Here is a 55802-nt window from a genome sequence, read left to right as displayed (position 1 = left end):
TGCCGAGTTCGGTGAAGGTTGGTTCGCGTCCGATGATTTCAAGGATGCGCTGATATTCGTCAGGGCTTAGCCCGTGGGAGGAAATCAGGTCTTCGGTGATGGCTGGCTCTTGCATGTGGTCTATCCCCTGTGGTGCAGCCGGATCCTGGCTGCAGCTTTGGCAGTTGCGCACCTCTTAGGGGAAAGGGGGGCGGAATGGAAGGGTGTTGTGCAGGCAGGAGATTATGTGCGGGGATTTTTCGTTTATCGATACATGTTCGCAGCATTTGTTCAGCGGGGGTGTCCTCAGAAATCACACGGTATGACCACATTTGGAACACAATTGAATTTCAGATAGATGCGACTCAAAATTGATCGAGATTTCTATGCTATTGTTACGTGCTGTTCCCCTGTCATTTTCCATTTTCTGGCGTTTTCTGATTGTTATACCTTTCTGGATGCTGGCCTATATTCCGATCATGATCTTGATGGTGTTGATTGCCGGGGTATCTGCATTGGTTCCGGTGTTTGGCATATTGATTGCTGCGGTGGTGCTTTTTGCCCTGAGTGGGATGATGGGGATGCATCCATTGCTGTTGGCGACGCGACTTGGATTGATTGTACGCGGCATCAAAGGGGAACCTTCTACGAAGAAACTGATCGTCGCTGCTATGGGGTATGGGGTGGTGGAAGGTTTTCTGGGGCTTGTGGTTATAAGTGTGGGGGTACTGGGTGTGATGCTTATGCCTGGAAGCAATGTGGGGGAACTCTTTCAGGGGGGTGCTCCCAGACCTGAGATGATACAACAGATTTTGACCCAAGGGATTGCGATACTGGTGTTTCCATTGATCTTTATCGTGCTGGGATTGTTCCGGGTGACTTTGTTGCCAGTGCTGGGGGGGGCTGCGGCCGGGCGGGATCCGGAAAGAAACCACCATACACCCATGAATGGCTTTGGGGCGCACTTTCTAAGTCTGCTGGGGCTGATGATCTTGGGTGTGGTTCTGGTTTCTGTGGTGACATTCTTGCTGGTGACTGCTGTGTTTGCCTTTGGTTTACCCGGAACCGGTATTCCTGTGGAGGGCGCATTGCCGGATACTGTTGGTACGTTCGGCGGTTTCCTGAACAGATCTTATTTGTATGTTGCTATCGGGAATATCTTGATCTGGTGCTGGGTGATATGTCTTCAGGCGGCTGGCGCGACGCTGAGCTATGAGGCGCGTCTAGACAAATCCGACAAGCTGGTGCGCATTTTTGGAGATGACACCTCTGATGCGGATACAGCAAAGGCTCCTGTTCAAAAACATCCGGTGGATATTGCTGAGTTGCGACGCTCTCGTATGCAAAAGCACTGAGATCGTACAGATCCGGCGCCCATCGGTAGGTAAGTTGGGGCTGACGAAAGCTGCAACTGCTCGACCAAGATTTTGGCTTTATGGGGCCTGCTGCTTGTCGCCGAAGTGATCCATTGATCGTCAGAGTGCATTGTGATGTTGAAAGCTAATGTATGTACGACGATGTTTTTTCTTTGGAAGATAAAAACATTAGCTTGCGTCTTCGTTTGCCGGAAAAGCCTGTAACTGCAGGGCGAATGACGGAAGCTGCACTTGAAGTCAGAAATGACGGTGATGCAGAAGTTTCTTTGAACCCTTACTTAGACGGGTTGATCTGGGTGGATGGAAAAAGAACTAGGCTGAGTGCGGAAGGCATCCCGCAGTCTGATTTTCAATCCTTACAGAATATCATGCCAGGAGATTGCGCATGTCTGACCGTACGGGTGTTGCCGTTGCTACACTATTTGCGTGACTATACCGGTGTTATTGAGGTGTCGGTGCAGATTCAGGGGCGGTTATTTCTTAAAAAACGCGGCACAGAAGAATATGAAACTGTTCGCTTCAAAACCGAAGCAGCGTCAATGTGGCTTGACTATGCCGGGATTGAGAATGTCGCGTCGCCTGACGGCCCATCGGAATTTTTCGTTATAAATAATGAAGTGTATTATGCAGGGCGGAGCCTGATAGGCGGGGGGAAATCGACCTTATCCCCCCTAAAGCTACAAGCGGACCAAATTCGAGCGCTGAACCCTCGGATTGTCTGCGATGCACGTTCGCTATATTGGACAAATCTGCGTCAAAAGCGGCCTGTGCGGGAGACATTGCGTGGCATGGGGCGTGTTTTCTATGGCGACGATCAGGAAATTTGGACGACCTATGGTGTCGCGAAAGTGTCTGACCCGCAAAGCTTTGAAGCTTTTCTGCCTGCGGGTCCATCCATGTATTCCAGTGGATTACACGGGTATCAATGTGGGTACGGTCGTGATGCCCAGCATGCCTATTATTTTGATGAATCCACATCGACGAAACACGCAAGTGTAATCCGGGCCTGTAAAAACCCAAAGGAGCTTGAATCTCTTGGGGGTGTTTATGCGCGGGACAAAAAACATGTTTATGCTGAAGGGAAGATCATGAAGGGGGCGGATGTTGCAAGTTTTGAACGTCTGAACGCGGTGTTCGCACGGGATAAAAGCGGGATCTGGTGCCATGGGGATTTGGTGATTAAGGCAGAAGACTTGGAAGAGCCCGTTGAACTGTTGCGACAGGACAGGTCCGACTGGGGGCAGCATTCGTTCGAAGCGTCAGAGGTTTTGCGAGTTGGGGCAAAGGTATTTGATGCTGATATTGTGCTAGAGGAGCCATGGCGCGATCTGCGTGATGAGGATCTGAGCAAGAGCTGATCACGAAAATTCTGATCAGGCAAAAAAAGAGCCGGGCACAAGGCCCGGCCTAAGTCCAACAGGGAGGTGAAGGTTATGGGAGATACTCACCATCGCCTTCGAGACTTGATTTAGGTGTGCAGTCGCATGCAATCAAGGAAAAAAATACAAAAACATGACATACCCGATATGCAGTTTTTGCATGGCTTATCTGGGGTGCCTTAATATGTTAGGGGCTGCTTGTTTTTTGCATGCCTCGCAATGAGGTTTTTCTGAAGCTTTCCGGGGGGGATGTAGCAGGCAGGATCGGGGATGAAGCCGGCATCACGGATCTGGGGCAGAATGGTTAGGATCTCTTCGCGTGCTTCTGGGGGCATCGATTTCAGAGCTTCGGGGCCTGCAAAGAAGCTTTCCGTTTGCGAACCTTCTGCAAAGATCACTTCGTGGCGATCAAATAAGAGATGGAAATATTCAACTTCCTGGTGGGCCGTATCGACAAAAACACCTGGTAGCTCAGTCAGTCTGATTGCAGCAACCAGTGCCTCTGGCTGACCAAACATCCGTTCGCAAATTTTTGATGACGTCAGCATGCGGTGCTGGCGCGAGACGAGGAGGTCACGTTGAGGTAGATTGTTACCCAATGCGCCCGCCATGATGCGTACAGGCGCCAGTTTTGGGTTGGCTGCAAGTTCGCGAGAGCTCAGCTTGCGGCTCATGGCGATGCGAAGAGGTTTGTAATCGCCATCTTTGGTCCGGACGCGATTGCCTGGTTTTAGGCATTCGACCGGAATAAGGCCTTGTTCGGTTTCAATTAGTGTCCCGCGAACGAAGCAGGTGATTGTGCTGTAAGGCGTTGGTGTTGTCGTGTGGCTTTGATAGTTGCCAAGGAACGCGCCAACTGTGAAGGCAGAGCCCGGTCCGGGAATAAAGTACCAGTTGCCGCCTGTATTGAAAAAGTAAAACGTTTCGACATGTGAATTGCCGCTGGTATCGGTAAACGAAACATTGATGTCGTAGGGTGAACCCGTGGACGCACCAAAGGGGCCACCGTTGATGCTGATGGTTTCGTTGTTGTCGCCTGAACCACCTAGGGTGTTGTCGTCGTCGTCGATAACAGCAGTGTAGGATGTATTGTACTGTGCATTGTAACCGGTGCCGCTCCAGCGGAAGGCGGTGACTGTATATTGCGCCATGCCTTAGGTCCCCACCGTATCAGCAGATTTTTGCCTGTCGGGGTTGTTTTTGAAGTTGGGCCGTTTGCAGAATACACGGGAATTCGCATTTACTTTCGTGCCAGTCGGACTGTCCGGAATGCTTTTCCAAAGGGTGGAAATAGAACCAATACTCACTTGAGTAAGTTCCTTCAACGCCCGCGCGCGCGGTCCAAACCCTTGATAGCACAAAGGGTCAGACCAATTAACATTGCTCTTACCGTGTAACATGTCGGCCTCAAAATGTGCCCGGACTTTGCGCCCGTGGCGTTTGTTACCGAATTATTAACACGTAATGGTGGAGGATGGCGATACCTTTTGTGTCCATTAAATTGCACTGAATTGTAGCAATTCGCTTATATGAGCATCATAACTCTTGGATATCGTATCGAAACTGGTCTTGCGGCAGGGTTATCTATTTTGCAGCTAGCGTAACAAGTGGACTTGCGACCATTATAATCGCTTTTCTGGCGGCACTTTATGGGGTGTTGTTGTTTCCGGCGAAACGCGGTGAATTGCGCAGGTCATGAAATGCCCCGCGCATTCGATCACATCGCCTGCTCAACCAGTTTTCCCTTGCGATGGATAATGATTTCTTCCTGCACAAAGTCGCGGAAGGCTGAGATCCGCTTGGAGGCGCGCAGTTCTTCTGGGTAGGCAAGGTAAACCGGGACCTCGACACTTTTCTCATCCGGCAGCACGGGCACAAGTTCTGGCACGTCCTGGGTGACGTAATCAGGCAGAACCCCGATGCCCAAATCATGTTTCACACCCTGTAGCACGCCAAAGTAATTGTTCACGGTCAGCATGGACGGAATGTTGTGGGTCATCAGGCGCTGTACAAAGCTTGAGGCGGCGTTGACCTGCTTCGATGTGGTGCGCTGACATAGAAGGCGATGATGCTGTAGATCAGCCAAGGTGTGGGGTGTGCCGTTTTCTTCCAGATAGCCCTGACTTGCGTAAAGCTGCATGGTCACGGTCATCAGGCGTTTGCGGATCAGGTCTGCTTGGGACGGCTCCTTCATGCGGATGGCGACGTCAGCCTCGCGCATGGGCAGGTCCAGAACTTTTTCCTCAAGCATCAGGTCGATTTTGATGTTTGGGTATTTCTCATAGAAGTGATGCAAACGCGGGGCCAGCCACATCAGGCCAAAGCCCAAAGTGGTGGTGACGCGCAGCTCGCCGTACATTTCTTCGTCACTATCACGAATGCGTGCAGAGGCGGCATCAAGGCGTTTGGACATCGCTTTGGTCGCGTCAAACAGCAACTCACCCTGTTCTGTAAGAATCAGTCCGCGTGCGTGACGGTGGAATAATGTGGCATCCAGGCTTTCTTCAAGCGCCCGAATTTGCCGCGAAACCGCAGATTGTGACAAATGCAACGTGTCGCCCGCATGGGTGAGACTGCCCGCATCGGCCACTGCGTGAAATATTCTTAGCTTATCCCAATCCATTTTTTTCTACTCTGCTCTGATCCGCAATTTTTATTGTCACTTGTTACCCTAATCGAAACAAACTGACTTGTGCATTCTTTTTGCTTGGTAGGTCACAAATTATGACCTATTATTCATGTTAACGTAAGACATATGCCCACGGGAGAGGGCAGCATAGGGAGCAGCGCGCCATGAGCCAGCCAAAAATCAGCTTGAACGATAGATTTGATCTCGAAAAAAGCCCCGTGTTGCTGAATGGCACGCAGGCCTTGGTGCGCCTGATGTTGGCCCAGAAAGAACGCGATCGTGTGGCGGGTTTGAATACCGCGGGTTACGTGACCGGCTATCGGGGCAGCCCGGTTGGGGCGGTTGATCTGCAGATGTCCAAGGCTGAGAAATTGCTGACACAAGCGGATGTGCGCTTTGAGCCAGGGATGAACGAAGACCTTGCCGCCACCGCCATATGGGGAAGCCAACAGGCGGAACTGCGTGGGGAAGGTAAATATCAGGGTGTCTTTGGTCTCTGGTACGGCAAGGGTCCGGGGGTGGATCGTTCCGGGGATGTGATGCGTCACGCCAATATGGCGGGCACCAGTGCCATGGGCGGTGTGCTTATGGCGATGGGGGATGACCACACGGGCGAAAGTTCCACCACGGTGCATCAATCGGATTGGGCGATGCTGGATGCCTATATGCCCGTGTTGTCGCCAGCCGGTGTGCAGGAAATCCTTGATTACGGCCATTACGGCTGGGCGCTGTCACGTTTTGCTGGGGTCTGGTGTGGTCTGAAGCTTATGAAGGACACGGTCGAGGTCACATCCGTCGTCGATGGTGATCCGCATCGCATGAAGATCGTGACACCTGACTTTGAGATGCCTGAGGGTGGGTTGAACATCCGTTTGCAAGACACGCCCCACGCCCAAGAAGCGCGAATGATTGATCACAAACGCTTTGCCGCTGAGGAATTCGCGCGCGTCAATAAGATCAACCACCGTGTCTGGGGGAAAGCCGGTGCAAAGATTGGCTTTGTGGCCGCCGGTAAGAACTGGCTTGATCTAACGCATGCGTTGCAATTGCTGGGTCTGGATGAGGCGGAATGCGAACGTCTGGGCATCACCACCTATAAAGTCGGACAGATCTGGCCGATGGATATGCAAGGCATGCTGGAATGGGCTGACGGGCTGGATGTGATTGTTGCGGTGGAAGAGAAACGCAAATTGATCGAAGTTCAGATCAAGGAAGCAATCTTTGATGATCGGCAAGGGCGCCGTGTATACGGATGGCATAAGAATGGTGAGGAACTGTTCCCAACCCGTATGGCGATTGAACCCATCATGATTGCCCGCGCGCTGGGCGAGATCCTATGTGAAGAAGGCAAAGGCACGGATGGGGTGAAAGCCGCCATGCGTAAGTTGGACGACGCCCAACGCGCCGACAACGCGCCTGATATCGCAGCCCGCCTGCCTTATTTCTGTTCCGGCTGCCCCCATAACAGTTCCACCAAGGTTCCTGATGGATCGCGCGCTTATGCGGGGATTGGCTGTCACTATATGGTGCAATGGATGGACCGCGAGACCCTGGGCTTTACCCAGATGGGGGGGGAAGGGGCCAATTGGATTGGCGAAGCACCGTTTTCCATGCGTGACCATGTGTTCCAGAACCTTGGCGATGGCACCTATAACCACTCAGGCGTGTTGGCGATCCGGGCTGCCGTCGCGGCCAAGACCAAGATGACCTATAAGATCCTATACAATGACGCGGTCGCCATGACCGGCGGTCAAGACCATGAAGGCGATATTGACGCGCCGAAAATCGCCCGCGAAGTCTTGGCCATTGGGGTGAGCAAGCTGGTGGTTGTCTATGACGATAAGGAAGACGTTGTGAAAAGCGCTTTCCCATCCGGGCTTGAATTTTATGAACGTGCGGACCTTATGGATGTGCAGAAACGTATGTCTGAGATAGAGGGCGTCAGCGCGATCCTATACATCCAGACCTGCGCCGCTGAGAAACGTCGCCGTCGCAAACGTGGTCTGTTCCCTGATCCTGATAAGCGTGTGTTTATTAACCCGGATGTCTGTGAAGGCTGTGGCGATTGTGGTGTGCAATCTAACTGTGTGTCGATTGTGCCGCTTGAGACCGAGTTGGGGCGCAAGCGCGCGATTGATCAAAGCAGCTGTAACAAGGATTTCTCCTGTGTGAATGGCTTTTGTCCAAGCTTTGTAACCCTAGAGGGCGCAACACCTAAGAAACGCGCCGCACAGGATTTCACCATTCCTGATCTGCCTATGCCTGTTCTGCCTGTCATCAACGGCACCCATAACGTTGTGATCACCGGTGTTGGGGGCACGGGCGTTGTGACCATCGGTGCGATCATGGCCCAAGCTGCCCATATAGACGGGAAAGGTGCCGGCATGATGGAGATGGCCGGCCTTGCCCAAAAAGGTGGTGCCGTTCACATCCATTGCCGTATTGCTGAGAAACCCCAAGACATCAGCGCCATTCGCGTGGCCACGGGCGAAGCGGATGCTGTGATTGGCGGTGACCTTGTGACCACGGCCGGGGCAAAGACCATTGGCCTGATGACCGAAGGGCGCACGGGGGCCGTTGTCAACAATCAAGAGATCATCACAGGCGATTTCACCCGTGACACGGGGTTCCAACTGCCAATGGATCAACTGCATGTGCAATTGCAGGCGCGCCTTAGGGACCGTTTGATGGTGATGAATGCCTCTGAGATCGCAGAAGCGGCGCTGGGCAACTCAATTTTCTCGAACATGATGATGCTTGGGGCGGCATGGCAGGCGGGGCTTGTGCCTTTGTCTGAGGCCTCCATCCACGAAGCAATCACATTGAACGGTCAAGCGGTCGCGGGCAATCTGCGGGCCTTTGATCTGGGACGTTGGGCGACACATGATCTGGATGCGGTGAAAGCCATGAGCGCGCCAAAAGTGGTTGAATTGCCAAAGACCCTGGACGACAAAATTGCCTTCCGCATGGAACAGGTTGAGGCGTTCCAGGATGTGCATTTGGCGAAGACATATTTTGATCTTGTGATGCGCGCCCCTGAGGGGGATTTGCGCGAGGCCATCGCGCTGGGATATCATAAGCTGTTGACTTATAAAGATGAATATGAGGTCGCGCGCCTGCACCTTGATACGGTTGCCAAAGCCCGTGAAGGGTTCGACGGTGATTTCAAACCTCGTTTCCACCTTGCGCCCCCCTTCATGGGGCAGGGCAGTGGCGATCGCCCCAAGAAGCGGGAATTTGGCGCGTGGATGCTGCCTGTGTTCCGGGTGCTTTCAAAGATGAAACGTTTACGTGGTACAGCGTTGGACCCATTTGGGCGTACGGCGGAACGGAAAATGGAACGGGCCCTGATCACGCAATATGAAGCAGATATGGAAATGGTGCTTGCAGAACTGACAGAGGGGAAGCTGGATGTTGCCACGCAACTTGCCCGTCTGCCGCTTGAAATCCGCGGGTTTGGTCCGGTGAAGGCTGAAAACGAAGCAACAGCCGCGAAAAAACGCGAGGGCTTGCTGGCGCAGTTTCTGGCCGGACCAGCGCAGGTTGCCGCTGAATAAGCTGTGTGACCATTGAGAGGCGTTGAGTTTACCGGGACGCTGATGTTTTTTAGTGCCCCGGCAAGCAGTTAACAAACTTATAATGTTGGAAAACCGGAATTCCGGAATACTAGTTTTCCGGTTTTCTAGTGTGACCCTTCGGAAAGTCGTGGAGATCTGTCGTATTTCTGATAAAAATCTGTGACATACCGTTCTGAGTTTCCCGTTTCATCTTCCCCGGAGGATTAAAAATGCGCCATCCAAAACCTTTAAAACGCGTTAAAATTACCCGCGAACAACGCGAAGTCGCGCGTGACATCACTTATGCACGTTCTGCCTCGACACGCGGTGGGCGGGCTGTGATCCGGGTCCTTGAAAATGCCACGGGACGCATCAATTTGATTAAACGCGCGCGCGGATATGATAAAGAGGTCGCAGAGGGGCGTAATTTCTGGGATGTGATCCCCGAACGCTATGGTCTATCGCTGGATGTAGTGGATGGCAGTTTGCAGAATATTCCGGCCAATGGTCCACTGATCTTGGTGGCCAACCACCCGTACGGTATTCTGGATGGCATGATGATGGGCAATATACTGTCTCGCGTCCGCGGTGATTTTCGCATTCTGGCCCATAAGATTTTTCGTAAGGCCGAAGATCTGGACCGTGTCATTTTGCCAATCAGTTTTGATGAGACTAAAGAGGCCATAAAAACCAACCTGAACACACGTAAAACGGCGCTGAACTACCTCGCGGATGGGGGGGCGATTGGCATTTTTCCGGGTGGCACGGTGTCGACAGCGCAAACGCCTATGGCAACCCCGCTTGATCCGGTCTGGCGCAGTTTTACAGCCAAGATGATCGCGAAATCAGGTGCAACTGTGGTGCCGATCTATTTTGATGGTCAGAATTCGCGCCTGTTCCAGATTGCGTCACATCTGCATTATACATTGCGGATGGCGCTTCTGATCAAGGAATTCAGGCGTCGGGTGGATGAGCCTGTGCGCGTTGTTATCGGGAATCCCATCCCCCAGGCGGAACTGGACAAATTTGCGCGGGATCCGAAAGGCATGATGGATTTCCTGCGCAAAGCGACTTATGACTTGTCGCCGAAGCCTGTGCCAGATGTGCTTGGGTTCGAATTTGAAGAAAATCACCGGGCCTGAGAATGTCTGGATATACGGGGCGACGATCATGGCAGTAGGTATTTTTGACAGCGGACTTGGCGGGCTGACAGTGCTGGAAGGCGCTGCGAAACATTTGCCGGATCAGGCGTTTGTCTACTACGGTGATCACGCCAATACGCCCTATGGTGTACGTGCTGCAGATGATATTTATAAGCTGACAAAGGCTGCCACAGAACGCCTTTGGGATGCGGGGTGTGATCTGGTGATCTTGGCCTGCAATACTGCATCGGCGGTGGCGTTGCGTCGTATGCAGGAAGAGGGTTTGCCCAAAGGTAAACGTGTTCTGGGCGTCTTTGTACCATTGATTGAGGCCCTGACCGAACGCCAGTGGGGGGATAATTCACCACCGCGTGAGGTTGACGTGAAACATGTCGCCCTGTTTGCCACCCCAGCAACCGTTGCCAGCCGGGCGTTCCAGCGTGAACTGGCATTTCGAGCGATTGGTGTCGATGTAGAAGCACAGCCCTGCGGTGGTTTGGTTGACGCGATTGAAGACGGCGATGAAATGCTGGCCCAGGCGCTCGTGCGTTCCCACGTGGAAGCCCTGCAACGCCGCATGCCAAAACCGCAGGCCGCGATCCTGGGGTGTACGCATTATCCACTGCTGAAAGACACGTTTCAGGCGGCATTGGGAGACGATGTGAAAGTGTTTTCCCAGGCTGATGTGGTTGCAGACAGTCTTGCGGATTATCTGGAACGTCATTCTGATATGCTGGGTACGGGCCAGGAAAACCTGTTCTTGACTTCAGGCGATGCGAAACGTGTGTCTGATAAGGCGACACAGTTCCTGAAACGCGAAATTATCTTTCAGGCCGGTTAACCCGCCGCACGCGGGGTGGTATTTGAATTCTGTTAACAGAGATGCTATATAGAAAGCAGAAAGAGGAGAGATACATGTCAGGGCCACTTCCGCCGATCGTTTGATCAATCATTGTTTTCAATGAAAGTTTCTGAACTTTCAGTCAGTTGATCGAATTCTGTTTTCTGACTTGCTGGTGCAATCTTTTTTAGATCATCTTCGATGCGGGCATAGATTTTTGCCGTGCGTTTGCCATTTTTCAGAACCTGTACCATTTCAGCGCCGCTTTTCAGAACGTCCTGTCCAATGTGTTGTAACCCGTCTAGGGCAGCCTCTTTGCGTGGGGTGGAGAGCGCAACAAATGCGTCGCTTTGAAGCTTTTCATAATAGCGATAGAACAGGCGCGAGTGATCAAAAAAGCGGTCACATGCTACGATCTGTGATGGTTCCAGACGGCGGCGGACGCTGCGGTAATCTTCCCAGGTCGGATCGTCGCTTTCAAATGCGATAAAGGGACGGAATTCATCGCCGTCTTCCCGGATCAGTGTCTTTAACGCGTCAAGGCGGGCAGGGGCTGTGGTATCTTCGACGCTTTTGCGATCAAATTCAGCGTGGATTAGAATATCAATCACGACTTCGCGGAAATGACGGCGGCGGTCACGCCAAGCCCGGTAATTTTTCCAGAAACCACTTAAAACCCGCCCAACCAGCGCAATCAGTGTGCCAATGGCCAGAACCGCAAGCGCGCCAATCAGGCTGCGGCTGTCCAGCGCCAGAAGGCTTTCGAACAGGCCAGTAAATTCCGGCTCCGTTTCACTTGAAAACCAAGACATGAATACTCCACTCAAATTATGCTTTTACAATAAGACCACCACGATAGGCGTGACAAGAGTGTTGCGTTGACGAGGCGTGGTAAAAGGACTAGCCAGAGATTAAAGATATGAAATGGTGGCGCAAATGACCCATAAAATCGCAATTCTTGGTGCATCTGGTTACACAGGTGCGGAACTTGTTCGCTTGATCGCAACCCATCCTGAGATGGAGATTGTGGCGCTTGCGGCAGAGCGAAAAGCGGGTATGGAAATGCGCGATGTCTTCCCACATCTGCGCCATCTCGATTTGCCGACCCTCGTAAAGATTGGCGAAATCGATTTCTCGACGGTTGATCTGTGTTTCTGCGCCTTGCCGCATAAGACCAGCCAGGAAGTGATCAGCGCATTGCCTGCCGACCTGAAAATCGTGGATCTGTCCGCTGATTTCCGTCTGCGTGATCCTGAAGCTTATGAACAATGGTACGGCAACCCGCATTCAGCGATTGAGATCCAGAAAGAGGCTGTTTACGGCCTGACGGAATTCTATCGGGATGACATCAAAAATGCGCGTCTTGTGGCGGGCACCGGCTGTAATGCTGCGACCGGGCAGTTCGCCCTGCGCCCATTGATCGAAGCGGGTGTGATCGATCTGGATGAAATCATCATGGATCTGAAATGTGGTGTGTCTGGGGCCGGGCGTGCCTTGAAAGAAAACCTGCTGCACGCAGAGCTGGCCGAAGGGTATCACGCCTATGCTTTGGGGGGCACGCATCGCCACCTAGGTGAATTTGACCAAGAATTTTCCGCCATCGCTGGACGTGAAGTGAAAATCCAATTCACCCCACATTTGGTTCCAACCAACCGGGGTATTCTGGCGACCTGCTACGTGAAAGGTGATGCGCAAGCCATTCATAAATCGTTTGAAAATGCGTATTCAAGTGAACCATTTGTTGAACTTTTGCCTTTGGGGCAAGCGCCGTCAACAAAGCATATCCGGGGGTCAAACTTCTGTCATATCGGCGTGGTTGCAGACCGGATTGAAGGGCGCACAATTGTGGTTGCGGCATTGGATAATCTGACCAAAGGGTCTTCTGGTCAGGCGCTGCAGAACGCAAATCTGATGTTGGGTATTGAGGAAACAACGGGTCTGATGATGGCACCGCTTTTCCCTTAATACCAACTTCTCCCACCGTTTTCAGGCAGGTACGACGATGAAATCACTGGAAAAAAAACGCCGGATACAGGTTGTTCTGATCTCATTTTTGGCGATTGCAGGCATTCTTGTTGCGCTGGCTTTTTTGCCAAAGGACGCGTTCCAATATTTCAAATCGCCAAGCGAAGTTCTTGCTGAACCCCCACGCCAGGGCGAAGTCTTTCGTATGGGCGGGCTTGTTGCGGATGGAACGCTGGTGCGTGGTGAGGGGCTTGAAGTGCGTTTTTCTGTGACGGACGGTGGCGCAACCGTACCTGTGATTTATGTCGGTGTGCTGCCTGACCTGTTTAAAGAAAATCAGGGAATGATCGGAACAGGCACTTACATGAATGGTACTTTCGAAGCCTCTGAAATTCTTGCAAAACATGACGAAGAATATATGCCGAAAGAAGTGGTGGATGCGCTGAAAGAGCAAGGCGTTTATCAGCAGAGCACTGACGAATAACACCTTTACCCATACGCATCTGAACCATGCGTACGCAGTGATTTACCTGAATTAACCCTTTGCGATGACGATGATCCCGTTGAGTAACTTTGATTACCACGGGGATCTGTTATGCAGAATATACATCAGTTGGCTGAAGAAATCGTCGCACGTGAAGGCGGTTATGTGAATGATCCGGATGACCCGGGTGGCGCCACGAAATATGGCGTTACGTTGGGAACTTTGCGGCGCCTGGGTCTTGATAAAACCGGAGATGGGCGTCTGACTGAGGCGGATGTACGCCGCCTGACACGGGCAGATGCAGTCGAAATTTATCTGCGCCACTATTATCAGTCTCCCAAAATTGACCAGCTGCCGGACGCTTTGCAGGCCTCAGTTTTTGATATGTATGTCAACGCTGGCAGCAATGCGGTGAAAATATTGCAACGCCTGCTGCGCCAAATGGGGCAACAGGTGGTGGTCGATGGTGTTATCGGTCCTCAGACCATTCAGGCTGCGGAAATTGCGGCCGCTGCGGCCCCATCGCATCTGTCAGATGCTTACGGAATTGCGCGGCGTAATTATTATTATCGCCTTGCGGATCAGCGCCCGGCCAGCCGAAAGTATGCCCGCCGTCGGAATGGGGGGAAAGGCGGTTGGATCCGGCGGGCGGAGGAATTTATCTCGCCCCGCTATCATCTGAGCGCAGATGAACACAGTCGCCGTGTATCTGGCTGGAGTGCGTAACATGGGGATTTTAGAAAACATACTGGGGCTTGTTTTTGGTAACGGGCGCAATGTGGTGTCTGAAACTGCAGAAGTCTTTCGCGAAAATGCAGAAGCGGGTGCACAGCGCGGGGCGGATGTGCAAAAAGCGGCATTGGCGCAGTTCTCTCAGGAATTCACGAATCCGCAAAAAGGATATTTTGACCGGTTCATGGATGGATTGAACCGCATCCCGCGGCCTGCATTTGCGATTGGCACCCTGGCACTGTTTGTCAGTGCGATGGTAGATCCGTTGTGGTTTGGTGCACGTATGCAGGGGCTGGCTCTTGTTCCGGAACCGCTGTGGTGGCTTTTGGGGGCGATCATGTCGTTTTACTTTGGTGCGCGTCATCAGGAAAAGGGGCAAGATTTTCAAAGGTCTATTGCACAAACGATGGCGCGTGCCCCGCAGGTTATTCGTAACACACGGGCATTACAGGCTATGTCATCTAGTGGGGATGATGTGCCCCCAGACGAAGACAACCCGGCCTTGCGGGACTGGCGGGCTAATCGATCCGGGTGAGTGTTCATACCTGCGACAGTGCATCCCTTCACAAGCCTGTGGAATCTCTTTCGGCCAGGCGTCATGCAGTGTAGTTTGCGCGAATGTATATCGAACTTGGCCATCTTGCTCTGATCCTGGCGCTGCCTGTCGCGCTGATTCAGACGATCCTGCCCATGATTGGGGCACACCGAAACGACGCTTTGCTGATGCGTGTCGCAGGGCCCGCAGCAATGATGCAGCTCATCCTGATATTGCTGTCGTTCTTGGCGCTGACCTGGGGATTTGTGACATCGGATTTCTCGCTTCAGCTTGTGACCGTGAATTCGCACAGCGCGAAACCGATGCTGTATAAGATCAGCGGTGTCTGGGGCAATCATGAGGGATCTGTTCTGCTTTGGTCACTGATCCTTGCTTTGTTTGGTGCGGCAGCGGCGGTGTTTGGTGCCGATCTGCCTGCGCGGCTGAAGTCGCGGGTTTTGTCAGTGCAGGGGGCGGTTGGCGTGGCGTTTCTGGCCTTTATCCTGTTTACCTCCAACCCATTTCTGCGACTGGAATTTCCGCCGTTAAACGGGCAGGGGTTAAACCCGCTGTTGCAGGATCCTGGCCTCGCGTTCCATCCTCCGTTTCTTTATTTGGGCTATGTGGGCCTTTCCATGGCGTTTTCCTTTGCGGTTGCTGCCTTGTTGGAAGGTCGCGTTGACGCAGCTTGGGCGCGTTGGGTACGCCCCTGGACACTGGCCGCATGGATTTTTCTGACCATTGGCATCGCGCTTGGATCATGGTGGGCTTATTACGAACTGGGCTGGGGTGGGTTCTGGTTCTGGGATCCTGTGGAAAACGCGTCTTTCATGCCCTGGCTTGTGGCCACAGCCCTGCTGCATTCCGCGATTGTGGTTGAAAAACGCGAAACCCTGAAAAGCTGGACAATCCTGTTGGCGATCCTTGCCTTTGGTTTCTCATTGATGGGGACATTCATTGTGCGATCCGGCGTGCTGACGTCGGTGCATGCATTCGCGAATGATCCGGAGCGCGGCATGTTCATCCTGATGATCCTTGCGATTTTCATGGGGGGGGCGCTGACACTCTTTGCGGCACGTGCACATGTTATGGAAAGCAAAGGCGTCTTTGCCCTGGTCAGCCGGGAAAGTGGCCTGGTTCTGAACAATGTGTTGTTGGTTGTTTCTGCTTTTGTGGTCTTTGTCGGTACGATCTGGCCGGTGGTGTCAGAACTTGCCTTTGATCGCCCGCTGTCGGTCGGTGCGCCGTTCTTTAACACAGCTTTCAGCCCGTTCATTCTGGCACTTGCCTTGTTCCTGCCAATTGGCGCGATGTTCTCATGGAAGCGCGCCAAGGCAGGTCGTGTGATCAAAACGCTGTCGCTGGCTGGATTGGTGGCAATCTCTGCTGCGATCCTGCTTTGGGCGATGCAGACTGATAAATCAGCGCTTGGTCCGGTCGGGCTGTTCGCCGGCCTCTGGATTGGTCTTGGTTCGGTGACCGAGCTTTGGCAGCGCGCCGGGCGTAAACCCACACGGTTACTGCGTCTGCCAGGTGCGGATTGGGGCAAGTTTATTTCCCACAGCGGATTTGGTGTGGTGATCTTCGGGATCTCTGGCCTTGTTGCTTGGGAAGTTGAGGATATTCGCATTGCACAGATTGGTGAAAGCTTTGAAGTTTCGGGCTTTGAGATCACACTGGAGAGTGTGCAGGACGTGCAGGGACCAAATTATTTCGCCACCCAGGGCAGCCTGCTTGTGACACGCGATGGCGTGGAAATTGCCCGTGTGCATCCGGAACGCCGAAATTACCCGGTGGCCGCCATGCCAACCACAGAAGCGGGGATCGCCAACGGTGTAATGCGTGACATCTACCTTGTTGTGGGGGATGCACAGACGGGCGGTGGCTATACCGTGCGCAGCCACATCAAGCCTTTTGCCAATTGGATTTGGGGTGGGGCGATCTTTATGGCGCTTGGCGGCTTCTTTTCTTTGTTTGACCGGCGTATGCGGGTGGCGTCCGGAGCACGTTCCGGTGGGGCTCTAAAGGGGAGCAAAACATGAAGTATCTCTATTCTGTTCTGATGATGGTGTTTCTGGCTGTCCCTGCCTTGGCCGTGCAGCCAGATGAAATGCTGTCTGATCCATTGCTGGAAACCCGGGCGCGTTCCTTGGATGAGATTATTCGTTGTGTGCAATGTCAGAGCGAAAATATTGCATCGTCCAATGCGGATTGGGCGAAAGATGCGCGGCTTATGGTGCGCCAGTTATTGCTGGAAGGCCGGGGAGATCAGGAGATCATGTCATTCTTTGTTGAACGATATGGTGAGCGCGTTTTGATGACGCCCCAGCTGAACGGCAGCAATCTGATCCTTTGGGTCGCAGGACCTTTGATGTTGCTCTTGTCGTTTGGGGGAATATTCCTATATTCAAGACGTACTAAACCAAACAGTTCAGAGGGGCTGACGGCGGAGGAAGAAGCACGCTTGAATGAGCTGCTGAAAGACTGATCGCGGCCACCCGGCAGGAGAGACATATGGAATACCAAACCATCCGCCTTGATATCAAAGACGAGGTGGCTGTTCTTTTGCTGAACCGTCCGGATGCAAGGAACGCGCTAAACACCCAAATGAGGGCAGAGATTTTGCATGCTGTAAAGGCTTCCGAGGGGGCTGCGCGGGTGCTTGTGATGACAGGGCATGGGGATGTGTTCTGTGCGGGTCAAGATCTTGGGGATCAGGCAAAGATCGATGATATTGATCTTGAACGGACCCTGCGTGAAGAATATGATCCGATGTTTCGTGCAATTTTTGATTGTCGTATTCCAACCGTGTCCGCTGTGAATGGTGCTGCCGCCGGGGTCGGGGCAAGCCTTGCTCTGGCTACAGATGTTGTTATCGCGACCGAAGCTGCCGTGTTTATCCAGGCCTTTTCTAAGGTCGGCTTGATGCCGGATGGGGGCAGCACCTGGTGGTTGCCGCGCCAGATCGGTTCAGCGCGTGCAATGGGGATGGCGTTATTTGCAGAAAGCATTACCGCACAACAAGCTGCTGACTGGGGGATGATCTGGGAAACTGTGCCAGATGCTGATTTCGCAGATCATTGGGCTAAGCGCGTGGCGGATCTGGCCTCAGGACCGACGATTTCTTTCCGTCAAATTAAGAAGGCACTGCGCGGGTCATGGGAAAACACGCTGGATGATCAGCTGGATATCGAAGCTGGTTTGCAGGGGCGCTGTGGCCAGACCCGGGACTTCAAAGAAGGGGTCGTATCCTTTCTTGAAAACCGCACACCAAAGTTTGAAGGGCGTTAACAGGTGATCTCGCTCTCCGAAGCTTGATAAAAGCGAAACGCCATGTCAAAGGCGACATGGTGATCATTGGGAAGAAAGTCGAGTGCGTAAAAGCTCCAGTGATGGGTTGGGTATTCTTCGCCGCTGTCCAAGACAAGCCATGGAAGGGTCACGCCTCTTTGGTGATTTTGCATCATGCGGGCCGGTGAAATCCACAGTCGGCTGTGATAGCGTGCACCTGCTGTGTCCGTGATACAGGCATTATCCCCCGCGATCTGTTGGGCGCGATAGCTGATCAACGCGGATAGCGCGAATGTACTGAGAACCGCTGTGATCTGAATGCCCAGAAACACGAGTCCAACGCGTGTCCAGCCGATTTCTGTTCCCGGCCATGCAGCCCTGGGGATCAAGGGGAGGATGGCGCCTGTGAAGATCCAGGTTAGCGCCAAACTTTCAAGTGGATGAGGCGTGTAGCTGCGCAGCGACAGCAGGCTCATGGACGAAACGACAAGCAGCATCAGTCCAATGCCGGCAGGAATCCAGAGCAGGCTTAGATATCCGGTGAATGGGGAAGGTCTGGTCAGACTGCTTATGTGAAACAGTAAAGGCAGCGCCATGAGCAGCAGCATCAGCCAGCTTGATATTTCAGTAGAGCGGGTGATCAGTGCAAATGCTGAGGCCACGGAAAGTATCAAACCGAATACAATGAAGGATAGGATCTGCCAGGCACGCACGTTGCGCAGAAGCAAGGAAAGCAACAGGGCAATTGGAAAAAGAATTAACATTTCCGAAAACTGCCCTGTCTTTGTCGCAGGTTCAACCCCGGCGAGCCCTGATTTCCCGGATCAGTTCTAACGCGTCTGTCGGGGGTTTTTGTTCGATGCGGTAATAGGCACGTCCGTCGATTTCCCGGCGGGCCAGCCTGTGATCAATCAGCGAACGGCGCATCAGGACATGATCGCCAAAACTGCTGTGGGCTTTCAGAATCTCGTTTACTTCGCTTTCCCGGATTGCGCGCCCTGAGGGCAGGTCAGCCCAAAAGATCCAGAGACAGAGACCTTGTACCTGCATTTGCTTAGGCCAGCGGATCATAACGCCTTGGTCGTCAAAGCTGCGCAGAGCTTTCTTCATCTGGCCCGTGCTCTTGGGCGTTGCTGTTGGGGCGGGGGCGAGGGTTTTCAGAGTTTGGTAGTTTTTATGTCCGGCAGATTTTGCAATCAAACCAAGCAAAGCCAAATGCCCCGGGATTTCATCTTGCCGGATCAGGCCAGATCGCAGGCTTTTGGTAAACTGAGACAGATCTTCAATATAGAGCGATGTAACATCACGTGTCATAATGCATCCTTTGCATGACATGCGCGATCCCTGTGGGTGCTGATGGTCGCCCTTATCAACGGCACATGTCATTCATTGGAAACAGATGCTGATGTTCTATCTCGCAGGTTTAGCGTGGAAAATCCTAGCGACGCCTCGGTGAACTGTGGACCGTGACATGAAACTACCGTTGATTGCCTGCCGCTGCAAGTCGCGAATTTAGAGTGTACTGTGCAGGTCCGCATAGACATGGCCATTGGCGAATTCACCGCGCCACATATAACGGGTTGGGTGTCCAAGCTGTATTAGCGTATGATCCATGCCGCGAATGTCCATCCAGATATTCAGTTCTTTACGCTCATGGATCCAGTTTGGGGGTTTCAGTCCCATACGATCTGAAAAGTGAATATAACCACTGGTCACGTCAGAGCTTGGGCTGGGTTTGCCATGCAGACGTATGGAATAAAGAGATTGAGAAGCGGGATCCTGCACGGAATGCTGAAACCCGGCGGAAATCATCGTGAAGCCTTCAACAATAAGGATTTGGCGCGGTGCCAGAAAACGATTGGGGATATCCGGAAGGGCTGCTTCAGGAAGGGTCTTTAGAATGGCTTCAAATATTGTGTCGCTGGACATGGCTGAACCTCATCAAAGGAGTTGGATCAGAGGTAGCGTCAGGGATTGAATAAAGCGTGAAGAAACAAAAAAGCCCGCCGGAACCGACGGGCTTTTTAATAACAATTTGAAACTTATCGTTTCTCGACGTCCACGTAATCGCGGGCTGTTTCGCCCTGATACAGCTGGCGTGGGCGGCCAATTTTCTGACCTGGATCGCCGATCATTTCTTTCCACTGTGAAATCCAGCCAACCGTGCGGGACAGGGCAAAGATCGGTGTGAACATGGATGTTGGGAAACCCATGGCTTCAAGGATGATGCCGGAATAGAAATCCACGTTCGGGAAAAGCTTTTTCTCTGCAAAGTATGGATCGGCAATCGCAGCTTTTTCCAGTTCTTTTGCGACCTGCAGGATTGGATTGTTTTCAACACCAAGCAGTTCAAGGACTTCATCTGCGGACTGTTTCAGAACCGTCGCGCGTGGATCAAAGTTTTTATAGACGCGGTGACCAAAGCCCATCAGACGGAACGAGTCGTTTTTGTCTTTCGCACGGGCGATGAATTCCGGAATACGATCAACAGTTCCGATTTCTTTCAGCATTTCAAGGCAAGCTTGGTTTGCACCACCATGGGCAGGGCCCCAGAGGCAGGCGATACCAGCCGCAACACAAGCGAATGGGTTCGCGCCAGAAGACCCGGCTAGACGCACAGTCGAGGTGGATGCGTTTTGTTCGTGGTCGGCGTGCAATGTGAAGATGCGATCCATGGCACGTGACAGGATCGGGTTTACCTCGTAGTCTTCTGCAGGCACGGCAAAGCACATGCGCAGGAAGTTCGATGCGTAATCTAAGTCATTACGTGGATAGACAAAAGGCTGGCCCGTGGAATATTTGAATGCCATCGCAGCAATGGTCGGCAGCTTGGCGATCATACGGATCGAAGCCACTTCGCGCTGTTGAGGGTCCGCAATATCAAGGCTGTCGTGATAGAATGCAGACATGGCGCCAACCACACCGGTCATGATCGCCATTGGGTGAGCATCGCGACGGAAACCACGGAAGAAATTCATCATCTGTTCATGCACCATAGTATGGCGCGTGACGCGATTTTCGAATTCTTCCAGATCAGTTGCAGAGGGCAGTTCGCCGTAAAGCAGCAGGTAACAGACCTCGAGATAGTGTGATTTTTCAGCCAGCTGATCGATGGGATAGCCGCGATGAAGCAGTTCACCTTTTACGCCATCAATATAGGTAATGGTCGAATCACAGGCCGCGGTCGAAGTGAATCCTGGATCGTAAGTGAATACATCGCCTTCGGCATAAAGGCGACGGATATCAATTACATCAGGGCCGGCAGTCGGGGAATAGATTGGCAATTCAAGCTCTTTATCACCAAAGCTGAGCTTTGCGGTTTTCTTCGTATCGGACATTCTATTCCCTTTCCTGTAGTGGGTGCCGCTGCGGACCAGAGACACCCTATATATGCTGCGTCTTATATAGGTTTACGTGTCACCGCTTTCAGCAGCTTCACGCAAACGTGCGCATGTTTCCTCGCATCCAAGCACCAGCATCATATCAAAGACACTTGGCGTTGCAGCCCGTCCGGCCAAGGCCGCACGCATGGGCCCGGCGAGTTTTCCGAATTTCATCTCACGCGCCGCACAGAAATCATTTGCGCAGGCCTCAAGATCATCCCGTGTCCAACTAGCATTTTGCAGCTGCGGCGTCAATTCTTTCAGTATACCACGGGATACACTATCGAGATGCTTCGCGGCTTTTTCTTCCACTTCAATTGGGCGTGAGATCAAATTAAAGTGTGATTTTACAACGATATCAGAGAATTTCTTTGCGTTGCCTTTGATCGCATCTAAACCAGGTTCAATCGCAGAAATCTGATCTCGAGTGAACGCAACGTCACTTTGAACATCGGCCCAATCCGCGATTTCATGCAGCAGCGCAGCATTTTCTGCAGCTGCGATATGCTGCCCTGACAGATTTTCAAGTTTTTTGAAATCAAATCGGGCTGCGCCTTTGCCGATACCATTGAAATCAAACCAATCGAGGGCCTGCGCGTCAGTGAAAAATTCGTCGTCTCCATGGCTCCAGCCGAGACGTGCCAGATAGTTGCGCATGGCAGAAGATGGGTAACCCATAGCCTGATATTCTTCGGCACCCAGGGCGCCATGGCGTTTTGATAGTTTTTTTCCATCCTGACCGTGGATGAGCGGAATATGTGCCCAAACCGGCACGTCCCAGCCCATAGCTTTGTATACCATCATCTGACGTGCGGCGTTGGCCAGGTGGTCATCCCCCCGGATCACATGGGTCACGCCCATATCATGGTCATCGACAACAACTGCCAGCATGTAGGTTGGCGTACCATCGGAACGTAAACAAATCATGTCGTCCAGCGTGGAATTTTTAAAGGTCACATTGCCTTGAACCTGATCGTGGATCACAGTTTCACCATCACGCGGGGCTTTGACGCGGATCACATAGGGTAGATCTGGGTGATCTTTAGCGTCGACATCGCGCCAAGGTGATTGAAACAGGGTCGATCGGCCTTCTTCTTTTGCCTGATCGCGGAAAGCTTGAATTTCGTCTTGGGTGGAAAAGCACTTATAGGCTTTGTCATTCGCCAGCATTTCATGGGCGATCTCTGCATGACGCGGCGCGCGTTCAAACTGGCTGACAGCTTCGCCATCATAATCAAGCCCCAACCACTTCATTCCGCGCAAAATGGCGGCATGGGCTTCAGGGGTGGAACGTTCGCGGTCTGTATCTTCAATGCGCAACAGGAACTTTCCGCCACGGCCCCGGGCGTAAAGCCAGTTGAACAGGGCAGTGCGCGCGCCACCGATATGCAGGTATCCAGTGGGGGACGGGGCGAAGCGGGTGACAACCGGGCGATCAGATGTATTGGCGTTCATAACGCGTTAACCTTTCTGGCATTAACTAGCTGTTAGGCATGAAGATGAGTTGCCCCGGTTTTACGGGGGGGATGGTTTCAAAACAAGTTCAATCGCGTTCTGGTTTCGACTTGGGATGGTTTGAACATGTAATTCATTAAGAATGAGCAAACATGTGTGGCAATATTTCGATCTGAACGCGGTTTTGGCACGTCAACGTGGCGGGCTGTTTCCCTGGTGCGCCGTTTTGTTCGGGGTGGGTGTTGGTATTTATTTTATGCTTTCCCGAGAGCCAAGCACATGGGCGTTGACGGGGCTGACGCTGGGGTTTCTTCTTTTGCTGACCGGAGCTTGGCGTTCATCTGAACATCTGTCTCCCTTCTTTGGCGGGGCTGCCTGGGTCATCGCTGGCGTTCTTGTGGCTGCACTGCACGCCCATGCTGCGCGGGCGCCTGTGTTGGGGTTCCGCTATTACGGCCCGGTGGAAGGCACCGTGATCGCTGTGGATCGTTCGCACGGCGGAAAAATCCGGATGATGATGGATCAGGTGGTGCTTCGGAATATGTCGCCAGATCGTACGCCTGAACGTGTCCGAATTTCATTGCATGGGGATTCTGATCCGGATGCGCGGCCCGCATATGATGGTTTTGTCCCCCTGATACCCGAAATTGGACAAAATTTGGTTTTGACGGCGCATTTATCTCCGCCACCTGGCCCGGCAGAGCCCGGAGGGTTTGACTTCCGCAGATACGCCTGGTTTCAGAAATTGGGTGCGATTGGTTATACACGCACGCCGGTTCTGCAGATCAGGCCGCCAGAGACAACTGGATTTTGGCTGCGGGTGAACCGTTTGCGGGGGGGCATGTCTGCACTTATTCGACGAAATATCAAAGGTGAAGCAGGGGCTTTTGCCGTCGCGATTAGCACAGGCGACCGATCTGCCATGTCACAAGTAACAACCACGGCCCTGCGCGGATCGAACCTTTCACATCTGTTGGCGATTTCCGGGTTGCATATGGGGTTGCTTACGGGGGTTGTCTTTACTGGGTTGCGATGGTTCCTGGTTCTGATTCCTGGCGTTGGCCTGCACTGGCCTGTTCGCAAACTGGCGGCTGCCGGTGCAATGATGACCGGGGCAGTTTACCTGACGCTGTCCGGTGGGAATGTTGCGACGGTGCGGGCCTTTATAATGGTCAGTGTGTTGTTCATCGCGGTTCTACTTGGGCGACGTGCACTGACAGTGAACGCAGTTGCGCTTGCCGCGATTGTTGTCTTGCTCATTAGCCCTGAGGCGCTGGTTGGACCGGGGTTTCAGATGTCATTTGCGGCAACAACGGCCCTTGTCGTTGTCTTTGGAAATTTAAAAGGCACAACTGTTTTATCACGCATTCCACCGGTGTTGCGCGGGGCGTTTGCTGTGGTGGCGTCCTCCTTTATCGCTGGGGCGGCGACGGCTCCGGTTGCGGCAGCGCATTTCAACCAGATCGCGCAATATGGATTGTTGGCCAATGTTCTGTCCGTGCCTGTGATGGGGGCGGTGGTTGTACCTGCTGGGGTGGTGGCCTTGTTATTGGAACCATTCGGATTAGGCTGGATCGGGTTTTGGGTGATGGAATGGGGGATACGCTGGATCCTAGGTGTCGCGGATTTCGTATCACAACTTGAGGGAGCCGTCTGGAAAGTTCCAACACCGCAATGGTTTGTGTTACCGTTGATTGCAGGTGGAGGATTATGGCTTGTGCTGTGGCGGGGGAAGCCGAACAGGGTTGGCATCCCGATTATGTTGTCTGGGGTATTCCTGTGGGTGCAGGTTGAAAGGCCTGTTCTGTTAATCGCAGAAAGTGGCAAGCTGATTGGCGTGATGAGCGAACAGGGGCGTGCTTTGTCAAAACCGAGAGGGGACGGTTTTGCGGCGCGCAACTGGTTGGAAAACGATGGCGATGCTGTCTCTCAGGCGGATGCCGCAGCCCGTCCGGGCTTTGATAGATCGGAAGGCGGACATGCGGTGATGTTGGTTGGAACACAGTTTGTCCTGTTGGCCGGGCGCGGGGCACGGGATCGAATTGCGCCAATGTGCCGTGATGACAATTGGCTGATATACGGTGGGAAAATCCAAGGGCTTCCGGCTGTGGAAGGATGCAATCTTCTGACAGAGCGTAGTCTGCGAAAAACCGGAAGTATTGCTGTGTTTTATGATCGCAATAGCCCGAAAGGCATCCGAATAGTCACATCATCAGCTTTGGCAGGGGATCGGTTGTGGTTGAGGCGGCGGCAAATGCCGCATCAACCCGTTTCTGGAGCAAATCAGTAGGTGCGGATCAGACCGACAAGCTTTCCTTGAATTTCAACCTGACCTTCGGGCAGCATCCGGGTTTCATAAGCCGGATTAGCAGCTTCTAACGCGATCATGTCACCCTTACGGCGAAAGCGTTTCAAAGTGGCTTCATATCCTTCGATCTGGGCAACCACGATATCACCGCTGCTGGCTGACATGGTTTCGCGAATAACAACAACATCGCCATTGTTGATGCCCGCGTTGATCATGGAATCACCTTTTACTTCAAGGGCGTAATGGTTGTCATTGCTGGTCAACATTTGTCCGGGAACGCCAATGTTACGTGACCCGTCTTCCAGGGCCTCAATCGGTACACCGGCCGCAATTTTACCCATGATCGGCAGGTTGGCCACATCACTGGTATGCACAGCCTGTGCCGAAGCGGGGGTCTGATCCGGTCGATCACCATTGATCACCTGCGGCGTAAAGCCCCCGGCGTTTTCCATAGCGTCTGGCAGTTTTACGATTTCGATGGCACGGGCACGATGGGCCAAGCGGCGGATGAAACCCCGTTCTTCCAGTGCGGTGATCAGGCGGTGAATGCCCGATTTGGATCGCAGATCCAGTGCTTCTTTCATTTCATCAAATGAGGGGGGGACACCATCACGCTGAACACGTTTGTTAATGAATGACAGCAGCTCAAGTTGCTTTTTCGTCAGCATTTTCAGACCCTCAGTGGTTGTGTGTCTGGGTTTTATACATGCTGTATGAAACCCTTTAATCAGTTGCGCGTTCGGGTCTTGTTCTATCGATGTTCTTGCTTTGTGTCAACTGCTTCGCAAGATGCGCAGACGGCAGCGTACAGTCTGGCCCTTAGATATCGATGTATTCCACGATCGTTCCAGCAGTTTGTTCCTGCTTTAGTGGGGCAACCACGACAAGGGCGTTGGCATTGGCATAGACAGATAAAAGAGAGCTGTCCTGGCGCGCATGAACTGTCAGTTTTCCGTCACGCAATGTGGCCCGCATATAATGTTCGCGTGGACCGTTGCTGCGCAGATCTTCTGCCAAGGGCGCGGTTTTGCGTTCCATCGGTGTTGCGACAAAACCCAGCATATGACGCAATATTGGCAGAATGAAAACCTGTGCACACACCATAGATGATACCGGATTTCCCGGCAGTCCGATCATGGGGATATCACCAATTTTTCCTGCCATCAGTGGTTTGCCCGGGCGCATAGCAACTTTATAAAACGAAGGTTCCATCCCCATGGATGTCGCCACGGGTCGCACCAGATCATGATCACCAACCGAAGCCCCACCAAGGGTAACAATCAGGTGGGCCCCTGCGCAAAGTTCAAACCCCTGGCGCAGCGAGGTTTCGTTATCACGTGCAATGGGCAAAAGACGGGCTTCACCGCCGTTGGCCTCGATCAGGGCCTTCAGACCGCAACCATTTGAGGCAATGATCTGATCTTCGTTCGGGGTTTCTCCGGGTTGTACCAGTTCATCCCCCGTGGCGAGAACCGCAATCACAGGTTTACGCGTTACAGTGATGTTCGGTTGGTTCATCGCAGCCAAAAGGGCGATGTCGCCGGGGCTCAGAATACGCGGGCCGTCCATGCGAAAGCCCGCGTCAAAATCATTGCCGGCAGGGCGGATATTGCCCTTGCTTTCTATTTCTGTGTTGAGGGTAATTACATTCCCCTGGCGTGTGGTGTCTTCTTGAATGACGACATGATCACAGCCTTCAGGCAGGGGGGCTCCTGTGAAAATCCGCACACATTGTCCGGCACGGACCTTGCCTGAATAGCGCGCGCCCGCAGCACTTTCGCCAACAACCATGAACTGTGCCTGGGGCTGCAATTCGACTGATTTCAGCGCATACCCATCCATGGCAGAGGCTGCAAAAGGCGGTTGGTTACGTGTGGCTTGATGGGGGGCTGCCAACGTACGACCAGCGGCATCTTTCAGATCAACCACTTCAGTTTCCAGCGGCGAAATCAGAGCAAAACAGGCATCTAGCGCCTCAGAAACAGAAATCATGTATTGGCCTCGTAGCGTCCGGATTTGCCGCCGTCTTTCAGGCGCACGGAAATCGCGCCGATTTCCATCGCCTTATCAATCGCCTTCAGCATGTCATAGATCGTCAGTGCGGCGGTGGAGACCGCTGTCAGCGCTTCCATCTCAACGCCGGTCTGGCCGGTGGTTTTGACGGTGGCTTCAATGCGTACACCGGGCAGGGTCTCGTCGGGTGTTAAATCGACCGAAACTTTGGTGATCGGAAGAGGGTGACACAGAGGGATGAGGTCTGAACATTTCTTTGCCCCCATGATCCCGGCCAGCTGTGCAACGCCCAGAACATCACCCTTTTTGGCGCGATTTTCTTGAACGACTAGAAGTGTTTCCACGTTCATCTTAATGTGACCGGCGGCCGTGGCGATGCGTGACGTAACCGCCTTTTCTGACACATCAACCATATGGGCCTGGCCATCTGCATTGAAATGGGTCAGGCCGGAGGCATGTGTGTCATTGCTCATCACGCGGCTCCTGGCATCAGTGGGTTGGCAAGCAAGGTACGAGTTGCAGTCTCCACATCATCCTTACGCATCAGGCTTTCGCCGATCAGGAATGTACGCGCACCATAACGGGCCATATCGGCCAGATCTTCGGGCGTGTTCAGGCCACTTTCGCAGACAATTAGACGATCCGTTGGTACCATGCGTGACAGGGTACGGGTGGTGTCCAGCGTGGTTTCGAATGTCTTAAGATTGCGGTTGTTGATGCCCATCAACGGGCTTTTCAACTTGCAGGCGCGCTCAAGTTCTTCTTCGTTGTGAACCTCAAGCAGCACATCCATGCCCCAGGCAAAAGCCGCGTCTTCGAGTTCTTGCGCCTGGGCGTCAGATGTCGACGCCAGAATGATCAGGATACAATCGGCCCCAAGTGCGCGGGCCTCGGCCACCTGATAGGTGTCATACATGAAATCCTTGCGCAGGGCGGGTAGGGATGTTGCATTGCGGGCTGCGACCAGAAATTCATCAGCACCTTGGAAGCTTGGCGTGTCAGTTAGCACGGACAGGCAGGTTGCGCCGCCGTCTTCATAGGCTTTTGCCAGAATTGGCGGATTGAAATCTTCACGGATCAACCCTTTGGACGGACTGGCTTTTTTGACCTCTGCAATCAGCGCGTAACCACTATGGGCCGCTTTATGCAGGGCGTCGGAAAAACCACGGGTTGCGGATGCTTCGCGGGCGCTCGCTTCGACCTCGGATAAAGGGCGGGCGGCCTTGCGGGCGGCGACTTCTTCAAGCTTGTAAGCTTTGATTTTATCAAGAACAGTCTGTGTCATAGCCAATGTTTACGCCGCTGGGACGGGCCATGCAACGGGAAAGCGGGGGCTGAATGTCACGCCCAGATGATCGCGGATTTACCTTGTGTTTCGAGCCATGTGTTCACGGATGAAAAGGGTTTTGATCCAAAGAAACCTTTGCGCGCGGATAAAGGCGAAGGATGGGCCGTTTTGAGGACCAGATGATCCCCCGGCGTGAGGTGTTCTTCCATCTTATGTGCCTGTGCTCCCCATAGTAGAAAGGCACAGGGTTGTTTCGACACATCTGTCAGTACTTCTTGTGTAAGCCTTTGCCAGCCAATCTTTTTGTGACCATTGGCTTCACCGGTGGGGACGGACAACACCGTGTTTAAAAGCAGTACCCCCTGCTGTGCCCAAGGTCGAAGATCAGCATTCAGAGGCGCAGCACCGATGTCATCAATCATTTCTTTATAAATGTTGTTCAATGACCGCGGCAGCGGACGTACATCGGGCTCTGCAGAAAAAGCCAGACCATGGGCGTGACCAGGGGTGGGATAGGGATCTTGCCCCAAGATCACAACTTTCACGTCACTAGGTGCACAAATATCCAGTGCAGCGAAACGTTGGTGTGCCGGGGGCAGGATATCACGGGGATCCTGCGCGATTGTACGTTCAATCGCGGGTAGGTTTTCTTTGAAAAAGGACAGGTGGGCCCAAGGTTTTGGGATGGTATGCATCAGTTTGATGTGATTGCGGCAAGTGCCTCGATTTTACCAAGTGCCGCGCGGCTGTCGATGGAGGTTGCAGCCATCTCAACGCCTTGTTTCAAATCACTTGCATGATCTGCCACAACCAAGGCCGCGGCCGAGTTCAGAAGAACCGCGTCGCGATAGGCAGATTTTTCACCGTTTAAAAGTGCGCGGAAGGCGATAGCGTTTTCTTCAGGGCTGCCGCCCATAATGGCTTCAAATGGATGTTCTGGTAGGCCGGCATTTTCGGGGTGGATCTCACGCATTTCAACGCGGTTATCTTCCAGGGCTGCAACCCAGGACACGCCTGCGATGGACAGCTCATCCGTGCCGTCAGATCCGTGCACAAGCCAGGCTTTTTCCGACCCGAGTTTTTGTAAGGTCAGCGCCATCGGTTCGATCAAGTCCCGGGAAAACGCGCCTGTCAGTTGTCGTTTCGCGCCAGCCGGATTGGTCAATGGGCCAAGAATATTAAAGATCGTGCGACAGCCAAGTTCCGCGCGCGTCGGCATCACATGGGCAATCGCCGGGTGGTGCATTGGCGCCATCATAAAGGCAATGCCGCAATCTTTCAGGGCGCGTTCCACGACGTCCACACCCACCATCACATTCACGCCCATTTGACCCAGCGCATCGGCTGCGCCGGATTTCGACGACAGGTTGCGGTTGCCATGTTTCGCGACCGTCACGCCTGCGCCAGCCACAACAAAAGCGGTGGCGGTGGAAATGTTCAACGTGCCTTTGCCATCGCCGCCTGTGCCCACAATATCCATCGCACCGGCGGGCGCGTTCACCGCATTGCATTTTTCGCGCATCACCGCGGCAGCGGCGGCGTATTCTTCCACAGTTTCGCCGCGCGTGCGCAGGGCCATCAGCAGGCCACCACATTGTGATGGGGTCGCATCGCCTTCAAACAGGATCTGGAAAGCTTTGCGAGCCTGATCTGCGTTCAAGGGGCCATCAGCTGCGGCGTCGATCAGGGGTTTGAGGGCGTCACTCATGTCTGTGGCTCCGGTCTTATTACTGCGCTCAGGCGGCGGGTTGTTTCACATCGCCCGAGGCAAGCCCCGGAACCGTATCAAGGAAGTTTTTCAACAGCTTATGCCCGTGTTCAGAGGCAATGCTTTCGGGATGAAACTGCACGCCGTGAATGGGAAGCTCCTTGTGACGCAGTCCCATAATTGTGCCATCTTCCAGCCAAGCGTTAGCTTCTAGGCAGTCGGGCAGCGTATCCCGATCAACCACCAAAGAATGGTAGCGGGTCGCGTCAAATGGGCTGGGCAAATCTTTGAAAGCGCCCGTATCATCATGGTGCATTTTGCCCATTTTACCATGTACGATTTCATGACAGCGCACGACATCTCCGCCAAAGGCCTCGCCGATGGTTTGATGGCCAAGACATACGCCAAACAGGGGCAGTTTTGCGTCAGCCGCAGCCAGGGTCAGCGGCAGACAAATGCCCGCATCCTTGGGCGCTTTCGGACCTGGGGACAGCAAAATCGCATCCGCGCCCATACCCATGGCTTCCTGCACGTCCAGCGCGTCATTGCGTTTCACAACAACCTCTGTGCCAAGCTCGCCAAGGTAGTGTACCAGGTTCCAGGTGAAACTGTCATAATTGTCAATCAGCAGCAGCATTTGGCCATATTTCCGTATTTGATGGTAAATGGGGGTGTTCCCCGGAATGTCCCGCGTTATACATGTTCAGAGACAGAGCAAAGGGTCAAGCCCCGGCGACCAGAGCTTCGGCGCAACAGTGGTAAATTCACTGAAATGTGTCGGCTTTCCGTTCCGGGAGACCCGTAGGTTAATCAGTCTGGTGTTCATCCAGTGTTAAGAAACACATAATAATTTGAGGATAACATATGGCACGTGGAATTCTGGCAGGGATGCTGACAGGCGCGGTCGTCGGTGGGACAGGGCTTGGGTTGATTTCCCTGATGGGCGAACTGCCCAAAGATGTGACGGTAACTGAAACAACAGAAGCCGTCGCGACGCAGGAAACGCCTGTTGAACAACCAGAAGTGTCTGAGCCCCCAACACCTGAAGTGCTGGAAGCAGAAATTATTGCCGATGCTGTCGATCAGGATGAAGTCACGGAACCACAGGTTAACACTCCTCAAGATGCTATTGTTATTGCAGATGAAGTTGTCACTGCAGTGGAGGAGGCGATTGCTTCTGATGTTGAAAGCGTTGCGACAGCAGATCAAGATCTAACGTCCGATAAAAACATGCCGACTGCGGATGCCGCAGCAGAGGCGGATATCACGGAACCGGACCAATCTGAAACTATAACAGAAAGTGCGATCCCCGATGGGGCGGAGGGGAACAGCCCTGAGATCTCTCAGGTTGAAGCCGAAAATATTGACCCTGATGTGATTTTCCCAGTGGATGACGGCGCAGTTGAACCTCAGATTGTGCCGGATTTGGAAGTGCCTCTTACTCAAGCTCCGGAAATTCCGGCGATTGAAGTTGCAGAGGTTCCGCCATCGGATGATGCAAATGTTGCTGAAACCCAGGATGCCACACAAGGCAGTGGGATCGGGCAACAGGTTGGATCAGGGTTTTCTGCACCTGCGGGTCGGCTGAGTACGCTTCGCGAAGGCGCAGAAATCAGCAGTGGTGATGTGCCCACGACACCAGGATTGGTCGCAACCCCTGGATTCGGAGGGGCAAGTGGTGATGACATTCAGGGCGATGAGATCACATCAGAACCCAATGCGTTGAAAGACAATGCAATCGCTTTTGAGGTGCCTGCCGGGAAATCTTTGATGGCTGTTATTCTGTTGGATGATGGTGGCACAGAAGCTGCGGAATTGCGCAATCGTCTGGCAGATCTGCCATTTCCGGTGAATGTCGCGGTTGATGCGGCAACACCCCGTGCCGGTGATGATGCCGCGCAGGTGCGCAGTGCAGGGCATGAGGTTCTGACATTGCTTTCTTTGCCAAGAGGGGCGATTCCTTCGGATGTCGAAACAGGCTTCCAAAGCGTGCGTAAATTGGTGCCCGATGCCGTTGCGGTAATTGATAACATTGGTGGGCAGATCGCATCTGATCGTGCGGTTGCAACTCAGCTGTCACTGGCGCTTGCAGAAAGCGGGCATGGACTTGTGTTGTATAATGCGGGCCTGAATACGGCGGCGCAGCTGGCAGGCCGGGCAGGGGTTCCGAACACGCAGGTATTTCGTAACCTTGCGAGTGTTGGGGAAAACGCCCATGCGATACGGCGTATGCTGCAGCGGGCTGAGTTCAAGGCACGCCAAGACGGCGATGTGGTTCTTACCGGCAAGCTGAACGCAGAAACGCTGCGGGCGCTGCAGGAATGGGCCCTTGATGATCGCAGCGGACAGACAGTGCTTGCGCCTGTGTCCGCTGTGCTTTTGCAGCAATAGCAGGCTTTGAGGGCAGGTTTTAGTTTTGGGAAAAATGCACTGCCGAAGAGGATTTGGCAGTGCATTTGATTCGAAAGTGACGCAGATCACGCATCCCGCAACGGCCTAGCGAACAGGCTGTCGAGCAATAAACTGTTTTAAAAGTAAAGGTCTTGTGAGGGTAGGGCAGTGAAGACTGCCCTGTGCCGGATTAACGACCCCAGGTGCGAACCTGACCGCAATCCATATGGACAAAGTTAGAGCTTGAATAGCGACCGACGCCACCTGCAGCGCAGGCTTTTGCAGCGTTAAACATCTGACCGACGGAACGGTTGGAAAGACGCAGATCGGCAGCTTTACCCTGCATATGCAGGGAGTTGCGTGCAACGCCGCGCGAACGCGAACGCAGCATAGCGTTGGTCGCCGGAGAGCGGTAGCCGGACAGCATCAGATAAGGTTCATTAACGTCCAACAGATTATGTGCCGCGGCCATAATATCAATCGTACGCGTGTCCATATTGGTCGCTTCGTCACGACGCCAGTCACGCATGAAGTAATTGATATCCGTCAGTGCTTCGCGGATGTATTCGCCTTCGATCCAGTAAACTGTATCAATGGATTCACCTGTGCGACCGGAATGCATGCGGATCTTGCGAACGTCACCAGCCCCACGCAGGATACCTGCCGCCTTTGAAAAGCTGGGTGCTGCAACTGTAGCTGTCGCAGCAAAAGCCGCGAGAACGCCACGTCGTGTGAATGCAGTGGATTTCGCCTTTGAAATACCAGAAGTCATAATCTTGCCCATCGGCCGTCTGTCCCGTCGTTACCTGCCAAAGCCAAGCACAAAATACCGGTGTCCCCCGGTATCTGCGTTCCATGGCAGTGGATTGGCAGAATTTCATCTCATCCCCAGATGCACGGGTCTTATGACATATTACGAATCATCCGCCAAGACTGGTTTCTGTTACAAGGGTAAAACCCCATAAAACCGGCAAAACTTTGCTTAAATGACACGATTTTAAGGTTTTTCCCCGTATTTTCAGCCTTGTCAGTATAGCTGCCGGATAAAATAAGATGCTGTCTGAGAAGTGATTGGACAGCATCGCTTCCATCTACCAGGTTTTTCGCGCATATAGCGGTAGTCTGCGTAAGGGTCTTACAGGGGTTCAGGAATGACACTTTTACTTAATCGATTTCGCATAACGCGTGCATTTGTTTTTATGTGTGCTGTTGTGCTTGCAGCCGGGCTTGGGGCTTCTGATGCATCTGCACAGAATACAGCCTTCCGTCAGGCGGTTGCCGAAGCCGCTTCGGGGAATGAAGCGCTTGCGGAATTTTACCGTACACGAAATTACGAAGCCGTCTGGACAGGCCGTGCTGGCCGAGATCGTTCCCGCCGCCGCGCCTTTCTGAGTGCGCTTGCAAAAGCAGGGGACCACGGCTTGCCGGTTGCCCGCTATAACCCGGAAGAAATTCGTTCCATGCTGCGTGCTGCCCGTTCGCCCCGTGAACGTGGTCTTGCCGAGGTGAAACTTTCCGAGATGTATATCACTTGGGCGACAGATCTGCGGTCTGGTGTTATTCGTAACCCACGTCGTATTGACGATGGTATCGTGCGTGAGATTGCGCGCCCTGCGCCTGCGTCTCTGATGAATGCATTGGTTGAAAGTTCCCCAAATGCGTTGTTCCGCAGCTTTGCGCCACGCACCCCGGAATACACGCGTTTGATGGAAGAAAAGACCCGCTTTGAACGCTTGCTGGCCCGTGGTGGCTGGGGGGCGACAGTTCCGGGTTCTAAATATGAACCAGGTGCAAGCGGTGCAGGTGTTGTTGCGCTGCGTGATCGTCTGATTGCGATGGGGTATATCCGTCGTTCCAACACGCAAACCTATGATGGAACCATTCAGGCCGCAGTTCAGCAGTTTCAGATTGATCACGGTCTGAACCCTGATGGCGTTGCGGGCGAAGGCACTTTGCGTGAAATTAATACCCCGGCCGCAAACCGACTGGCGTCTATTGTTGTTGCAATGGAACGTGAACGCTGGGTGAATCAGGAACGTGGCAGCCGTCATGTTCTGGTTAATATCCCGGATTTTCAAGCGCAGATCATTGATAATGGTCAGGTGACATTTCAGACACGTTCCGTGGTTGGTGCCAATGACAGCGATCGTCGTACGCCAGAGTTCTCGGATACTATGGAACACATGGTCATCAACCCAACCTGGAATGTTCCGCGTTCGATCGCTGTGAAAGAATATCTGCCGATGATGCAGCGTAATCCGGGTGCTGCCGGTCATTTGCGCCTGGTGAACGCTTCGGGGCAGACAGTGGATCGTGCGGGCATTGATTTCAGCCAATATAATGAACGGACATTCCCGTTTAATCTGAAACAGCCTCCTTCACGTCGCAACGCGCTGGGGCTTGTGAAATTCATGTTCCCAAACCGCTACAACATCTATTTGCATGATACGCCGGCGAAAAACCTGTTTTCACGCGAAACCCGTGCGTTTTCTCATGGCTGTATTCGTCTGAATGACCCGTTTGATTTTGCCTATGCATTGCTTGCACCACAGGTGAGCAATCCAGAATCTTACTTTCAAGAACGCCTTGCAAGTGGAAATGAACGTGTTGTGCCGCTGGCGACACCTGTTCCTGTGCACCTGATCTACCGGACTGCGGTCACGCAACCACGTGGCAAGATCAACTTCCGTCGCGATATTTATGGCCGTGATGCGAAGATCTGGGATCATCTGAAAAATGCCGGGGTGGAATTGCGGGCGCGACGCGGGTAAACCTGTTCCCAAAGGGCGGCTGTTTCGCCCAGAGGGATCAGAATGCGTCATACAGTAAAAGATATTGCAACAGCGCTGGGGCTTGAAGCCGCCGGCGCTGTTTCTTTTGAAATCACCCATGCGGCAGAGCCTGTTGGCGCGGACTCTGATGCGCTGGCGCTGGCGATGAACCCTGCATATGCAGAAGGTCTGGCACAGGGAGAGGCACAGGTTGCCATGCTCTGGGAAGGGGCCGATTGGCAGGCGCTGGGGCTAAAGGCTGCAATTTTTGCACCACGTCCGCGATTTGCCATGTCTGGACTGACGCAAATGCTGGATCATGGATTGGGCCTTGCGCCGGGCATCCATGCGACCGCTGTGATTGCTTCCACTGCCCGGATCGGGGCTGGCGCGGCGATTGGGCCCTTTGTTGTGATCAATGCTGGTGTGGTGATCGGCGAAAATGCGCAGATCGCCAGCCATGTTTCAGTGGGGCGAAATAGCACCATCGGTGAGAGTTGCTTGATTCACCCTGGTGTGCGTATCGGATCCAATGTGCGTATTGGGGATCGTTTCATTGCCCAGGCGGGCGGTGCGATTGGCACGGATGGGTTTTCATTTGTGACCCCTGAAAAATCCGGCGTTGAAAAAGCACGCGAAAGCCTTGGCGATCAGGGCGAAGTCGCGAATGACGGGCAGGGTCAGGCTTGGATTCGCATTCATTCCCTTGGCGGTGTGGAAATCGGTGACGATGTGGAAACTGGTGGCAATGTTACGATTGATTCCGGAACGATCCGCGCAACACGTATTGGTCGCGGCACGAAACTAGATAATCAGGTGCATCTGGGACATAACGTGCAAGTAGGCGAAGACTGTCTGCTGTGCGGTCAGGTCGGCATTGCCGGATCCACCAGAATTGGCAATCGTGTGGTTATGGGGGGACAATGTGGTGCCTCTGATAACATTTTTATTGGCGATGATGTGGTGGCTGGTGGTGCCTCTAAGATCTTCACCAAAGTGCCAGCTGGCCGTGTGATCCTTGGGTCTCCTGCGGTGAAAATGGAAACTCAGGTTGAAATCAACAAAAGCTTGCGACGTTTGCCGCGGGCGTTGAAACAACTGGCCGAACTGAAGGCTGAATTTAAATCGGCCTTTGGATCTGATGTTCAAGAAACTGTTTCAAAAAGCGACGAAAAGAAGTAGATCTGCGTCAATGAAATCTGAGGTTCAGAATATGTCTGAGAGTATCGAAAAAAAAGTAATTGAAATCATTGCGGAACAGGCGGTTCTCGAAGTTTCAGATGTCTCGGCGACGTCTACTTTGGAAGAGTTGGGGATCGACAGTCTTGGGTTGGTCGAAAGCATTTTCGCCATTGAAGAAGCTTTTGACATCCAGGTGCCGTACAACGCCAATGAACCTTCGGAAAGTGATTTTGATATCTCTTCTGTTGCCTCTATCACCAAAGCCGTAACCGCACTTGTTGCAGAGCAATCATAGATCATGAAACGCGTTGTGATCACGGGTCAGGGGACGATTAATTCGCTTGGGCGATCTGTTGCTGAGACTCTGGAAGGATTTCGGGAAGGCCGTTGCGGCATTTCAGATTTAGAATTTCAGGATGTGGATCGCCTGTCGATTAAGATCGGCGGGCAGGTCAAAAATTATGATCCTGAGACTGAATTTAATCGCCAGCAAATCGCCTTATATGATCGCTATACCCAGTTCACCATGCTTGCCGCGCGGGAGGCGTTGACGCAATGCGGGCTGACCTTCGGGGGTGAACTTGCGGAACGATCCGGCGTTGTTTTAGGCACGTCGGGTGGCGGGATGCAGACCCTGGATGAAAACTACCGGACTGTTTATGAAGAAGGTAAAAACCGGGTGCATCCGTTTGTCGTGCCCAAGCTGATGAACAACGCGGCTGCCAGCCATGTTAGCATGAAATACAATCTCAAAGGCCCAAGTTTCACCGTCGCAAGCGCCTGTGCTTCGTCAAATCATGCGATGGGTCAAGCCTTCCAGATGATCCGTACAGGCATGTGTGATGTCATGGTAACCGGTGGATCAGAAAGCATGTTGTGTTTTGGTGGCGTGAAGGCATGGGAAGGGCTGCGCGTGATGTCACGCGATGCCTGTCGCCCATTTTCACTGGGGCGTAACGGCATGGTTCAGGGCGAAGGTGCGGGGGTGTTTGTCTTTGAAGAATACGAACATGCAAAAGCACGCGGTGCCGAAATTCTGGCGGAAGTCATTGGCTTTGCGATGACATCTGATGCATCTGATATTGTTATGCCTTCCAAACAAGGAGCAGCACGTGCGATTTCGGGGGCCATGCGTGATGCGCGTCTTAATCCGGAAGATGTGTGTTACATCAATGCCCACGGCACGGGCACCGCAGCCAATGACAAGACTGAATGTGCAGCCGTCGCGGATGTGTTTGGCACCCATGCGGATCACTTGATGATGTCGTCGACCAAGTCCATGCATGGCCATCTGATTGGTGGTACTGGGGCTGTGGAACTTCTCGCCTGTATCATGGCGCTGCGGGAGGGCGTGATTGCCCCGACCATCGGATATGAAGAGGCAGATCCGGAATGCGCGCTAGATGTCGTGCCCAATGTGGCCCGGGATGCCAATGTGGAGGTGGTGCTTTCTAATGCGTTTGCCTTTGGCGGGCTGAATGCGGTCCTTGCTTTGCGCAAAGCCCCTTAATAAGTACGTGGGTTTTCGTTCGTAATCTTCTGATGTCTCCGGACATTACGAAACCAGTATATTCCAAGGGATAGTGTGCAAAACACTGTGATTGCAGGTAGAAAAAACATCACATAGACGACCAGGCCGAGATCAACTGGGGGATTTGTGTCATGTCCAATCATGGCGAATCCGTGAAAAATTGCGAAAGCAGCCGATATAACAAGAAACCAGCCCGGACGGCGTTTTTTGAACAGAAGATGAAGGGCAAATAGTGCCGTTACCGGTAGGCTGAAAAATAGTAACACTTCACCAATTTGCTCAAGACTACCCGACATTGAACGACCTCACAAAAAAACGCCACCTCAACTAGAGATGGCGTTTTCTCATTTACTTTCAAGGCTTATTGCGCAGCAGGTACTGGAATTCCGTTATAGGCCGCAGTGAAGCCGGTCAGGGACAGAGGCAGATCAAGGCGTTGATCTGGTGCCGCAGCTGGAACAATGGTTACAACCGCATCCGCGCCGTTTTTGAATCGGTTGATGACGTCCTGGGTAAAGCCAACCCGGGCAAAACAGCCCTGTGCATCACAGGTTGTAAACTGGTAACCCAATGGGCTGCTGCCATCGACAGAAATACGCACACCATCCGGCAGATGTGTGCCCAGTGGAACTGCGATCAGGCCACCTGCGACGGCCTGGCGACCTTCTGGCAGGCGGAACATGGTCAGTTCAGCCACTGCACCACCTTCAGGGTTCAGAAGGGTCACATTCAGCTGGCAGGGTTCTTCTTCAGGCGTTGCCGCACGTACACAACGCAGATCCCATTCACCGTTCTTTTCGCGGGAATAGACTTCTGGTGCAACAGGAGTGCCGGTCGGGTATTCTTCCTGAACGGCAGCTTCCTGTGCTGCGGCGGCAGCTTCGGCTTCTGCGGCGGCGTCTTCAGTGGTTGTTTCCTGGGCAAAGGCCTGGGTACTGAGTGCGGCCGCAAGTCCGAGGGCTGCAAATTGCGTAAAATAAGATTTCATCTGGCACTACTCCATAGATTAACCTGCCTCTAACATGTGGTGGGGCGGTTGTCAGGTCGGAAACGTGAAGAGAATAAAAAACCAGGCAAGCCATTGCCTGAATCGGGAAAAAAGAAAAAGGGTCACTTAAAGGACCCTTTTTCCATTCTCTCTCCCTGTCGGACTGGCCGACTTATTATTGAGGAAAACCTAGTCTGTGCCCGGGAGTGGGTCAACAGTGAATCTGTAAGAATTTGTTATATTTCGGGATTGCCACATTTTATTCCGGATGATGCAGGAAGTTTATTTGCAATCCTTTGCGAGAAAAAAATGGTCGTGCACAAAGGCACGACCAGTCTAACAGGGAGGAAGTAGCCGGATGGACGAGGACCGGCCATCCGAACTGAAACTGATACTGGCATGAAAGTGTTAAAAGAGTATTTTCAAGTGAAACGCAGGGTAAAAGGAATCAGAAATGATCAGTGACCGGATTTTTACGGGAGGAGGGGGCGAAGATTATGCACAGCCTCAGGATCTGCTTCTCAAATATGCAAACCGTCACGGGCTGGTCGCCGGGGCGACGGGTACCGGGAAAACTGTGACCCTGCAAATTCTCGCAGAAAGCTTTTCAGCACAGGGGGTTCCAGTTTTCCTGTCTGACGTCAAAGGTGATATATCTGGGCTTGCGAAAGCTGGGTCTTCTGATTCCAAACTGCATGATGCTTTCCTTTCTAGGGCTGAAAAAATTGGTTTTTCAGATTTCAGTTACAGTGCATTTCCAACGGTGTTCTGGGATTTGTTTGGGGAACAGGGGCATCCGGTGCGCACGACGGTTGCCGAGATGGGGCCGCTTCTGATTGCACGCCTGCTGGAATTGACCGAAGCGCAGGAAGGGATTCTCAACATTGCGTTTCGTGTGTCAGATGAACAGGGGCTTCCGCTATTGGATCTGAAGGATCTGCAGGCCATTTTAGTGTGGGTGGGCGAAAACGCCAAAGAACTATCCCTACGGTATGGCAATGTCGGGGCGTCCTCTGTTGGAGCCATTCAAAGACGATTACTGGTGCTGGAAAATCAGGGCGGGGCTGATCTTTTTGGCGAACCGGCGCTGGCATTGACTGACCTAATGCAGATCTCTGCAGATGGACGCGGCCATGTGAATATCCTTGCCGCAGATAAACTGATGGGGTCACCACGCCTTTATGCGACGTTTCTTCTATGGCTGTTGTCTGAACTTTTCGAAGAGCTTCCCGAAGTTGGCGATCCAGACAAACCTAAGTTGGTTTTCTTTTTTGACGAAGCACATCTTCTGTTTGAAGGTGCACCTAAGGCGTTGGTAGACAAAGTAGAACAGGTCGCACGGTTGATCCGTTCCAAAGGCGTTGGCGTGTATTTTATCACTCAAAATCCTGCAGATGTACCGGAAGATATTCTAGGGCAGCTGGGCAATCGGGTGCAGCATGCGTTGCGCGCGTTCACGGCACGGGATCGCAAGGCGCTGAAGCTTGCGGCGGAAACATACCGAGACAATCCGCGTTTTGAAATTGAAGATGCAATTCGTGAAGTTGGGGTAGGTGAGGCTGTGACATCGTATCTGGAACGTAAAGGTGTTCCAGGAGTGGCCGAACGCACATTGATCCGCCCGCCATCGTCGCAATTGGGACCGATCACGAAGGCAGAACGGGATGCGTTTCTGAAAACGTCGCCGTTGGCCGGAAAATATGAAACGCGCCTTGATCGCAACAGCGCATTTGAAATGCTAAGAGCACGATCCGACCAGGCCGCCGCAGATGCAGAACAATCTGAACTGCGCGAGGAAGAGGTATCCGTCGCAGAACGGGAATTTCGCGCCGCGCGACGTTATTCCGGAAAAACTGTAGGGCGTTCTTCGTCTCGTGTCCGAAGTTCACGGACATCCAGATCCCGCGAAAAAGACTGGGGCGAATCGATTACCTCAATGTTGAAGAAAGAACTGACAGGCACCACCGGGCGCCGCATCGTCCGAGGGATTTTGGGAGGCTTGTTTAAGGGGCGTTAGATTTTTGTTGCCCGCCAAATAGGGGGTTGGCGGGCACGATCTGACAAAGTCGTGCGAATTAGGACATGGCGGTTTTCGCTATGTCAGAAAAAGGCCGCGCACAGCGCCCCGTTCATGCCAGTATCTGCTGGCAGGTTGGGTTTCATAGACGCCCCCTTAAAACTGCACTGTGTCTTTCATTGCAGCCGCCCGGGTTTTCTAAGGAAAGCTTGCGCGATCCATTTTGGAATTACATTTCAAACGCGGCCAAGTTGCGTTGAATTCACGCGTTCTGATTGCTACGGGCATTTGTCGTTTTCATGATATTTTTTGTGATCCCGAAGCTGCCCGGCATAAAATACTTCGCCGGGCAAAGCGGTTTCAGCGCTTAGTTTGCGTGCATTGCATCAATAGCAACCTGTGCGCAGGCGGTGTCATTTTCGACACTGCTGCCCACAACACCAATTGCACCGACCAATACGCCGTCAGTGCTTGTGATGGGCAGGCCACCACCAACTGTCAGCAGTCCGGGCAGGGCGCGGAACTGCGGTTTATCGGCGATGTATGTTTCGATGTCGGTGGTAGGCATACCCCAGGCCAGAGCCGATGATGCTTTAAGGCCGGAAGCCGTGTAGGTAAACGGCAAAGCCTGTGTCATGCGGGTTGTTGCAAGTGGGTTGTCACCACGGTCGACCACTGTGATTGACATATTCCAATCATTTTCGGCTGCCAGCGCAACGCATGCAGAAACGCCTTTCGCAACAGCGTCGTAAGTCAGGATCTCACGGGTTTCAGAGGTTGCGGAAAGGGTTGTTGCCAGAAGTGTGGCAGCAGCGAAAAAGATGTTCTTCATGTGTATCATCCTCAGAGAAATAGAAATTCAGATACGAAACGCATCTGCGCTGTTGCTATGTCTGAGGACGTCGAAGGCCCAATCACGAGATTGTGTTACGTTGGGTAAAGGCGGAGATTTGCCTGTGCGGTTTTCAGATACCCGCCAGCATCCGCGAAATTTTCACGGCGTAACGATCTGTCATGCCGGATGTGTAATCGGCCATGACGTGCAGGGCTGTGTAACTGTCGGTGATGTCACGCAGGTCCAGTTCTACGGCGCGGGCCAATTGGGTTTCATAATCGCCCAGATGATCCAGATCCCAGTTCTTCGCGTGAAGGTCTGTGAAGACGGGCAGGATGCCATCCAGAACATTGTGGATCGTGGCGCGACCGGAAACCTCAAGTTTGGTTTTGCGCGGGGCGGTGAAAAGTTGGGTATTCGCAAGCTTTTTGATCGCGGCGAATTCTTCGGCTTTGGTGGATTCCTCGACAAGTCCAGAGGTAAAGCTGCCGGACATGATGGCATCGTAATGGGTTTTGAAAGCTTCAACACAGGCGGCAACACCGCCGCCAATGGCCAGGGCGCGCAGGTGGGCGATATGTTCAGCACGGGTGCTGTCGTCGCTGCGGTCGGTTGAGAACTGCGACAGGGGCGCGAGCAGGGCTTTCACATTGTCATAGCTGAGATCACCGGAGGTAAAAGCATCTTCCAAATCAACGATATTGTAGCAGATGTCGTCGGCAGCTTCGACCAGGAAGACCAGCGGGTGGCGCCGATACCAGCAGTTTTTATCCGTGCCCTCAGAGATCAGGCCAAGGGTGTTAGCGACCTTGTGGAAATGTTCCGCCTCTGAATGAAAGACGCCGAATTTCTTAAGGCCACAGTAATGATTGTCTGCGGATTTCTCCGCAATCTGTACATCCGCGGTGACAGGGTATTTTGTGAAAGCCCCAAGAACCCCATGCGACAGACGCATGCCACCGTCATTGCGATACATTTCTAGGCGCGAAATAATGCGAAAACCCTGGGCGTTGCCTTCGAAATCAATGAACTCGGGTTTCAGGTGACGCGCGAGATCCGTGAACAGGGGCGCGGCAGTTTCAAACTGCTTTGCAAACCAGGCCCCGATCGCGTTTTCACCAGAATGTCCAAAAGGCGGGTTGCCGATGTCATGGGCCAGGCACGCGGCTTGTATCATACCCGCGATGGTATGGCGCTCGCCTGCAGCAATATGCCCTTCATCTTCCAGCCATTGCCCAATGCCCATACCAAGCGACCGTCCCACGCTTGCGGTTTCCACGGAATGGATCAGCCGGTGATGAATGTGATCATGGTCGTGCAGGGGGTGAACTTGGGTTTTGTTCGCAAGACGCCGGAAGGGGGCGGAAAAGGAAATGCGATCTGCGTCGATGATATAGGGTTCTCGGCGAATGCCTTTCTGATCCTTCGGCTCAGCGCCATTGCGGCCCGCGTGAAGAAGTTGCGCCCAGTTCATCATTCTAATGTCTTTCATCTGCGTAAGAAAAAAGCGCCCGCGGTGGGGCGCTTTGAAATGGCTCAGTCTTTGCCCCGGTATGGTTCGACATATTGCAGGGCCATGTCCCAGGGGAAAAAGATCCATGTGTCCTGAGAAACCTCAGTGATGAACGTATCCACCTGTGGGCGGCCTTTGGGTTTGGCATAGACCGTAGCGAAATGCGCCTTTGGGTACATGGCGCGCACGACTTCCAAGGTTTTGCCGCTGTCGACCAGATCGTCGATGATCAGAACGCCTTCGCCGTCGCCCATCAATTCCGCATCAGGTGCTTTTAGCACCTGCGCGTCTGACTGAGATTGATGGTCATAGGATTTGATAGAGATCGTATCCACTGTGCGGATGTCCAGCTCTCGTGCCATGATCATTGCAGGGGCCATGCCACCACGTGTGATCGCAACGCAGGCACGCCATGCGCCATCATCCGGGCCTTTGCCATCCAGTCGCCATGCCAGCGCACGGGAATCACGGTGGATCTGGTCCCAGCTGATGTGGAAACCTTTTTCATGTGGCAGGCGATGGTCGCTCATGGCTGTGTCCTTAATAACTGAGGGCGGCAGATGATTTGAAGTGTCTTAACGTCTGTGCCCTGGTTTTGTCGAGAGTGGATGCGTCTCAGGTTGTGGCGATCTTAATGCCAAGAGCCGCGAGAAGCCCGCCGAAGATACGGTCAATGATGTGTTTCATGCGCAGATAAGCTTTGCGTGTGCGTTCCAGAGAAAACAGACGCGCAACAAATGTATTCCATGTGAACTCTACGCAAAAGATCACAAAGAGCAGAGCAAAGACCGACAGATTCGTTGCATCAGAAGGTAGGGTGCCGATGAAGACAGCACCAAAGAATACCGCAGGTTTTGGATTGGCCAGCTGAGTGGCAAAACCAAGACGAAAAGCCCTAAACGGCGTCAGAGAGGTCGGGGTTTCTGCATCATCTGTGACCGGATCACTTGCGTGGCGCCACATTTTTATAGCCATCCATATGAGATAAGCCGCCCCAATGATCTTCAGCGCGATCAGCAATGCGGGGGCGTAGTCAAACAATAGCGACAAGCCAAAGACGGCCGCAATTGCCCAGAACACAGCACCGGCCCCGATGCCAACCGCAAGGGCAGCACCGGTGCGTAATCCCTGCTGCAACCCGATGCGGGCGGCCATCAGTACGGCAGGGCCGGGACTGACTGCTGCCATTGTGCAAAGCAGGGCTGCGGCAAGGAATGCGGTGAGTGTCATATATAGCGCTTACTTTTTGCTGGCGTCGATGTCAGGCGCATCAACCGCCTTCATGCCAACCACATGATAGCCCGCATCCACGTGCAGGTTTTCACCGGTAACACCAGAACCAAGATCAGACAGCAGATAAACGGCTGATTTACCGACTTCTTCCTGGGTTACGTTGCGACGCAGAGGCGAATTCAGTTCGTTCCATTTCATGATATAGCGGAAGTCGCCGATACCAGATGCAGCAAGCGTTTTGATCGGACCCGCGGAAATCGCGTTTACACGAATGCCGTCTTTACCCAGATCTTCGGCCAAATATTTTACAGAAGCCTCAAGCGCAGCTTTTGCAACACCCATGACATTATAATGTGGCATAACCTGTTCCGCACCATAATAGGTGAGGGTGATCATGGATCCACCATCCGTCATCAGTTTTGCGGCACGCTGTGCAACGGCCGTGAAGGAATAAACCGAAACATCCATAGTCATACGGAAGTTTTCAGGGCTTGTGTCTACATAACGGCCGCGTAGTTCGTTTTTGTCAGAGAAGCCGATGGCATGCACGATAAAGTCCAGCTTGCCCCATTTTTCTTCGATCTCAGCAAAGGCAGCATCCATGGATGCCGCATCTGATACGTCACAGTCGATCAGCGTATCAACGCCCATGCTTTCAGCCAGCGGTACAACGCGCTTTTTGAACGCATCACCAAGATATGAGAACGCCAGTTCCGCACCTTGCTCCGCACAGGCCTGCGCAATGCCCCATGCAATAGATTTGTCATTGGCGAGCCCCATAATCAGGCCGCGTTTACCTTCCATAAGTCCTGCCGACATATTATCCCCCGGGATGTGTGGTTTTCTGTTTGAATTCTCTAGGCGATTGAGGCTCTTGCTTCAACCCAATGTCTGTAGAAGGGGGGATACACACAGATAAATTCCTGAATAAGTTGTAATTGTTGATTTTAATGCAATCTCAGGTGTGTTAAATGCGTCAAGTACAATTGTTGTTAACGTTGTCAACTAAAAAAGATAGTAAAATACCTGTCGACAAGGCCAGGTTGCGTTCTCATGCACCTAAAGATATCGCTTAGCATGAGGAAGAAAGTAAGAGGTTGAAATGACGGAGAGATCCGGGATTTTTGGAGGAGACGATCCGTTTGAGATTGTGAGGCGCTGGATGGGTGAGGCTCAGGACAGTGAGCCAAACGATCCAAATGCGATCGCACTGGCAACGGTTAACTCTCTGGGGATGCCGGACGTGCGTATGGTTCTGCTTAAAGATGTAGAAGATGATGCATTTGTGTTCTATACGAACTATAGCAGCCAGAAGGCGCAGGAAATCGCAGAAACGGGGACAGCGGCATTTGTAATGCACTGGAAGTCTCTGCGCCGACAGATTCGTGTACGTGGGCATGTGACGAAAGAGGATGGGGAAAAGGCAGATGCCTATTTCGCTTCTCGATCATTGCAAAGCCGCCTGGGGGCTTGGGCCTCACGGCAGTCTCAGCCTCTCAAATCGCGCACGGCTTTGATGGCGCAGGTGGCGAAGGTAACTGCGAAACTTGGAACAGCGCCAAAACGGCCAGAATTCTGGGGCGGGTACCGGATTGTACCAACCGAGATCGAGTTCTGGGCAGATGGGGCGTTTCGCATGCATGACAGATTCGTCTGGAAGCGCAGCACCGTGAGTGACGACTGGCAGATATTAAGGCTTAACCCCTGATTTTCACGTAACGTGAACTGCAAAAAAATATAAGGAAACCAAGTTTTTCCCTTGCAATATAGACGCGAGATGCCTCAAATCGCGGCGTGAGGATGAGAAACATTTATAAAAGTGTTGTGGGATGACCGAAATTAATGAACAGGACGAAATAGTCCTAGGGAAAGTCAAATGGTTCGACCCCGTAAAGGGGTTTGGATTTGTTGTGTCCGAGCTTGGAGGGCCTGACATTTTGCTTCACGCAAATGTGTTGCGGAACTTTGGACAAAGCTCGGTTGCCGATGCGGCAGGGGTGCAGATACGCATTCAGAAAACTGCACGTGGGGTTCAGGCAACTGAGGTGCTCTCTATTGCACCACCTGAAACAGATTCTTTTACTGAGTTAGAAGACGAAGAATTTCTAAACCTAGTTGGTATGGAAGAAACACCTCTGGAACCGGCCCGTGTGAAATGGTTCGATAAGGTCAAAGGCTTTGGTTTTGCTAATGTTTTTGGTCGACCAGAAGATGTGTTTATTCACGTCGAAATACTCAGACGATCAGGTCTTGCGGACCTGCAATCCGGTGAAGCAGTCGGATTAAGAGTGATCGATGGGAAGCGTGGCCGTATGGCGACGATCGTTTCCAGCTGGGAGGCCGCGTTGCATGACACGGTGACTGAAGGCTGATCTTTAATTGACGCATGCGTCATTGAGTAGTTCGTTCTTTCACGTATTCTGGGATAAATGGCATTTACAAATAATAATGGATGGCCCCATGCGCGAACAACGATGTAAAAAAAATGTGGAAACATTAAAGAAGCAGTCTGATATTCGGGCTGCTTTTTTGCTGTCTGCATTTGTGTTTGGCTCTGGTTTATTTTGGGGCACGGAGACGATGTCGTCTCCAGTTGATTCTGTCGGCGGTGATTCTACGCTGAGTATTTCAACTGAATGTGGCGAAAATATTGTCTGGTTGCGTGGCGAATGGGGCACAGTTCGGTTTCGCGTCGAAATTGCGGATGAACCAGAGGAACAACAGCAGGGTTTGATGCATCGCGAAAGCATGCCTACATCGGCCGGAATGTTGTTTGTGTATCCGGATGCACGCCCTGCGAGCTTCTGGATGGCCAATACACTTATCCCACTTGATATGTTATTCTTTGATGTCTCTGGACAGCTGATCAATTTACATGAAAATGCTGTGCCTCTGGATCGGTCTCCGATCTTTGGTGGGAATGAAGTCAAAGCCGTATTGGAAATCAACGGCGGCCTTTCGCGAAATCTGGGTCTTTTTCCGACTCGCGAGGGGGCAGCCCTGCCAACCGAAATTGCACATCCCAGCTTTGAAAATGACCTTGCGGTATTTCCCTGCGCGGTGCGCTGATCAAAATACCGTTGTTTGTCAGATCTAAGTAGGCAACCTGAGAAAACTCAAAATTTTTGTCAGTTTTTGTATTTTCGCTCTTTTCTTCCTCGGTCACAGACTGTAGTCAGAGCGCAAGTCGGGGCGTAGCGCAGCCTGGTAGCGCGACGGTTTTGGGTACCGTAGGTCGCAAGTTCGAATCTTGCCGTCCCGACCAACTTCAAGAAAATTGTGATGAAGAGCATAGCACCTGCCAGAGCAGGCATTGCGTTTTTGGTGATCAGTTTCAGTCGATTCTGGGACGTGAAACTGCAGAAATTTACATTTTTGTCTGTTCGGCCCAAACCGCAGAAGAAGGTTATCAAATGGTTAAGTTTCTGTGAAATTAGGAAAAATATAAATATCTTCGGATATCGCCCTAGTGAATACAGAATCAGATTTCTTCAACTTGCCCTCGATCTGTTTATCGAAATGCAAAGCTGCTGTTTAACAAGTGCCGCTAAGTCTGCTGATAAAAAGAGATTTCGCATCTTGCGACTTTGATGCCAAATCCTAACCTTGTCAGTCGTCATAGATTTCTGATGGTTTTTCTGTTGGTGGAATTACGCCGGTCAACCCGTGTTGACCTCAATCTGCATAAATTTATTCGTTGACCGGGGCAGCCTTCCTACGTCAGTTTGTGCTTATCGGAAAAATGGCCACCAGATGCAGTGTATTTTTGCGAACATGTATATGTTCGACTACGCTGGTGAAATAATAAACGATCTGGGACAGTTAACGATTTTTCACCCATTTGAGTGAAATTTAGCGCGTTTTCGCGCCTAATTTGCTGAGCCACATGTCTGCCTGATTTTCGACAGCGTTCGCTAAGCTTGGGGAGCTTACCCAAGAGGAACGTTCTGAGAGAAATAAATCGAGCCAGGGGGCAGGTACCAAGATGAAAATTGAGCGCAACTTTACAGAAACCGGACGTGATGCATATGCGGCGCTGGATTTCAGCAGAACCACGTCAGAGATCCGTAACCCGGACGGCACAATTGTGTTTCGGCTTGATGACATCGAAGTGCCCGCAAGCTGGAGCCAGGTTGCATCGGATGTGATAGCGCAAAAATATTTTCGAAAAGCAGGCGTTCCAGCGGCCTTAAAAAAAGTACGCGAAAAGGATGTCCCTGAATTTCTTTGGCGCTCGGTACCTGATGATGCCGCACTGGCGAAATTGCCTGAAGAAGATCGTATTGGCGGTGAAACGTCGGCCAAACAAGTGTTTGATCGTTTGGCGGGCGCCTGGGCCTATTGGGGCTGGAAAGGGGGCTATTTCAGCTGTGAAGATGATGCGCGCGCCTATTTTGATGAGATGCGCTATATGCTGGCGACCCAGCGCGCCGCGCCAAACAGTCCGCAATGGTTCAATACGGGGTTACATTGGGCTTACGGAATCGATGGTCCAGGGCAGGGACATTACTATGTTGATTACAAATCTGGCAAGCTGACCAAATCTAAATCCTCTTACGAGCATCCCCAGCCGCACGCTTGCTTCATTCAGTCCGTGAAGGATGATCTGGTCTCTGATGGCGGGATCATGGATCTTTGGGTGCGCGAAGCGCGTCTGTTTAAATATGGCTCCGGCACGGGAACAAACTTCAGCTCTCTGCGGGCGGCGAACGAACCGCTTTCCGGCGGTGGTAAATCTTCTGGCCTGATGGGCTTTCTGAAAATCGGTGATCGTGCGGCCGGTGCGATCAAATCCGGCGGCACCACACGACGCGCGGCAAAGATGGTGATCATCGATGCGGATCACCCGGATATTGAAGAATTCATCAACTGGAAAGTGCTTGAGGAACAAAAAGTTGCCTCTATCGTAGCTGGTTCCAAGATGCATGAAAAATGCCTGAATGCGATCTTTGCGGCGATCAAATCCTGGGATGGTAAAGTTGAAGACGCCTATGATCCGAAGGTGAATGCCGGGCTGAAAGCAGCCTTGCGCGAAAGCAAGAAAAACGCGATCCCTGAAACCTATGTGAAACGCGTTCTGGATTACGCGCGCCAGGGCTATGACAGCATTGAATTCCCAACCTATGACACCGACTGGGATTCAGAAGCCTATGCGTCGGTCTCAGGCCAGAATTCCAACAACTCGATCCGTGTGACCGATGCCTTCCTGAAGGCGGTTGAGGATGACAATGACTGGAACCTGACGAACCGCACCGACGGCAAGACCGTGAAAACCATCAAAGCCCGCGATCTGTGGGAACAGGTGGGTCATGCGGCTTGGGCCTGTGCGGATCCAGGTATTCAGTTTCATGACACTGTGAACGCTTGGCACACCTGCCCGGAGGACGGTGAAATTCGTGGGTCTAACCCGTGTTCTGAATATATGTTCCTGGATGACACCGCCTGTAATCTGGCATCCATGAATCTGCTGACTTTCTATAAAGATGGCCTGTTTAATGCGCGGGATTATATGCATGCGACGCGTCTGTGGACTGTCACGCTGGAAATCTCTGTAACCATGGCGCAGTTTCCAAGCCAGGAGATCGCGCAGCGCAGTTATGATTACCGGACGCTTGGCCTAGGTTATGCCAATATCGGCGGTCTTCTGATGAACATGGGTTTGGGATATGACAGTGCTGCCGGGCGTTCACTGGGGGCAGCTCTGACGGCGATCATGACAGGTGTTTCTTATGCTACATCTGCCGAGATGGCAGGCGAACTAGGGGCGTTTTCCCGCTATGCAGAAAACAAAACCCATATGCTGCGTGTGATCGAAAATCACCGGAATGCGGCCTATGGTAAAAGCAATGGCTATAAGGGGTTAGAGGTTAAACCTGTTCCGCTGGATCACGGTAATTGCCCCATCGAAGAACTGGTGGAACTGGCCAAGGCATCCTGGGATCAGGCGCTGGACCTAGGAAAAAAGCACGGCTATCGCAATGCGCAGACCTCTGTGATTGCCCCAACCGGCACCATTGGCCTGGTGATGGATTGTGACACCACCGGGATTGAGCCCGACTTTGCGCTGGTGAAGTTTAAAAAACTGGCCGGTGGCGGTTATTTCAAGATCATCAACCAGTCCGTGCCGGCAGCCCTTGAAAAACTAGGGTATGGATCAGCGCAGATTGAGGAAATCATTAGCTATGCCGTGGGGCATGCAAGCCTTGGCAACGCACCGGTGATCAACGCAACTGCCCTAATCGGCCATGGATTTGGCCCGACTGAGCTGGATAAAATCGATCAGGCGCTGGAAACCGCTTTTGATATTCGCTTTGTCTTTAATCAATGGACTCTGGGCGAAGAATTCTGCCAGAGAACACTGGGAATTCCAGCAGCGAAATTGAATGATCCTGGCTTTGATCTGCTGCGCCATCTGGGATTTTCGCGCAAAGATATCGAAGCCGCAAATGATCATGTCTGCGGTGCGATGACACTTGAAGATGCGCCGCATCTTAAAGAAGAACATTACCATATTTTTGATTGTGCAAACCCCTGTGGTAAAAAGGGAAAACGCTTCCTGTCGGTGGAAAGCCATATCCATATGATGGCAGCGGCCCAAAGCTTTATTTCAGGTGCGATCTCTAAGACCATCAACATGCCAAATGACGCCACAATTGAGGATTGTCAGAAAGCCTATGAGCTGTCCTGGAGCCTAGGCGTGAAAGCCAATGCGCTGTATCGCGATGGATCTAAGCTGTCGCAACCTTTGGCGGCGGCTCTGGTTGAGGACGATGAAGAAGCGGAAGAAGCCTTAGAGCATGGCAACCCGCAGGAAAAAGCGGCGGTCTTGGCAGAGAAAATCATCGAAAAGGTGATTGTGAAGGAAATTATCAAATCTCACCGCGAAAAAATGCCGGAACGTCGTAAGGGGTATACTCAGAAGGCTACTGTCGGTGGTCATAAAGTGTATCTGCGCACCGGCGAATATAAAGACGGCTCTCTTGGGGAAATCTTCCTTGATATGCATAAGGAAGGGGCAGGGTTCCGAGCAATGATGAATAACTTTGCCATCGCCGTGTCTGTGGGCCTGCAATATGGCGTGCCACTGGAAGAATTCGTTGATGCGTTTACCTTCACCAAATTTGAACCTGCAGGCATGGTTCAGGGCAATGACAGCATCAAAAATGCAACCTCAATCCTTGATTATATCTTCCGTGAACTGGCGGTGTCTTACCTTGATCGCACGGATCTGGCGCATGTGAAGCCTGAAGGTGCAAGCTTTGATGACATTGGCCGTGGTCAGGAAGAAGGGGTGAGGAACGTCCAGGAAGTATCTGATTCTGCAGCAACAAAATCGCTTGAGGTGCTAAAGCAAATTTCCTCAACTGGTTACTTACGTAAGCGGATGCCACAGGAATTGGTTGTGTTGCAGGGGGGGAATGCCAGCGCGATGATGCTGGATGGTTCAATGGATGCTGAGACTGCTTTGCAGACGCTGGTGCCCGAAACCACGACCAGCCCCAGAGAAAGCGGATCTATGCAGATGGACGCGCGCACCAAGGCTAAAATGCAGGGCTATGAAGGGGATCCATGTGGCGATTGTGGGAACTATACGCTCGTGCGCAATGGAACCTGTATGAAGTGCAACACCTGCGGCGGAACATCCGGTTGCAGTTAGATTTGGCATCCGGGGCGGGTGCGCTCGTCCCAGACGCTGATTAAGCCGCAGGCAAAAACGAAAATCGAGCGGTAAACGAATTGAGCTTAATTCAGCGAACCTAACGGGGTCCCTTTTGGGACCCCGCTTTTTGCGGCACTCAAAAATATGAGATAGAAAACCACATTTCCTGTCCATTTAGTTGAGACAACGACGTCATTTTCTGCGCGTTTGGCCTTCGCCAATAGTGTTCCAACTGTTGCAGATCTGTTGTTGGACGCAGAAGTGACGATGGCGCAATTCCTAAAGGGAGAGCGCAGGGCATTTGAGGCGTTGGAAGAGCTTTCCGGTGTTACGACTGACGACCTGATGCAACAGGCTTTTATTCTGGTTGAGACGCATGTCTATGAAATCTTTGGTCACAGAATAGGTCAGCAAAATTTCCTGCGAGGAGGAAGCCGAATTTGCCCAGTTTGTTTTCGTCAGGACACCCGGTCACAGGTAATATCCGACGCAATGGTCTTAAGTTATGGGCGGGCTCTTTGGGCGATAGCATCCGCGCGGGTTTGCCCGAGCCATAAACTCGCATTGGTTTCTGCGCCAGAAGCGTCCGTCAAACATGAATTTGTTGATACCTAGACACCCTGGATGTTCGAAATAGCGGAAGGGGAGTTGGATCAGGCGATTGATGAAGGTGGTATGTATGAGGAGCATGCAGCGCTTAGACTTGCCGGGGAAATGCCCGAGGGATGGGCAAGGCATTTTCCATTGGGGGCTTTAGGCGCAATTTGTGAGATACTGGGGGTGTCACAAACGCATGGAAAAGCTGCGTCTCTTCGCGAAGTTTCAACTGCGGACCTGGCTAAAGCAATGTCGAAGGGGTTCCGTCTCATTAATGCAGGCCCCACTAAAATTACTGCATACTTCGAGCACCTAAGATGTGCTTCTGGAAAGCCGCAAGACCGACCGCAAGCGCGCTATGGCCGGATTTATGACTGGTTAAAGCGAGGCGCCGGACATGGCCCTGATTTCGAACCTCTCCGGAATATTTTACGCCAGCACATTCTTAATACATGGCCGTTGGGGGTGGGTGAACAGGCCCTCGACTATACTTTAGAAGATCGACGGCTGCATTCGATAAGAACGGCTTCCAAGAAGCATAATCTGCACCCGAAACGATTGCGTCGGATTTTGATGGACGCTCAGATCATTCCAGAAACCGATCTACCGGATTTTGAAGTAGTCTTTGACGCGGATACAGCGAAGGATGTTCTTGAGCAAGCGAGTGGTTCTGTGGCGTTTTCTGAAGCTCAAAAGAGACTGGGATTGACGCGTTCGCAATTGGATACCCTTATCAAGGCGGAAATACTTGAACCTGGGGAGGGTGGTGATCAAGCACGCACAAGGTTCACGGAGGCAACAGTTCAATACTGGTTGGATTATGTCGCATCCTTTCCGCTCTCCGAGAGATGGGAAACTCTAACGGGGATCGGAGGTGCTGCGCGTAAACACGGAATCTCAACAAGTGCCGTTATGGAGTTGATTTTAAATGGCACATTGAAAAAGGTGTATTGCACGAAGGGTGCTTCTGGCTTTTCGGCAATTTTGATCGATAAACTCGAAATTAATGCACTTTTGAAGGCTGGGTGAAGATCCCTGTTTTGCAATCATCTTAAGTGCTGCTTGGGGTACTAAGGGCGGAAAGCTGACTTTCGCTGCGGGTGAAGTAAAGATTTTTGGCATGAAAGTAGCGGACGTTAAAATACCGGAAATTGCTAAGACCGCCAGCTTTCCCCCATCGCTTGGCTTAGACGCAATACGTTTATTTGATCGGCTATACATTTTCGCACGTGTCTGTCTGATGCTGGGCTGCGAAGTAGCGTTGTTGTGGAGGCATAGACGTGGAACGGATCCGTCATTGTCGCTACCACTGTGCCGCCCTCTGACAGGTTTTCCTTTGCACTCGCACCAATCCATTCTGCTGGCAGCGGATGAAGGGCATATGGATTGTGGATGAAGACAGATCCATCACGCCATGGCTCGGTAGGCATATCTAAATCACCCACTTCGTAGGCAAATACTTGCGGACTGATAGCGTTAGGATTCGGGTCCCAACATGTTCCGGATCTGACCATTCGGGTAGCTGTCGAGCGATAATGGCCTTGTTGTCCGATGCGTCCGAACTTCGGGACGGTGCCTGCATTACTGAAGAGTATTCCGGAAACGTGGTGCGCGTCCGGAAGGCCAAAGAAGTTAGAAGGGATCACTTTGGACCCTTTATGTTTTAGGATAGCGTTGCCCTCGACAACCAGATTTCCGCCATCATCGAACAAATGCCGATGATCGATCCCAAAGAGATATTGAGAAATGGATGTGGCGGAGAGATTAAGGCCACCACCGTGAAAGTTTTCGATAGCGATCACGAATGGCTTTCCAGCAACATGCGGTAGCGTCCAATACTTTTTTTGCATTTTGGAATATAGTGGGCTGCCAAATTTTATCGCCACCTCTTGTTTGAGGAAGCGCATCGCCTCTTCTGCGGTGCGTGGCGAGTCTCTTGGGAAAAGCTTATAGGGTTGGTAGTCTTTCCGAGGTGTCGGATTGGCGGTGACGGCTTCGACGGCAACGGTCAGACCGCCACGGCTGATAAGAAAATCAGGACGGTTGTGGTTGCGATCAAGGGTATGACCAGCCTCCGTGAAAAGTGCGTGCAGATACAACTCAAAGGTCCGCGCGTCGAACCCGTGTGTCTGGAACTGCTGAACGAAGTTTCCATCCGGATCACTCATCGTTGCAGCTATTTCAGACAAGGTTGACCGAGCAGGCGCCATCAAACTGTCATCTCGCGTCTTCAAAAATTTGAGGATGAAGCGTCTCATCGGGAGCCAGGTGTTCAAACAAATTCAGTCCCATATTAGCTTTACACCTCCTTCATACATTTCACGGCCAGGAAAACGTGTTTTGCATCGCACTCTCTCCAACTTGGTTACACAGTTGAAACACCAGATTAGATTGTCAATGAGCACGCCGAGATTTGGTTGAACACCTGGTTCCAGAAAGGTCTGTAACGGACTTGTGGAGATCAACGCCCAACATCTTCGCACTTTATCGAGTCAATTAGCGCATAACGTGTCTTTTGCATTTTATTGTCCGCTTTCCAGAAGCTGCAATGCAGCGTGCGACGAACCGTTCAAAGGCAGCTTTGGGCCGTCCGAATAGACGGCCCAGCCGTTTAGATTTCGATAGCCTCGGCGATCACCAGTGCATCTTCAAGTTCTACGCCAAGGTATCTGACAGTGCTGTCCATCTTGGTATGCCCCAACAGCAGCCGGACCGCCCGCAGGTTGCCTGTCTTCTTGTAGATCTGCGTGACCTTTGTGCGTCGCATCGAGTGCGTGCCATAGGCGCTTGCCTCCAGACCAATGGATGTCACCCAGTCTCGCACAATTCGCGCGTACTGGCGGGGCGAAATGTGAATCCGTTCGTGGAACCTCCCGGGCCAGAGGTATTCAGATCCGACCATGAGCGGCTCCCGCATCCACCTTGCGAGCGATGAGCGGGTGCCTTCAGAGATTTCGAAACGCACAGGTTTGCGTGTCTTGCTTTGCATAACCGATGCGCGCTCCTTGATTTTGCCTGA

At 52.4% G+C, this 55802-nt stretch carries 48 protein-coding genes, 1 tRNA gene and 1 pseudogene; 26 read left to right on the top strand and 24 right to left on the bottom strand.

Translation table 11 applies throughout. The annotated features are described in order from the left end of the window. Positions 1 to 350: 350 nt before the first annotated feature. Together ACPGUT_RS07775 and ACPGUT_RS07770 are read left to right on the top strand one after the other, a co-directional pair. On the top strand, positions 351 to 1334 hold the full coding sequence (locus ACPGUT_RS07775) for a hypothetical protein (protein WP_423990064.1): 984 nt from the start codon (positions 351 to 353) through the stop codon (positions 1332 to 1334). A gap of 236 nt (positions 1335 to 1570) precedes the next feature. Beyond that, positions 1571 to 2713, top strand: coding sequence for a DKNYY domain-containing protein (locus ACPGUT_RS07770; RefSeq protein WP_423990062.1), 1143 nt, complete (start codon positions 1571 to 1573; stop codon positions 2711 to 2713). A gap of 200 nt (positions 2714 to 2913) precedes the next feature. Here the strand turns inward: ACPGUT_RS07770 and ACPGUT_RS07765 are convergent, their stop codons facing one another. Beyond that, on the bottom strand, positions 2914 to 3885 hold the full coding sequence (locus ACPGUT_RS07765; protein ID WP_423990060.1) for a Hint domain-containing protein: 972 nt from the start codon (positions 3883 to 3885) through the stop codon (positions 2914 to 2916). Positions 3886 to 4451: 566 nt separating this feature from the next. Then, the gene (locus tag ACPGUT_RS07760; RefSeq protein WP_423990058.1) at positions 4452 to 5357 is read right to left on the bottom strand and encodes a LysR family transcriptional regulator; all 906 of its coding nucleotides are present in this window, start codon (positions 5355 to 5357) and stop codon (positions 4452 to 4454) included. Between the two features lie 170 nt (positions 5358 to 5527). Between ACPGUT_RS07760 and ACPGUT_RS07755 the strand changes: the two genes are divergently transcribed. The 3 genes from ACPGUT_RS07755 to ACPGUT_RS07745 all read left to right on the top strand — a co-directional run bounded on the left by ACPGUT_RS07755 (position 5528) and on the right by ACPGUT_RS07745 (position 10903). Then, a complete protein-coding gene (locus tag ACPGUT_RS07755) occupies positions 5528 to 8920 on the top strand; it encodes an indolepyruvate ferredoxin oxidoreductase family protein (RefSeq protein ID WP_423990056.1) in 3393 nt (1130 codons plus the stop codon). Between the two features lie 230 nt (positions 8921 to 9150). Then, positions 9151 to 10062 (top strand): lysophospholipid acyltransferase family protein, encoded by a 912-nt coding sequence (locus ACPGUT_RS07750; RefSeq protein WP_423990054.1) that lies wholly within the window; start codon positions 9151 to 9153, stop codon positions 10060 to 10062. Between the two features lie 28 nt (positions 10063 to 10090). Beyond that, complete coding sequence (locus ACPGUT_RS07745; RefSeq protein ID WP_423990052.1) at positions 10091 to 10903, top strand: glutamate racemase; 813 nt, start codon at positions 10091 to 10093, stop codon at positions 10901 to 10903. A 104-nt stretch (positions 10904 to 11007) separates the two neighbouring features. Here the strand turns inward: ACPGUT_RS07745 and ACPGUT_RS07740 are convergent, their stop codons facing one another. Next, positions 11008 to 11715, bottom strand: coding sequence for a hypothetical protein (locus ACPGUT_RS07740; RefSeq protein ID WP_423990050.1), 708 nt, complete (start codon positions 11713 to 11715; stop codon positions 11008 to 11010). 124 nt (positions 11716 to 11839) lie between these two features. Between ACPGUT_RS07740 and argC the strand changes: the two genes are divergently transcribed. The 7 genes from argC to ACPGUT_RS07705 all read left to right on the top strand — a co-directional run bounded on the left by argC (position 11840) and on the right by ACPGUT_RS07705 (position 17910). Further along, positions 11840 to 12868: an N-acetyl-gamma-glutamyl-phosphate reductase gene (gene argC, locus ACPGUT_RS07735; protein ID WP_423990048.1), complete on the top strand. Its 1029-nt coding sequence runs from the start codon at positions 11840 to 11842 to the stop codon at positions 12866 to 12868. Between the two features lie 37 nt (positions 12869 to 12905). Then, on the top strand, positions 12906 to 13352 hold the full coding sequence (gene ccmE / locus ACPGUT_RS07730; RefSeq protein ID WP_423990046.1) for a cytochrome c maturation protein CcmE: 447 nt from the start codon (positions 12906 to 12908) through the stop codon (positions 13350 to 13352). 111 nt (positions 13353 to 13463) lie between these two features. Next, the gene (locus ACPGUT_RS07725; RefSeq protein ID WP_423990044.1) at positions 13464 to 14078 is read left to right on the top strand and encodes a holin-associated N-acetylmuramidase; all 615 of its coding nucleotides are present in this window, start codon (positions 13464 to 13466) and stop codon (positions 14076 to 14078) included. A gap of 1 nt (position 14079) precedes the next feature. Beyond that, complete coding sequence (locus tag ACPGUT_RS07720; RefSeq protein WP_423990042.1) at positions 14080 to 14619, top strand: holin family protein; 540 nt, start codon at positions 14080 to 14082, stop codon at positions 14617 to 14619. Positions 14620 to 14702: 83 nt separating this feature from the next. Next, positions 14703 to 16661 (top strand): heme lyase CcmF/NrfE family subunit, encoded by a 1959-nt coding sequence (locus ACPGUT_RS07715; RefSeq protein ID WP_423990040.1) that lies wholly within the window; start codon positions 14703 to 14705, stop codon positions 16659 to 16661. Continuing rightward, positions 16658 to 17107, top strand: coding sequence for a cytochrome c-type biogenesis protein (locus ACPGUT_RS07710; protein ID WP_423990039.1), 450 nt, complete (start codon positions 16658 to 16660; stop codon positions 17105 to 17107). Before ACPGUT_RS07715 ends, ACPGUT_RS07710 begins: the two co-directional genes overlap by 4 nt. A 26-nt stretch (positions 17108 to 17133) precedes the next feature. After that, positions 17134 to 17910: an enoyl-CoA hydratase-related protein gene (locus ACPGUT_RS07705; RefSeq protein ID WP_423990037.1), complete on the top strand. Its 777-nt coding sequence runs from the start codon at positions 17134 to 17136 to the stop codon at positions 17908 to 17910. Here ACPGUT_RS07705 and ACPGUT_RS07700 read toward each other — a convergent pair. The 5 genes from ACPGUT_RS07700 to gltX all read right to left on the bottom strand — a co-directional run bounded on the left by ACPGUT_RS07700 (position 17907) and on the right by gltX (position 22748). After that, complete coding sequence (locus ACPGUT_RS07700; protein WP_423990035.1) at positions 17907 to 18674, bottom strand: hypothetical protein; 768 nt, start codon at positions 18672 to 18674, stop codon at positions 17907 to 17909. The genes ACPGUT_RS07705 and ACPGUT_RS07700 overlap by 4 nt on opposite strands. Before the next feature lie 31 nt (positions 18675 to 18705). Further along, positions 18706 to 19224 carry a DUF2087 domain-containing protein gene (locus ACPGUT_RS07695; protein ID WP_423990033.1) on the bottom strand — a complete coding sequence of 173 codons (519 nt, stop codon included), beginning with the start codon at positions 19222 to 19224 and terminating at the stop codon, positions 18706 to 18708. A gap of 198 nt (positions 19225 to 19422) precedes the next feature. Then, positions 19423 to 19839: a hypothetical protein gene (locus tag ACPGUT_RS07690; protein ID WP_423990031.1), complete on the bottom strand. Its 417-nt coding sequence runs from the start codon at positions 19837 to 19839 to the stop codon at positions 19423 to 19425. Positions 19840 to 19952: 113 nt separating this feature from the next. After that, positions 19953 to 21248 (bottom strand): citrate synthase, encoded by a 1296-nt coding sequence (locus ACPGUT_RS07685; protein WP_423990029.1) that lies wholly within the window; start codon positions 21246 to 21248, stop codon positions 19953 to 19955. Positions 21249 to 21320: 72 nt separating this feature from the next. Next, positions 21321 to 22748, bottom strand: coding sequence for a glutamate--tRNA ligase (gltX, locus tag ACPGUT_RS07680; protein WP_423990027.1), 1428 nt, complete (start codon positions 22746 to 22748; stop codon positions 21321 to 21323). 142 nt (positions 22749 to 22890) lie between these two features. On the opposite strand from gltX, the gene ACPGUT_RS07675 reads away from it, so the two are divergent. Continuing rightward, positions 22891 to 25038 carry a ComEC/Rec2 family competence protein gene (locus tag ACPGUT_RS07675; RefSeq protein ID WP_423990025.1) on the top strand — a complete coding sequence of 716 codons (2148 nt, stop codon included), beginning with the start codon at positions 22891 to 22893 and terminating at the stop codon, positions 25036 to 25038. On the opposite strand, the gene lexA is transcribed toward ACPGUT_RS07675, so the two are convergent. From lexA to ACPGUT_RS07640, 7 genes are all read right to left on the bottom strand, one after another. Continuing rightward, positions 25032 to 25724, bottom strand: coding sequence for a transcriptional repressor LexA (gene lexA, locus ACPGUT_RS07670; protein ID WP_423990023.1), 693 nt, complete (start codon positions 25722 to 25724; stop codon positions 25032 to 25034). The two genes, ACPGUT_RS07675 and lexA, sit on opposite strands and share 7 nt — an antisense overlap. Positions 25725 to 25875: 151 nt before the next feature. Continuing rightward, on the bottom strand, positions 25876 to 27048 hold the full coding sequence (glp, locus tag ACPGUT_RS07665; RefSeq protein WP_423990021.1) for a gephyrin-like molybdotransferase Glp: 1173 nt from the start codon (positions 27046 to 27048) through the stop codon (positions 25876 to 25878). After that, on the bottom strand, positions 27045 to 27542 hold the full coding sequence (gene moaC, locus ACPGUT_RS07660) for a cyclic pyranopterin monophosphate synthase MoaC (RefSeq protein WP_423990019.1): 498 nt from the start codon (positions 27540 to 27542) through the stop codon (positions 27045 to 27047). The genes glp and moaC overlap by 4 nt, the downstream gene beginning before the upstream one ends. Then, positions 27542 to 28354, bottom strand: coding sequence for an indole-3-glycerol phosphate synthase TrpC (gene trpC, locus ACPGUT_RS07655; RefSeq protein WP_423990017.1), 813 nt, complete (start codon positions 28352 to 28354; stop codon positions 27542 to 27544). The genes moaC and trpC overlap by 1 nt, the downstream gene beginning before the upstream one ends. Positions 28355 to 28410: 56 nt before the next feature. After that, positions 28411 to 29052 carry a uracil-DNA glycosylase gene (locus ACPGUT_RS07650; protein WP_423990015.1) on the bottom strand — a complete coding sequence of 214 codons (642 nt, stop codon included), beginning with the start codon at positions 29050 to 29052 and terminating at the stop codon, positions 28411 to 28413. Continuing rightward, positions 29052 to 30065, bottom strand: a complete 1014-nt coding sequence (trpD, locus tag ACPGUT_RS07645; RefSeq protein ID WP_423990013.1) for an anthranilate phosphoribosyltransferase — start codon at positions 30063 to 30065, stop codon at positions 29052 to 29054. Before trpD ends, ACPGUT_RS07650 begins: the two co-directional genes overlap by 1 nt. A 28-nt stretch (positions 30066 to 30093) precedes the next feature. Beyond that, positions 30094 to 30702, bottom strand: coding sequence for an anthranilate synthase component II (locus tag ACPGUT_RS07640; RefSeq protein WP_423990011.1), 609 nt, complete (start codon positions 30700 to 30702; stop codon positions 30094 to 30096). 227 nt (positions 30703 to 30929) lie between these two features. Between ACPGUT_RS07640 and ACPGUT_RS07635 the strand changes: the two genes are divergently transcribed. Next, positions 30930 to 32456: a divergent polysaccharide deacetylase family protein gene (locus ACPGUT_RS07635; RefSeq protein WP_423990009.1), complete on the top strand. Its 1527-nt coding sequence runs from the start codon at positions 30930 to 30932 to the stop codon at positions 32454 to 32456. Positions 32457 to 32646: 190 nt separating this feature from the next. On the opposite strand, the gene ACPGUT_RS07630 is transcribed toward ACPGUT_RS07635, so the two are convergent. Continuing rightward, complete coding sequence (locus ACPGUT_RS07630) at positions 32647 to 33228, bottom strand: YcbK family protein (protein WP_423990007.1); 582 nt, start codon at positions 33226 to 33228, stop codon at positions 32647 to 32649. Positions 33229 to 33607: 379 nt separating this feature from the next. On the opposite strand from ACPGUT_RS07630, the gene ACPGUT_RS07625 reads away from it, so the two are divergent. Genes ACPGUT_RS07625 through ACPGUT_RS07610 form a run of 4 tightly spaced genes read left to right on the top strand, consistent with a single transcriptional unit; the run spans position 33608 to position 37919 of the window. Beyond that, positions 33608 to 35227 carry a L,D-transpeptidase family protein gene (locus ACPGUT_RS07625; protein ID WP_423990005.1) on the top strand — a complete coding sequence of 540 codons (1620 nt, stop codon included), beginning with the start codon at positions 33608 to 33610 and terminating at the stop codon, positions 35225 to 35227. 42 nt (positions 35228 to 35269) lie between these two features. Continuing rightward, a complete protein-coding gene (locus ACPGUT_RS07620) occupies positions 35270 to 36409 on the top strand; it encodes a UDP-3-O-(3-hydroxymyristoyl)glucosamine N-acyltransferase (RefSeq protein WP_423990003.1) in 1140 nt (379 codons plus the stop codon). A 31-nt stretch (positions 36410 to 36440) separates the two neighbouring features. Next, on the top strand, positions 36441 to 36704 hold the full coding sequence (locus tag ACPGUT_RS07615) for an acyl carrier protein (RefSeq protein ID WP_423990001.1): 264 nt from the start codon (positions 36441 to 36443) through the stop codon (positions 36702 to 36704). A gap of 3 nt (positions 36705 to 36707) precedes the next feature. Further along, positions 36708 to 37919 (top strand): beta-ketoacyl-[acyl-carrier-protein] synthase family protein, encoded by a 1212-nt coding sequence (locus ACPGUT_RS07610; RefSeq protein ID WP_423989999.1) that lies wholly within the window; start codon positions 36708 to 36710, stop codon positions 37917 to 37919. A gap of 382 nt (positions 37920 to 38301) precedes the next feature. Here the strand turns inward: ACPGUT_RS07610 and ACPGUT_RS07605 are convergent, their stop codons facing one another. After that, entirely contained in the window at positions 38302 to 38928 is a 627-nt protein-coding gene (locus ACPGUT_RS07605; RefSeq protein WP_423989997.1) for an invasion associated locus B family protein, read from the bottom strand. A 457-nt stretch (positions 38929 to 39385) separates the two neighbouring features. On the opposite strand from ACPGUT_RS07605, the gene ACPGUT_RS07600 reads away from it, so the two are divergent. Further along, positions 39386 to 40945 (top strand): helicase HerA-like domain-containing protein, encoded by a 1560-nt coding sequence (locus ACPGUT_RS07600; protein WP_423990066.1) that lies wholly within the window; start codon positions 39386 to 39388, stop codon positions 40943 to 40945. A gap of 367 nt (positions 40946 to 41312) precedes the next feature. Here ACPGUT_RS07600 and ACPGUT_RS07595 read toward each other — a convergent pair whose 3' ends face one another. From ACPGUT_RS07595 to fabI, 5 genes are all read right to left on the bottom strand, one after another. Then, the gene (locus ACPGUT_RS07595; protein WP_423989995.1) at positions 41313 to 41777 is read right to left on the bottom strand and encodes a GlcG/HbpS family heme-binding protein; all 465 of its coding nucleotides are present in this window, start codon (positions 41775 to 41777) and stop codon (positions 41313 to 41315) included. A 133-nt stretch (positions 41778 to 41910) separates the two neighbouring features. Then, the gene (gene dgt / locus ACPGUT_RS07590) at positions 41911 to 43257 is read right to left on the bottom strand and encodes a dGTP triphosphohydrolase (RefSeq protein ID WP_423989993.1); all 1347 of its coding nucleotides are present in this window, start codon (positions 43255 to 43257) and stop codon (positions 41911 to 41913) included. A 59-nt stretch (positions 43258 to 43316) separates the two neighbouring features. Continuing rightward, positions 43317 to 43823, bottom strand: coding sequence for a xanthine phosphoribosyltransferase (gene gpt / locus ACPGUT_RS07585; RefSeq protein WP_107496930.1), 507 nt, complete (start codon positions 43821 to 43823; stop codon positions 43317 to 43319). An 85-nt stretch (positions 43824 to 43908) separates the two neighbouring features. Continuing rightward, positions 43909 to 44523, bottom strand: a complete 615-nt coding sequence (locus tag ACPGUT_RS07580; protein ID WP_423989991.1) for a LysE family translocator — start codon at positions 44521 to 44523, stop codon at positions 43909 to 43911. A 9-nt stretch (positions 44524 to 44532) separates the two neighbouring features. Beyond that, positions 44533 to 45345 (bottom strand): enoyl-ACP reductase FabI, encoded by an 813-nt coding sequence (fabI, locus tag ACPGUT_RS07575; protein WP_423989989.1) that lies wholly within the window; start codon positions 45343 to 45345, stop codon positions 44533 to 44535. A gap of 283 nt (positions 45346 to 45628) precedes the next feature. Between fabI and pdxH the strand changes: the two genes are divergently transcribed. From pdxH to ACPGUT_RS07540, 7 genes and pseudogenes are all read left to right on the top strand, one after another. Then, entirely contained in the window at positions 45629 to 46234 is a 606-nt protein-coding gene (gene pdxH / locus ACPGUT_RS07570; protein WP_423989987.1) for a pyridoxamine 5'-phosphate oxidase, read from the top strand. Between the two features lie 121 nt (positions 46235 to 46355). After that, positions 46356 to 46898, top strand: coding sequence for a cold-shock protein (locus ACPGUT_RS07565; RefSeq protein ID WP_423989985.1), 543 nt, complete (start codon positions 46356 to 46358; stop codon positions 46896 to 46898). 208 nt (positions 46899 to 47106) lie between these two features. Next, on the top strand, positions 47107 to 47595 hold the full coding sequence (locus tag ACPGUT_RS07560; protein WP_423989983.1) for a DUF192 domain-containing protein: 489 nt from the start codon (positions 47107 to 47109) through the stop codon (positions 47593 to 47595). 119 nt (positions 47596 to 47714) lie between these two features. Next, positions 47715 to 47791 (top strand) — tRNA-Pro (locus ACPGUT_RS07555). Positions 47792 to 48511: 720 nt separating this feature from the next. Then, positions 48512 to 52183: a vitamin B12-dependent ribonucleotide reductase gene (locus ACPGUT_RS07550; RefSeq protein ID WP_423989981.1), complete on the top strand. Its 3672-nt coding sequence runs from the start codon at positions 48512 to 48514 to the stop codon at positions 52181 to 52183. A gap of 186 nt (positions 52184 to 52369) precedes the next feature. Continuing rightward, positions 52370 to 52801: pseudogene (locus ACPGUT_RS07545) on the top strand (TniQ family protein); the annotation flags it as partial. Positions 52802 to 52810: 9 nt separating this feature from the next. Then, a complete protein-coding gene (locus ACPGUT_RS07540) occupies positions 52811 to 53812 on the top strand; it encodes a hypothetical protein (RefSeq protein ID WP_423989979.1) in 1002 nt (333 codons plus the stop codon). Positions 53813 to 53937: 125 nt separating this feature from the next. Here the strand turns inward: ACPGUT_RS07540 and ACPGUT_RS07535 are convergent, their stop codons facing one another. Further along, on the bottom strand, positions 53938 to 55041 hold the full coding sequence (locus ACPGUT_RS07535; protein WP_423989977.1) for a hypothetical protein: 1104 nt from the start codon (positions 55039 to 55041) through the stop codon (positions 53938 to 53940). Positions 55042 to 55394: 353 nt separating this feature from the next. Continuing rightward, a partial coding sequence (locus ACPGUT_RS07530) for a tyrosine-type recombinase/integrase (RefSeq protein WP_423989975.1) occupies positions 55395 to 55802 on the bottom strand: 408 nt, incomplete at its 5' end.

It is taken from the genome of Halocynthiibacter sp., from assembly GCF_049608145.1.
Taxonomy (GTDB): domain Bacteria; phylum Pseudomonadota; class Alphaproteobacteria; order Rhodobacterales; family Rhodobacteraceae; genus Halocynthiibacter.
This window is presented reverse-complemented; position numbering and strand designations above follow the sequence as displayed.

Excerpts from the sequence above, each read along its gene's own strand:
- ACPGUT_RS07770 (WP_423990062.1), top strand. The coding sequence starts at position 1,571 with ATGACGGAAGCTGCACTTGAAGTCAGAAATGACGGTGATGCAGAAGTT.
- ACPGUT_RS07765 (WP_423990060.1), bottom strand. The coding sequence starts at position 3,885 with ATGGCGCAATATACAGTCACCGCCTTCCGCTGGAGCGGCACCGGTTAC.
- ACPGUT_RS07760 (WP_423990058.1), bottom strand. The coding sequence starts at position 5,357 with ATGGATTGGGATAAGCTAAGAATATTTCACGCAGTGGCCGATGCGGGC.
- ACPGUT_RS07755 (WP_423990056.1), top strand. The coding sequence starts at position 5,528 with ATGAGCCAGCCAAAAATCAGCTTGAACGATAGATTTGATCTCGAAAAA.
- ACPGUT_RS07750 (WP_423990054.1), top strand. The coding sequence starts at position 9,151 with ATGCGCCATCCAAAACCTTTAAAACGCGTTAAAATTACCCGCGAACAA.
- ACPGUT_RS07745 (WP_423990052.1), top strand. The coding sequence starts at position 10,091 with ATGGCAGTAGGTATTTTTGACAGCGGACTTGGCGGGCTGACAGTGCTG.
- ACPGUT_RS07740 (WP_423990050.1), bottom strand. The coding sequence starts at position 11,715 with ATGTCTTGGTTTTCAAGTGAAACGGAGCCGGAATTTACTGGCCTGTTC.
- argC (WP_423990048.1), top strand. The coding sequence starts at position 11,840 with ATGACCCATAAAATCGCAATTCTTGGTGCATCTGGTTACACAGGTGCG.
- ccmE (WP_423990046.1), top strand. The coding sequence starts at position 12,906 with ATGAAATCACTGGAAAAAAAACGCCGGATACAGGTTGTTCTGATCTCA.
- ACPGUT_RS07725 (WP_423990044.1), top strand. The coding sequence starts at position 13,464 with ATGCAGAATATACATCAGTTGGCTGAAGAAATCGTCGCACGTGAAGGC.
- ACPGUT_RS07720 (WP_423990042.1), top strand. The coding sequence starts at position 14,080 with ATGGGGATTTTAGAAAACATACTGGGGCTTGTTTTTGGTAACGGGCGC.
- ACPGUT_RS07715 (WP_423990040.1), top strand. The coding sequence starts at position 14,703 with ATGTATATCGAACTTGGCCATCTTGCTCTGATCCTGGCGCTGCCTGTC.
- ACPGUT_RS07710 (WP_423990039.1), top strand. The coding sequence starts at position 16,658 with ATGAAGTATCTCTATTCTGTTCTGATGATGGTGTTTCTGGCTGTCCCT.
- ACPGUT_RS07705 (WP_423990037.1), top strand. The coding sequence starts at position 17,134 with ATGGAATACCAAACCATCCGCCTTGATATCAAAGACGAGGTGGCTGTT.
- ACPGUT_RS07700 (WP_423990035.1), bottom strand. The coding sequence starts at position 18,674 with ATGTTAATTCTTTTTCCAATTGCCCTGTTGCTTTCCTTGCTTCTGCGC.
- ACPGUT_RS07695 (WP_423990033.1), bottom strand. The coding sequence starts at position 19,224 with ATGACACGTGATGTTACATCGCTCTATATTGAAGATCTGTCTCAGTTT.
- ACPGUT_RS07690 (WP_423990031.1), bottom strand. The coding sequence starts at position 19,839 with ATGTCCAGCGACACAATATTTGAAGCCATTCTAAAGACCCTTCCTGAA.
- ACPGUT_RS07685 (WP_423990029.1), bottom strand. The coding sequence starts at position 21,248 with ATGTCCGATACGAAGAAAACCGCAAAGCTCAGCTTTGGTGATAAAGAG.
- gltX (WP_423990027.1), bottom strand. The coding sequence starts at position 22,748 with ATGAACGCCAATACATCTGATCGCCCGGTTGTCACCCGCTTCGCCCCG.
- ACPGUT_RS07675 (WP_423990025.1), top strand. The coding sequence starts at position 22,891 with ATGAGCAAACATGTGTGGCAATATTTCGATCTGAACGCGGTTTTGGCA.
- lexA (WP_423990023.1), bottom strand. The coding sequence starts at position 25,724 with ATGCTGACGAAAAAGCAACTTGAGCTGCTGTCATTCATTAACAAACGT.
- glp (WP_423990021.1), bottom strand. The coding sequence starts at position 27,048 with ATGATTTCTGTTTCTGAGGCGCTAGATGCCTGTTTTGCTCTGATTTCG.
- moaC (WP_423990019.1), bottom strand. The coding sequence starts at position 27,542 with ATGAGCAATGACACACATGCCTCCGGCCTGACCCATTTCAATGCAGAT.
- trpC (WP_423990017.1), bottom strand. The coding sequence starts at position 28,354 with ATGACACAGACTGTTCTTGATAAAATCAAAGCTTACAAGCTTGAAGAA.
- ACPGUT_RS07650 (WP_423990015.1), bottom strand. The coding sequence starts at position 29,052 with ATGCATACCATCCCAAAACCTTGGGCCCACCTGTCCTTTTTCAAAGAA.
- trpD (WP_423990013.1), bottom strand. The coding sequence starts at position 30,065 with ATGAGTGACGCCCTCAAACCCCTGATCGACGCCGCAGCTGATGGCCCC.
- ACPGUT_RS07640 (WP_423990011.1), bottom strand. The coding sequence starts at position 30,702 with ATGCTGCTGCTGATTGACAATTATGACAGTTTCACCTGGAACCTGGTA.
- ACPGUT_RS07635 (WP_423990009.1), top strand. The coding sequence starts at position 30,930 with ATGGCACGTGGAATTCTGGCAGGGATGCTGACAGGCGCGGTCGTCGGT.
- ACPGUT_RS07630 (WP_423990007.1), bottom strand. The coding sequence starts at position 33,228 with ATGACTTCTGGTATTTCAAAGGCGAAATCCACTGCATTCACACGACGT.
- ACPGUT_RS07625 (WP_423990005.1), top strand. The coding sequence starts at position 33,608 with ATGACACTTTTACTTAATCGATTTCGCATAACGCGTGCATTTGTTTTT.
- ACPGUT_RS07620 (WP_423990003.1), top strand. The coding sequence starts at position 35,270 with ATGCGTCATACAGTAAAAGATATTGCAACAGCGCTGGGGCTTGAAGCC.
- ACPGUT_RS07615 (WP_423990001.1), top strand. The coding sequence starts at position 36,441 with ATGTCTGAGAGTATCGAAAAAAAAGTAATTGAAATCATTGCGGAACAG.
- ACPGUT_RS07610 (WP_423989999.1), top strand. The coding sequence starts at position 36,708 with ATGAAACGCGTTGTGATCACGGGTCAGGGGACGATTAATTCGCTTGGG.
- ACPGUT_RS07605 (WP_423989997.1), bottom strand. The coding sequence starts at position 38,928 with ATGAAATCTTATTTTACGCAATTTGCAGCCCTCGGACTTGCGGCCGCA.
- ACPGUT_RS07595 (WP_423989995.1), bottom strand. The coding sequence starts at position 41,777 with ATGAAGAACATCTTTTTCGCTGCTGCCACACTTCTGGCAACAACCCTT.
- dgt (WP_423989993.1), bottom strand. The coding sequence starts at position 43,257 with ATGATGAACTGGGCGCAACTTCTTCACGCGGGCCGCAATGGCGCTGAG.
- gpt (WP_107496930.1), bottom strand. The coding sequence starts at position 43,823 with ATGAGCGACCATCGCCTGCCACATGAAAAAGGTTTCCACATCAGCTGG.
- ACPGUT_RS07580 (WP_423989991.1), bottom strand. The coding sequence starts at position 44,523 with ATGACACTCACCGCATTCCTTGCCGCAGCCCTGCTTTGCACAATGGCA.
- fabI (WP_423989989.1), bottom strand. The coding sequence starts at position 45,345 with ATGTCGGCAGGACTTATGGAAGGTAAACGCGGCCTGATTATGGGGCTC.
- pdxH (WP_423989987.1), top strand. The coding sequence starts at position 45,629 with ATGACGGAGAGATCCGGGATTTTTGGAGGAGACGATCCGTTTGAGATT.
- ACPGUT_RS07565 (WP_423989985.1), top strand. The coding sequence starts at position 46,356 with ATGACCGAAATTAATGAACAGGACGAAATAGTCCTAGGGAAAGTCAAA.
- ACPGUT_RS07560 (WP_423989983.1), top strand. The coding sequence starts at position 47,107 with ATGTCGTCTCCAGTTGATTCTGTCGGCGGTGATTCTACGCTGAGTATT.
- ACPGUT_RS07550 (WP_423989981.1), top strand. The coding sequence starts at position 48,512 with ATGAAAATTGAGCGCAACTTTACAGAAACCGGACGTGATGCATATGCG.
- ACPGUT_RS07540 (WP_423989979.1), top strand. The coding sequence starts at position 52,811 with ATGTTCGAAATAGCGGAAGGGGAGTTGGATCAGGCGATTGATGAAGGT.
- ACPGUT_RS07535 (WP_423989977.1), bottom strand. The coding sequence starts at position 55,041 with ATGAGACGCTTCATCCTCAAATTTTTGAAGACGCGAGATGACAGTTTG.